The sequence below is a fragment of the Streptomyces paromomycinus genome (assembly GCF_003865155.1).
Classification (GTDB): Bacteria; Actinomycetota; Actinomycetes; order Streptomycetales; family Streptomycetaceae; genus Streptomyces; species Streptomyces chrestomyceticus.
This window is the reverse complement of sequence record NZ_BHZD01000001.1, coordinates 2,391,500-2,449,170: the sequence shown is the minus strand read 5'-3', so window position 1 is coordinate 2,449,170 and position 57,671 is coordinate 2,391,500. Positions and strand designations below refer to the sequence as shown.

The 57,671-nt window shown below is 73.3% G+C and carries 41 protein-coding genes and 4 pseudogenes (2 of these 45 running past the window's edge); 32 read left to right on the top strand and 13 right to left on the bottom strand.

Features of this window, described 5'->3' with window-relative positions; translation table 11 throughout:
- From OEIGOIKO_RS09815 to OEIGOIKO_RS09795, 4 genes and pseudogenes are all read left to right on the top strand, one after another.
- On the top strand, positions 1 to 302 hold the 3' portion of the coding sequence (locus tag OEIGOIKO_RS09815) for a cell division protein SepF (RefSeq protein WP_241268080.1). 133 nt of this gene lie to the left of the window's left edge; only the last 302 of its 435 coding nucleotides appear in the window; the start codon falls outside the window, past its left edge; its stop codon occupies positions 300 to 302.
- A gap of 54 nt (positions 303 to 356) precedes the next feature.
- Positions 357 to 980: pseudogene (locus tag OEIGOIKO_RS09810) on the top strand (AAA family ATPase); the annotation flags it as partial.
- A 1,124-nt stretch (positions 981 to 2,104) separates the two neighbouring features.
- Entirely contained in the window at positions 2,105 to 2,458 is a 354-nt protein-coding gene (locus OEIGOIKO_RS09800) for a nucleotide pyrophosphohydrolase (RefSeq protein WP_030021704.1), read from the top strand.
- Positions 2,459 to 2,592: 134 nt separating this feature from the next.
- Positions 2,593 to 3,048: a DUF6099 family protein gene (locus OEIGOIKO_RS09795; RefSeq protein WP_125053721.1), complete on the top strand. Its 456-nt coding sequence runs from the start codon at positions 2,593 to 2,595 to the stop codon at positions 3,046 to 3,048.
- 944 nt (positions 3,049 to 3,992) lie between these two features.
- Here OEIGOIKO_RS09795 and OEIGOIKO_RS43485 read toward each other — a convergent pair.
- Positions 3,993 to 4,322 (bottom strand): TetR/AcrR family transcriptional regulator C-terminal domain-containing protein, encoded by a 330-nt coding sequence (locus OEIGOIKO_RS43485; protein WP_281288346.1) that lies wholly within the window; start codon positions 4,320 to 4,322, stop codon positions 3,993 to 3,995.
- A gap of 457 nt (positions 4,323 to 4,779) precedes the next feature.
- Between OEIGOIKO_RS43485 and OEIGOIKO_RS09775 the strand changes: the two genes are divergently transcribed.
- Positions 4,780 to 5,085, top strand: a complete 306-nt coding sequence (locus OEIGOIKO_RS09775; protein WP_246177287.1) for a Rossmann-fold NAD(P)-binding domain-containing protein — start codon at positions 4,780 to 4,782, stop codon at positions 5,083 to 5,085.
- Between the two features lie 34 nt (positions 5,086 to 5,119).
- Here the strand turns inward: OEIGOIKO_RS09775 and OEIGOIKO_RS09770 are convergent, their stop codons facing one another.
- A complete protein-coding gene (locus OEIGOIKO_RS09770) occupies positions 5,120 to 5,560 on the bottom strand; it encodes an Ig-like domain-containing protein (RefSeq protein WP_125053720.1) in 441 nt (146 codons plus the stop codon).
- 391 nt (positions 5,561 to 5,951) lie between these two features.
- Complete coding sequence (locus OEIGOIKO_RS09765; protein WP_125053719.1) at positions 5,952 to 6,479, bottom strand: MarR family winged helix-turn-helix transcriptional regulator; 528 nt, start codon at positions 6,477 to 6,479, stop codon at positions 5,952 to 5,954.
- 132 nt (positions 6,480 to 6,611) lie between these two features.
- Here OEIGOIKO_RS09765 and OEIGOIKO_RS09760 point away from each other — a divergent pair, with 132 nt between their 5' ends.
- The gene (locus OEIGOIKO_RS09760) at positions 6,612 to 7,169 is read left to right on the top strand and encodes a quercetin 2,3-dioxygenase (RefSeq protein ID WP_125053718.1); all 558 of its coding nucleotides are present in this window, start codon (positions 6,612 to 6,614) and stop codon (positions 7,167 to 7,169) included.
- 226 nt (positions 7,170 to 7,395) lie between these two features.
- On the top strand, positions 7,396 to 8,637 hold the full coding sequence (locus tag OEIGOIKO_RS09755) for a PP2C family protein-serine/threonine phosphatase (RefSeq protein WP_125053717.1): 1,242 nt from the start codon (positions 7,396 to 7,398) through the stop codon (positions 8,635 to 8,637).
- Positions 8,638 to 8,841: 204 nt separating this feature from the next.
- Here OEIGOIKO_RS09755 and OEIGOIKO_RS09750 read toward each other — a convergent pair whose 3' ends face one another.
- The gene (locus tag OEIGOIKO_RS09750; protein ID WP_125058608.1) at positions 8,842 to 9,765 is read right to left on the bottom strand and encodes an LLM class F420-dependent oxidoreductase; all 924 of its coding nucleotides are present in this window, start codon (positions 9,763 to 9,765) and stop codon (positions 8,842 to 8,844) included.
- 170 nt (positions 9,766 to 9,935) lie between these two features.
- Here OEIGOIKO_RS09750 and OEIGOIKO_RS09745 point away from each other — a divergent pair, with 170 nt between their 5' ends.
- From OEIGOIKO_RS09745 to OEIGOIKO_RS09660, 18 genes are all read left to right on the top strand, one after another.
- Complete coding sequence (locus tag OEIGOIKO_RS09745) at positions 9,936 to 11,510, top strand: 3' terminal RNA ribose 2'-O-methyltransferase Hen1 (protein WP_246177286.1); 1,575 nt, start codon at positions 9,936 to 9,938, stop codon at positions 11,508 to 11,510.
- Complete coding sequence (locus OEIGOIKO_RS09740; RefSeq protein ID WP_125053716.1) at positions 11,507 to 14,110, top strand: polynucleotide kinase-phosphatase; 2,604 nt, start codon at positions 11,507 to 11,509, stop codon at positions 14,108 to 14,110. Before OEIGOIKO_RS09745 ends, OEIGOIKO_RS09740 begins: the two co-directional genes overlap by 4 nt.
- Before the next feature lie 759 nt (positions 14,111 to 14,869).
- Positions 14,870 to 15,616, top strand: coding sequence for a Crp/Fnr family transcriptional regulator (locus OEIGOIKO_RS09735; RefSeq protein ID WP_125053715.1), 747 nt, complete (start codon positions 14,870 to 14,872; stop codon positions 15,614 to 15,616).
- Positions 15,617 to 15,682: 66 nt separating this feature from the next.
- Complete coding sequence (locus OEIGOIKO_RS09730) at positions 15,683 to 16,654, top strand: nucleotidyl cyclase domain-containing protein (protein ID WP_174857143.1); 972 nt, start codon at positions 15,683 to 15,685, stop codon at positions 16,652 to 16,654.
- Positions 16,651 to 18,978: a hypothetical protein gene (locus tag OEIGOIKO_RS09725; protein ID WP_125053714.1), complete on the top strand. Its 2,328-nt coding sequence runs from the start codon at positions 16,651 to 16,653 to the stop codon at positions 18,976 to 18,978. The genes OEIGOIKO_RS09730 and OEIGOIKO_RS09725 overlap by 4 nt, the downstream gene beginning before the upstream one ends.
- The gene (locus OEIGOIKO_RS09720; protein ID WP_125053713.1) at positions 18,975 to 20,657 is read left to right on the top strand and encodes a hypothetical protein; all 1,683 of its coding nucleotides are present in this window, start codon (positions 18,975 to 18,977) and stop codon (positions 20,655 to 20,657) included. The genes OEIGOIKO_RS09725 and OEIGOIKO_RS09720 overlap by 4 nt, the downstream gene beginning before the upstream one ends.
- On the top strand, positions 20,657 to 21,286 hold the full coding sequence (locus OEIGOIKO_RS09715; RefSeq protein ID WP_125053712.1) for a Pycsar system effector family protein: 630 nt from the start codon (positions 20,657 to 20,659) through the stop codon (positions 21,284 to 21,286). The genes OEIGOIKO_RS09720 and OEIGOIKO_RS09715 overlap by 1 nt, the downstream gene beginning before the upstream one ends.
- Positions 21,283 to 23,763, top strand: a complete 2,481-nt coding sequence (locus OEIGOIKO_RS09710) for a vWA domain-containing protein (protein ID WP_246177285.1) — start codon at positions 21,283 to 21,285, stop codon at positions 23,761 to 23,763. The genes OEIGOIKO_RS09715 and OEIGOIKO_RS09710 overlap by 4 nt, the downstream gene beginning before the upstream one ends.
- A 111-nt stretch (positions 23,764 to 23,874) precedes the next feature.
- Positions 23,875 to 27,360 carry a tubulin-like doman-containing protein gene (locus OEIGOIKO_RS09705; RefSeq protein ID WP_125053711.1) on the top strand — a complete coding sequence of 1,162 codons (3,486 nt, stop codon included), beginning with the start codon at positions 23,875 to 23,877 and terminating at the stop codon, positions 27,358 to 27,360.
- The gene (locus tag OEIGOIKO_RS09700) at positions 27,357 to 30,017 is read left to right on the top strand and encodes a hypothetical protein (protein WP_125053710.1); all 2,661 of its coding nucleotides are present in this window, start codon (positions 27,357 to 27,359) and stop codon (positions 30,015 to 30,017) included. The genes OEIGOIKO_RS09705 and OEIGOIKO_RS09700 overlap by 4 nt, the downstream gene beginning before the upstream one ends.
- Positions 30,018 to 30,026: 9 nt before the next feature.
- The gene (locus OEIGOIKO_RS09695) at positions 30,027 to 31,139 is read left to right on the top strand and encodes a protein kinase family protein (protein ID WP_125053709.1); all 1,113 of its coding nucleotides are present in this window, start codon (positions 30,027 to 30,029) and stop codon (positions 31,137 to 31,139) included.
- A complete protein-coding gene (locus OEIGOIKO_RS09690; RefSeq protein WP_125053708.1) occupies positions 31,136 to 32,233 on the top strand; it encodes a TRAFAC clade GTPase domain-containing protein in 1,098 nt (365 codons plus the stop codon). The genes OEIGOIKO_RS09695 and OEIGOIKO_RS09690 overlap by 4 nt, the downstream gene beginning before the upstream one ends.
- Entirely contained in the window at positions 32,230 to 34,338 is a 2,109-nt protein-coding gene (locus OEIGOIKO_RS09685; RefSeq protein ID WP_125053707.1) for a hypothetical protein, read from the top strand. The genes OEIGOIKO_RS09690 and OEIGOIKO_RS09685 overlap by 4 nt, the downstream gene beginning before the upstream one ends.
- A gap of 119 nt (positions 34,339 to 34,457) precedes the next feature.
- Positions 34,458 to 35,681, top strand: a complete 1,224-nt coding sequence (locus tag OEIGOIKO_RS09680; RefSeq protein WP_125053706.1) for an arginine deiminase — start codon at positions 34,458 to 34,460, stop codon at positions 35,679 to 35,681.
- Between the two features lie 143 nt (positions 35,682 to 35,824).
- Positions 35,825 to 36,826, top strand: a complete 1,002-nt coding sequence (gene argF / locus OEIGOIKO_RS09675) for an ornithine carbamoyltransferase (RefSeq protein ID WP_125053705.1) — start codon at positions 35,825 to 35,827, stop codon at positions 36,824 to 36,826.
- 238 nt (positions 36,827 to 37,064) lie between these two features.
- On the top strand, positions 37,065 to 38,549 hold the full coding sequence (locus OEIGOIKO_RS09670) for an amino acid permease (RefSeq protein ID WP_125053704.1): 1,485 nt from the start codon (positions 37,065 to 37,067) through the stop codon (positions 38,547 to 38,549).
- A gap of 144 nt (positions 38,550 to 38,693) precedes the next feature.
- Positions 38,694 to 39,521, top strand: coding sequence for an enoyl-CoA hydratase family protein (locus OEIGOIKO_RS09665; RefSeq protein WP_125053703.1), 828 nt, complete (start codon positions 38,694 to 38,696; stop codon positions 39,519 to 39,521).
- Complete coding sequence (locus OEIGOIKO_RS09660; RefSeq protein WP_371858905.1) at positions 39,506 to 41,830, top strand: bifunctional salicylyl-CoA 5-hydroxylase/oxidoreductase; 2,325 nt, start codon at positions 39,506 to 39,508, stop codon at positions 41,828 to 41,830. Before OEIGOIKO_RS09665 ends, OEIGOIKO_RS09660 begins: the two co-directional genes overlap by 16 nt.
- Positions 41,831 to 41,834: 4 nt before the next feature.
- Here OEIGOIKO_RS09660 and OEIGOIKO_RS09655 read toward each other — a convergent pair whose 3' ends face one another.
- Positions 41,835 to 42,839 carry a ScbA/BarX family gamma-butyrolactone biosynthesis protein gene (locus OEIGOIKO_RS09655; protein WP_125053701.1) on the bottom strand — a complete coding sequence of 335 codons (1,005 nt, stop codon included), beginning with the start codon at positions 42,837 to 42,839 and terminating at the stop codon, positions 41,835 to 41,837.
- 212 nt (positions 42,840 to 43,051) lie between these two features.
- The gene (locus OEIGOIKO_RS09650) at positions 43,052 to 43,648 is read right to left on the bottom strand and encodes a ScbR family autoregulator-binding transcription factor (RefSeq protein ID WP_246177284.1); all 597 of its coding nucleotides are present in this window, start codon (positions 43,646 to 43,648) and stop codon (positions 43,052 to 43,054) included.
- Between the two features lie 329 nt (positions 43,649 to 43,977).
- On the opposite strand from OEIGOIKO_RS09650, the gene OEIGOIKO_RS09645 reads away from it, so the two are divergent.
- Positions 43,978 to 44,994, top strand: a complete 1,017-nt coding sequence (locus OEIGOIKO_RS09645; protein WP_125053699.1) for an MDR family NADP-dependent oxidoreductase — start codon at positions 43,978 to 43,980, stop codon at positions 44,992 to 44,994.
- Positions 44,995 to 45,018: 24 nt separating this feature from the next.
- Here OEIGOIKO_RS09645 and OEIGOIKO_RS09640 read toward each other — a convergent pair whose 3' ends face one another.
- Positions 45,019 to 45,630, bottom strand: coding sequence for a TetR/AcrR family transcriptional regulator (locus OEIGOIKO_RS09640; protein WP_125053698.1), 612 nt, complete (start codon positions 45,628 to 45,630; stop codon positions 45,019 to 45,021).
- Between the two features lie 466 nt (positions 45,631 to 46,096).
- Here OEIGOIKO_RS09640 and OEIGOIKO_RS09635 point away from each other — a divergent pair, with 466 nt between their 5' ends.
- Complete coding sequence (locus OEIGOIKO_RS09635) at positions 46,097 to 46,861, top strand: HAD family hydrolase (RefSeq protein ID WP_125053697.1); 765 nt, start codon at positions 46,097 to 46,099, stop codon at positions 46,859 to 46,861.
- A 13-nt stretch (positions 46,862 to 46,874) separates the two neighbouring features.
- On the opposite strand, the gene OEIGOIKO_RS09630 is transcribed toward OEIGOIKO_RS09635, so the two are convergent.
- Together OEIGOIKO_RS09630 and OEIGOIKO_RS09625 are read right to left on the bottom strand one after the other, a co-directional pair.
- Positions 46,875 to 47,756: a PaaX family transcriptional regulator gene (locus tag OEIGOIKO_RS09630; RefSeq protein ID WP_125053696.1), complete on the bottom strand. Its 882-nt coding sequence runs from the start codon at positions 47,754 to 47,756 to the stop codon at positions 46,875 to 46,877.
- Between the two features lie 220 nt (positions 47,757 to 47,976).
- Positions 47,977 to 49,641: an AMP-binding protein gene (locus OEIGOIKO_RS09625; RefSeq protein ID WP_125053695.1), complete on the bottom strand. Its 1,665-nt coding sequence runs from the start codon at positions 49,639 to 49,641 to the stop codon at positions 47,977 to 47,979.
- A 289-nt stretch (positions 49,642 to 49,930) separates the two neighbouring features.
- Between OEIGOIKO_RS09625 and OEIGOIKO_RS09620 the strand changes: the two genes are divergently transcribed.
- On the top strand, positions 49,931 to 51,070 hold the full coding sequence (locus OEIGOIKO_RS09620; RefSeq protein WP_125053694.1) for an acyl-CoA dehydrogenase family protein: 1,140 nt from the start codon (positions 49,931 to 49,933) through the stop codon (positions 51,068 to 51,070).
- Positions 51,071 to 51,281: 211 nt separating this feature from the next.
- On the opposite strand, the pseudogene OEIGOIKO_RS43885 reads toward OEIGOIKO_RS09620, so the two are convergent.
- Both OEIGOIKO_RS43885 and OEIGOIKO_RS42620 read right to left on the bottom strand, forming a co-directional pair.
- A pseudogene (locus tag OEIGOIKO_RS43885) lies at positions 51,282 to 51,789 on the bottom strand (citrate/2-methylcitrate synthase); the annotation flags it as partial.
- A pseudogene (locus OEIGOIKO_RS42620) lies at positions 51,783 to 52,144 on the bottom strand (short-chain fatty acyl-CoA regulator family protein); the annotation flags it as partial. The pseudogenes OEIGOIKO_RS43885 and OEIGOIKO_RS42620, both read right to left, overlap by 7 nt.
- Positions 52,145 to 52,540: 396 nt before the next feature.
- On the opposite strand from OEIGOIKO_RS42620, the pseudogene OEIGOIKO_RS42615 reads away from it, so the two are divergent.
- The 3 genes and pseudogenes from OEIGOIKO_RS42615 to OEIGOIKO_RS42100 form a co-directional block, all read left to right on the top strand.
- Positions 52,541 to 53,085: pseudogene (locus OEIGOIKO_RS42615) on the top strand (MmgE/PrpD family protein); the annotation flags it as partial.
- Positions 53,086 to 53,224: 139 nt separating this feature from the next.
- Positions 53,225 to 54,391, top strand: a complete 1,167-nt coding sequence (locus OEIGOIKO_RS09600; RefSeq protein WP_125053692.1) for a bifunctional 2-methylcitrate synthase/citrate synthase — start codon at positions 53,225 to 53,227, stop codon at positions 54,389 to 54,391.
- A gap of 249 nt (positions 54,392 to 54,640) precedes the next feature.
- Positions 54,641 to 55,099, top strand: coding sequence for a hypothetical protein (locus OEIGOIKO_RS42100; protein ID WP_174857142.1), 459 nt, complete (start codon positions 54,641 to 54,643; stop codon positions 55,097 to 55,099).
- A 68-nt stretch (positions 55,100 to 55,167) separates the two neighbouring features.
- Here the strand turns inward: OEIGOIKO_RS42100 and OEIGOIKO_RS09590 are convergent, their stop codons facing one another.
- A complete protein-coding gene (locus OEIGOIKO_RS09590; RefSeq protein ID WP_125053691.1) occupies positions 55,168 to 56,718 on the bottom strand; it encodes a GMC family oxidoreductase in 1,551 nt (516 codons plus the stop codon).
- Between the two features lie 117 nt (positions 56,719 to 56,835).
- Here OEIGOIKO_RS09590 and OEIGOIKO_RS09585 point away from each other — a divergent pair, with 117 nt between their 5' ends.
- Positions 56,836 to 57,198: an nSTAND1 domain-containing NTPase gene (locus OEIGOIKO_RS09585; protein ID WP_125053690.1), complete on the top strand. Its 363-nt coding sequence runs from the start codon at positions 56,836 to 56,838 to the stop codon at positions 57,196 to 57,198.
- 451 nt (positions 57,199 to 57,649) lie between these two features.
- Here the strand turns inward: OEIGOIKO_RS09585 and OEIGOIKO_RS09580 are convergent, their stop codons facing one another.
- Positions 57,650 to 57,671 carry the 3' portion of a metal-dependent hydrolase family protein gene (locus OEIGOIKO_RS09580; RefSeq protein WP_125053689.1) on the bottom strand. 1,214 nt of this gene lie beyond the right edge of the window, so the window shows 22 of its 1,236 coding nt (coding positions 1,215–1,236); the start codon falls outside the window, past its right edge; it ends in the stop codon at positions 57,650 to 57,652.

Genomic DNA, 57,671 nt, shown 5'->3' with positions numbered 1-57,671 from the left:
CCGATCACCGTGCCCTGCCCGACGAGGAACCGGGCGAGGAGATGCGGCGGTTCGTCGTCATCCGGGTGCAGACCTTCGCCGACGCGCGCGAGGTCGCCGAGTACCTGATGGCGCAGATCCCCGTCCTGCTCGACCTCAGCAGCGCCGACGCCGACGTGGCCAAACGCATCCTGGACTTCTCCAGCGGCGTGGTCTTCGGGCTCGCCAGCGGGATGCACCGGGTCGACACCAACGTCTTCCTGCTCGCGCCCGTCGGCACCGAGGTCGCCGAGCCGCCGGCGGGCCTCGTACCCCGATCGTAGGAAGGCGTTGCAGCCGTAACGGTTTTGCTTTCGCCGGTTGCCTAGCGTCCTCGTATGGACACAGAAAGTGTGCGCCCGGCGGTCACCGAATTACGCCTGTCCGCCTTCAAGTCGCATCGCGGCGCGACCTTCCCGTTGGGCCCGTTGACCCTCTTGACCGGCGCGAGCGGCAGCGGGAAGTCCAGCGTGCTGCAGGCGTACGAGATCCTCGCGCGGCTCGGCAGCGGCGCCCGGCTCGGGCGGGCCGTGGCGGCGGCGCCGGGAGGCGCGGCCGGATGCGTACCGGCCTGGGCACGTCCGGACGGGCAGGGCAGACGCGGGTTCCGCATCGGCTGCACGGTCGACGGACCGGTCGGCCCCGTCCGGCTCGATGTCGCCGTACAGGCCGAGCCGGAACTGCGCATCGTCGGCGAACGGCTGACGGGTGGGGGCGAGACCCTGCTGTCGACGGCCCTGACGGACCCTGCCCGGCGCGCGGTGCAGGCCGCCTGGTACACGGCCGGAGCGACACCCGTGACGCGCGCGCCGCTGCCCGACGACCGTCTGGGTACGGCGCTGCTGCCGTTACGGGTCGCGGGCAAGACGGCAGGGCAGCGGCTCGTGCTGGCGGCCGCGGAACAGGTGGTGGTGGCGCTGCGGTCGGTGTTCGCGTGCGATCCGCGGCCAGAGGTGATGCGCGGGGCGGGCATGGGGGGCGGATGCGGTGCGGGCACGGTGACGGGTGCGGAGACGGCGGGCGGCCCGGGGCCCAGGGGGGCGACGAGATGCAGTTCCGGGAGCAGTGGGTACGGGGCCGGGAGCGCGGCCGGCGCCGTACCCGGAGCCCGCGCGGCCGGTGCCCGGGGGAGCGGCCGCGCAAGCCGCGAGAACGTCGGTGGCAGCTATGGCCTCCGTGCCGCCGCCTCCGGTCCGGTTGACCCCGCCGGGTCGGGAGCGGGGGGACCGGGCGGGCCGGATGGAACGGTCGGGCCGGGTGGGCCGGGTGGGGCGAGGGGTTCCATCGACCCGAGCGGCGGCGGCGCCGAGGGCAGTGGTGCCAGCGGAAACCGTGGTGCCAGCGGAAACCGTGGCACCGCGGGGGCTCGTGGTGTCACCGGAACTCGTGGCACTGCCGGTGCGCGTGGTGCTACCGGTTCCGGTAGTGCCTCACGTGCTGCTTCCCACGCCGGTCCCTGTGCTGACGCGCATACGGAGGCCGATCCGCCGGAAGGTCCCCTGGAAGCCTTCGTGGCCGGGTCCGGCGGTGAGGGGGCGGCGGACGACGGCGGCATGTTCGGCGGAAGCTGGGGGTGGAGCGCCGGGGACGGGCGGCTGCGTACCGCCTGCGACAACCTCCCCGCCGTACTGGGACGGACCAGCCGGGAGTGCGCGCGGCGGCACGCGGTGCTGGTCGAGGCGGTGCGCGCCGGCTGCGTCGGTCCGGTCGCCGGTCTGCGGGCCGAACCGGTGGAACACGGCGGCACGGTCGGCATACGGGCTCTGGTCGAGCGCGGCGGGCTGCCGGCGACGCCGCTGGAGCAGCTCGGGGACGGCGAGCTGCGTTACGTCGCGCTCGCGCTGGTCCTTCTCACGGGCCCGGAGGTGCTGGCCATGGACCCGGCGGGCGAGGTGCTCGCCGCCCGTCAGGTGCTGGGGCTGATGGCGGACGGGCTGGACCGGAGCCTCGACGACCGGCAGGCACGGGCACTGCTGGAACTCGCCGTACGGATGGTCGGGCGCGGGCACGTCCGGCTGCTCGGGACGGTACGGGACGCGTCGGCCGCCGAAGGGCTGCCCGGGGTGCAGGTGCTACACCTAGGAGCATGAGTGAAGATCTCCATGCATTGCAGAAGCGGCTCGCCGAGTTCGCCGCGGCCCGCGACTGGAAGCAGTACCACACCCCCAAGAACCTGGCCGCGGCGCTCAGCGTCGAGGCCGCCGAACTCGTCGAGATCTTTCAGTGGTTGACACCGGAGGAGTCGGCGCGGGTCATGAGCGACGCGACGGCCGCCGGGCGGGTCGAGGACGAGGTCGCCGACGTACTGGCGTACCTCCTGCAGTTCTGCGACGCCCTGGGCATCGATGTGCTGCAGGCGCTGGCCGCAAAGATCGAACGCAATGAGACACGATTTCCCGTGAAGGGGGCCGAACGAGCCAATCGTCACTCTATGGAGTGAAGGATCTTTCCACATCGTCTTGGTTGTCCACAGATTTGCGAATTCCTCTGGCCTTTTCGGCCTTTCAAGTTCACGCTGGGTAGTGGCAGGTAGATGCGGCGAAGCTGACAGTGGTCTGAGGGAGGGGGGCGCGGATGGACGCGATGCGCATCATCGCGGCCAGTCGGCGCGGTCTGGCGCAGGCGCAGACGGTCCAGGAGATCGTCGTCGAGGCGTGGCAGGCACAGGCATTGGCCGAGGCGGTGGGCAGCCATCTCGCGATATCCGGGCCGCACGAAGTGCGGTCCCGGGCGCGGGGATTGGGTGATGCGGGAGGAAGGACGAGCGCGGTACTGCTGATCCCCGCGCCGAGGATCGGCGGGCCGCGGGCGGCCCAGCTCTCCGAAGTACGGGACACCCTGGCGGCCCTGAGAGGGCTGAACTGGCTGCTCGGCGAGGTGTGCGAAGCATTGGTGGGCGTGGTCTGCGCGGCGGACGAGGAGGGGATGTACTGGACCTGCGTGGAAGCGATGGACGTGGCCGACGAGTCCCGCGACCGGGTCACCGGCATACTGAAGCACCTCGCCGTAAGCTCCCGCGACACACCCTGAGGGCGCACGCACCGGCGCGAGCTACTGCTGGGGGCCGGTGCGAGGTACCGGGGTGTAGGGGTGAGCTGCTCGGGGCGTCGGTGGGAGCTGCTCAGGGGGCGCGGGGGTTGCTCCGGGCGTCGGGAGGGGGACTGTTCAGGGCGTTGGCGGGCGTGCTTCGAGTGTCGGTCGGGGCTGCTCTGGGGCGTGGCGGGAGTCGCGCGGGAGTTGCTCTGAGGCGCTGGCGCGAGCTGCTTCGGGGCCGGTGCGAGCTAACGGGAGTGTAGGGCGGGTCGCTCCGGGCGTCGGGCGAGTCGCTCCGGGCGTCGGGCGTCGGTGGGAGCTGCCCAGGGGTGCCAGGGGAAGTCGCTCTGGGGCGTCGGCGCGAGTTGTGTCGGGACGTTGGTGGGAGCTGGGGCGGGCGTGTGCTGGGGCGAGCGTGAGGTTGGGGGTTTCGGTTGGGTGGTGGCTTGCCGCTCGCTTGCCTATGTTGTCGCCCGTCGCCCGTCGCCCGTCGCCCGTCGCCCGTCGCCCGTCGCCCGTCGCCCGTCGCCCGTCGCCCGTCGCCCGTCGCCTGCCGGGTGCCGGGTGATCAACGGTCTGCCGTCTGGTGACTTCCGGCTGCCTGCGTGCCAGCTGGGGGTGACGGTGCGCGAGTCTGAGCGCGGCGAGTACTGGAGCCCGTTGTTTGGTTGGTGCGCGCGCGGTTCCTGCCTCAGGCTTCGGTCGGGAGCGGGAGCGGGAGCGGGAGCGGGAGCAGGGGTGGGGGTAGGGGTGGGAGCAGGGGTGGGGTGGAGCGGGGTGGGTGGGGGAGGGGGACGGGGAGGGGAAGGTGTTTGACGGGGGGCAGGGAGGGGGTGGGGAGGCGTTTGACGGGGGCAGGGAGGGGAGCGGGGAGGTGCTTGACGGGGGCAGGGAGGGGGGTGGAGAAGGGTTTGGTGGGGGGCGGGGGATTTGTGCTGCGGTTATCGGGTGTGTTGGTCGATGTGGGTGGCCAGGCCGTCCAGGATGCGGTGTAGGCCGAACTCCCATGCTTCGTCTTGCTCGCCGGGCTGCGTTGACGAGGCCAGGGCCGCCGTGAGGACGGGGAATTGTTCGCCGTGTGTCTGCATCAGGTCGGTGAGGATGGCTCCTAGCTGGGCCTCGGGGTTGTTCGCGGAGCCGGCTGCGCGGGCTTGCTGGGTGATGCTGCGTACGTGACCGACCAGCAGGACGGCCGCGTCCATCCGTTCGGCGCCGCTCAGCCCCCGTACCGTCCAGTGCGCCGACGGCGCGCTCCAGCCAGGACAGTTCACCGGGCCCCATGACCCGCGGCCCGATGGTGGCCTCAAGCGCCCACGAATGTCGGCGGAAGACGGCGGGCAACTGGCAGGCCCAGTCTTCCAATTGCGAGCGCCAGTCGGTACGCGCCCTCTTCAGCGTCGGGCAGGGGCCGATCGCGGTGTCGACCATCAGCGCGATCAGTTCGGCTTTGCCCGGCGCGTACCGGTACAGCGCCATATTGGTGACGCCGAGTTGCGCGGCGACCCGCGGCATGGAGACGTCTGACAGTCCGTCCGAGTCGGCGATCCGGATGCCGGCCCGTGCGATGCGGTCCAGGTCGAGTGTCGGCCGTGGGCCCGCCTGCTCGCCTCCCTTCACCAGGCGTCTGACCTGTACTTCGATTCGATCAGCCGGGCGGACGTGGACACCTGGTCCGCAGGGCGCGTCTGTCTCGTCGGCGATGCTGCCTGTGGGGCCACCCTCGGCGGTATGGGTACGGGAACCGCGCTGGTCGCCGCTTATGTGCTGGCCGGTGAACTCGCCCGCGCTCAAGGCGACTACCGGACGGCCTTCGCCCGGTACGAGAGCAGGCTCCGCACGTATGCCAGGGGCTGTCAGGCGGGTGGCGACCGTACCGGGAAGTTCCTCGCCCCCGGCACCGCCACCGGCATACGTCTCCGCAACGCTTTGCTGTCCCGCCCCCTGTTCCTGAACGGAATGCTCAAGCTGGGGGAGAAAGTCAGCAGCACCGTGGCTCTGCCCGACTACGCCGCCGACTCCCGCACCAGCGGGTGACGGGTGTCATGGCGGTGGATTTCGGCCGGGGTGTTCAGCGCATGTCCACGGCGACGGAATTGTGGGTGGAGACGGGGGCGTAGCGGGTGTTGCCGTCGAAAGTGGAGTCGTATCCGCCGGTCAGCAGTTTGACGGCGGACGCGAGCAAGGAGGGGAGGCGGGATTTCTTGCACTCGGCGTAACCGTCGGTGTCCGTGACGGCCTCGCAGAGGAGGGCTTTCTCGCCGGCCACGGTGAACTTGACCGGCAGGCCCGCCACCGGTGTGCCGTCGGCTTCGCTGATCCTCGCCTTCAGGCCGCTGGTCTGGCGGGACAGTACGTCGAACCACGCGTCGTAGGCCTGTGCGTTGAGGCGCTTGGGAGGCGCGGGCTGGTCGTTGTGGTCGAGTGCGGACGCCGCGGTGACGGTGAGGGCGCTGGCCAGGGTCAGCGCCGTGGTGGAGATCGCGGCTGCACGGGAGGTGGGACAGGGCACGTCATACCTCTTTCAGTAAGTCCTATCTCCGACTTACTGATCAACGTTCCGCACCGCGGGAGGGGTGCGGGGGTGCGCGTTGTTGAGCCGAAAGGGTGAGGTGGGGGAATGCGGGCGGTGGAGTGGGAAACCCGGGGTGCGTCGACTTCGGCTTCGGTGCTGGTCGCGCCGGGGAATAAGGGCGTGTTATCGCACGATCGGATTTTCGTTTGGTGTGGGCCGTGGAATCGGGGGAGAGGGAGGGGGGAGGGGGGGAGGAAGTTTTCCGGCGCGGGCGGGGGCGCGGGTGCGGGTGCGGGCGCAGAATGGTTGACGGGCAGCGGAAAATGCGGGTGTGACGGGGGGATGGATGTGACGGGGTGATGGTGGCCCCGGTCTGTCCGGCTGTCTGTCAGGTGGTCGGAGTTGGGGCTGAGGTCGGGGGTGGGGCTGGCGTCGGGGCCGGGCCCCAAGGGGCTTCCAAGGTTGCGCGGAGGGCGTTGACCGCGTCGTGGCCGATGCGTGCGGCGAGTTGGCCTTCCAAGTCCTGCAGGAGCCGTTCGGCCTGGTGGTGTGCGCGCTCGCCCGCCGGGGTGCGGCGGATCAGCCGTTGCCGGGCGGAGGCGGGGTCCGGTATCTGCTCCAGCAGTCCGGCCGACACCAGACCGTGTACGGCTTGGTGCGCGGTCTGCCGGGTCACGCCCATGTGCCGGGCGAGTGCGGCGACCGTGGTGCCCTCCGGGTCCAGTACGGCGAAGAGCTGGACCTGGGTCGAGGTCACCGGAGGGCCGCCGGCCGCGTTCATGGCGGTCAGGAGGGCTTCCTCGAACCAGCGCCGGGCGTCGCCGAGCAGTTGGGGGAGGTTGCGGCGGGGCGAGGGCGAAGGAGAGGGCGAGGGCGGCGGCGATGGGGGTGGGGAAGCGGGCCGGGAAGTGGGCATGGCTGGGCCTTGGGTGAGGGGGAGAGGGCGGCGGGGCGGGCGGGGTTGCCTCCTGGGCGACTGGAGTGTCAGGGTACCTGACACGTTGAACGTCAGGTTGCCTGACGTCGGGTGTCCGTCCCAGGAGGGTCCATGACCATCGAGTTCGCCACGCGCCACCGCCGGTCCTCGCGCATCCCGCCGGAACCGGGCCGGCCGTACTTCGTCGAGAAGGGCGAAGGGGACCGTGCCCACCTGTTCGGCGATCTGATCACCGTCTACGCCGGCGGCGAGCAGACCGGGAACGCCTTCAACTTCTTCACCGTCGAGGGCCCCAAGGGCGACCTCGTCCCGGCTCATCTGCACACCGACACGTACGAGGTCTTCTACGTCACCCAGGGCGCCGTCCGGCTGTTCGTCGAGGACAGTGAGGGTGACCAGCAGGAGAAGCTGCTGACCCCCGGCGACTTCGGCTTCGTCCCCGCGAACTGCCCGCACGCCTACCGCATGGAACGTCACCACAGCCAGGTCGTGGGCGTCGCCGCAGGCCCCGGCGGTACGTTCGAGCGGTTCTTCGAGAATCTGGGCGTCCCCACCGAACAGCTCGGCCTGCCGCGGGAGCCGGTCGTCCCGGAGGGCGGCAAGTTCGAGACGGTTCCCGGGCAGTACGACGTGCGTTTCCTGCCGGGGCACGAGTGGCGTACGAGCTGAAGCGTATGCACTGAGGCGCATGTACTGAGGCACATGTACTGAGGCGCATGCACTGAGGCGTACGCACCGAGGCGCATGCACCGAGATGTGCGCACCGAGGCGTGCGGGGCGGCCGCAGGAGTCTGCAGGCGCCCGCGACCCGAGTGGGGGAACGTCGGGCGCCGCCGGGTCGCCCGGACGGCAGGGGCACGGGCGCGGTGCGAGACTGCGGTAGGAGGTGATCACGATGGCCGGCGAAGCCTTTGCGGATGCCTACCCGGGCGCCGAGGGCTACGGGATGCTCGAAGCGTTGCTGGAGCAGGCCCAGCGCGCGGCCCCCACGGACATGCCCGACCTGGTGAACCGGCACGCCACGGCCCTGGGCCTGCGGCACGTCGGCCTCTACCTGGTCGACATTCAGCAGCGGCAGCTGTGCCCGCTGGGCGTGGGACAGCGGGCGCTCTCCGTCGACTCCTCCCTCGCCGGCTGGACGTACCGCACGCTGGCCATGCGGGTGGAGGACGCCGACGATCCGGAGGGCGGCATCCGGATCTGGCTGCCGCTGGTCGACGGGGTGGAGCGGCTGGGCGTACTGGAGGTACGCACCGACCTGCTGGACGGCGAGCGGATGCGCCGCTGCCGTGCGCTGGCGGCCCTGCTGGCCCCCATCATCACCTCGAAACGGGCCTACAGCGACACGTTCGTACGCCAGGCGCGTACGCAGCCGATGCAGCTGCCCGCGGAAATGGTCCGCGCCTTCCTGCCGCCGCGCACGATCGGCAACGAGCAGGCGGTGTCCACGGCCGTGCTGGAACCCGCCTACGAGCTGGGCGGCGACGCGTTCGACCACTCCATGACGCAGGACACGCTGCACGCCGCCATCATCGACTCGATGGGCCACGACCTGGCCGCCGGTCTGGCCACCTCCGTCGCCCTGGCCGGTTGCCGCAGCGGCCGCCGGGCCGGTGCCGACCTGCGCGAGACGGTGGACACCGTCGACCAGGCGCTGTCCCAGTGGCTGCCGGACCGTTTCGCCACCGGCGTCTTCCTCCAGCTCGACCTCGCCGACGGCCGGCTGCGCTGGATCAACTGCGGCCATCCGCCGCCGCTCCTCATCCGGCGGCACGCGGTCCTCGACCGTGCGCTGGAGCAGGCCGGCCAGCTGCCGCTGGGCCTGCCCGCGGCGCTGAGCCCGGAACCGCGTACCGTCCACGTCGCGGAGCTGGAGCCGGGCGACCGGGTGCTGCTCTACACGGACGGGGTGACCGAGGCGCGTGACGCCAACGGCGCGCTGTTCGGGCTGGAACGGTTCACGGACACGATCATCCGGGCCACGGCGGGCGGCGAGCTGGCCTTCGAGACGCTGCGCCGCCTGATCCACTTCATCGTCGACGACCAGGGCAACGAGCTGCGGGACGACGCCACGCTGCTGCTCGTGGAGTGGTGCCCGGGGCCGTGGGGGCCGGGTGGGGTGGTGCCGGCGGTGTGAAGCCGGGCGGGGCGGTGCAGGCGGTGTGAGGCCGGGCGGGGCGGTGCAGGCGGTGCAGGCGGTGTGAGGCCGGGCGGGCGAGGCCGCTGGCCCCGACCGTGCGGGCCCCGTACGCCTGTCCCGACCCCGCACCCCGCACCCCCACACCCCACACCCCGCACCCCGACCCCGCACCCCGCCCGCCACCGGCTTCGACGCCCTTGCTCAGGCCACCTGCGGCATGACCTCGGACGCGATCAATTCCATCTGGTCGAGGTCGGTCAGGTCGAGCATCTGCAGATAGACGCGCTGGGAGCCGACGCCCGCGAAGCGGCCGAGCCGCTCGACGACCTCGGCGGGGGAGCCCGCCAGACCGTTGGCCTTCAGCTCGTCGACCTCGCGGCCGATGGCGTCGGCGCGGCGCTTGACCTCCGCGTCCTTGCGGCCGACACAGGCGACCAGGGCATTGGAGTACACGAGTTCGTCGGCGTCCCGGCCGCGCTGCTCGGCTGCCGCCCGTACCCGCTTGAACTGCTGCTCGGTGTCGTCCACCGAGGCGAAGGGGATGTTGAACTCGTCGGCGTACTCGGCGGCGAGCGCGGGGGTGCGCTTGGCGCCGTGCCCGCCGATGAGGACCGGCACCTTCGGCTGGGCGGGCTTGGGCAGCGCGGGCGAGTCCGTCAGCTGGTAGAACTTCCCGTCGAAGGCGAAGCGTTCGCCGGTGGGGGTCTTCCACAGTCCGGTGATGATCGCCAGCTGCTCCTCCAGCCGGCCGAACTTCTCCTTCGGGAAGGGGATGCCGTACGCCTTGTGCTCGTCCTCGTACCAGCCGGAGCCCAGGCCGAAGTCGATCCGGCCGCCCGACATCTGGTCGACCTGCGCGACCTGGATGGCCAGTACGCCGGGGAGGCGGAAGGTGCCTGCGGTCATCAGGGTGCCGAGGCGGATGCTGGTGGTCTCCCGGGCCAGGCCGGCCAGGGTGATCCAGGCGTCCGTCGGACCGGGCAGCCCGTCGGTGCTGCCCATGTGGAGGTAGTGGTCGGAACGGAAGAACGCGCCGTAGTTCAGGTCCTCGGCGGCTCGGGCGACGCGGAGAAGGGTGTCGTAGGTGGCCCCCTGCTGGGGCTCGGTGAAGATCCGGAGTTCCATGCCGCCCATCTTGCCCTGCGGGTGCCGGGAGCCGGGAACAGGCACGGCAGCATACGGGAGGGGCCGGTGTGACGAGGGAGCGGGGCGGCGGCCGCCCCTTGCCGCACTTCCGTTCCCACCTGCGAAAACCGGTTCGTCAAACGGGTCGGTACCGGGCGATACTCGTACGCGTGTTCCTGACGATGACCACCACCGGAAGCGCCGGGCGCCCCGCGACCGATCTCGGATTCCTGCTGCACAAGCACCCCGGGAAGGCGCAGGCGTTCTCGACGGCGCACGGCACGGCCCATGTGTTCTACCCCGAGGCGGACGACAGCCGGTGCACGGCCGCGCTGCTGCTGGAGGTGGACCCGGTCGCGCTGGTGCGGCGTGCCCGGGGCAAGGGCCGCGGCGGTGCGCCCGACTCGGCGCTCGCGCAGTACGTCAACGACCGCCCGTACGCGGCGTCCTCGCTGCTGGCCGTGGCCCTGAGCACGGTCTTCGCGAGTGCGATGAAGGGGCAGTGCAAGGCGCGCCCCGAGCTGCCCGCGCAGCCGCTGCCGTTGCAGGTGGCGCTGCCCGCCGTGCCCGCGCGCGGCGGAGCCGACCTGGTGCGGCGGCTGTTCGAGCCGCTGGGCTGGACGGTACGGGCCGAGCCGGTGCCGCTGGACGAGACGTTCCCGGAGTGGGGCGACTCGCGCTACGTACGCCTCGGCCTGGAGGGCGAGCGTACGGTCGCCGACGCGCTGCGGCACCTGTACGTGCTGCTGCCGGTGCTGGACGACGCCAAGCACTACTGGGTCTCGCCCGACGAGGTCGACAAGCTGCTGCGGGCCGGTGAGGGCTGGCTGGAGGGCCACCCCGAGCAGCAGCTGATCGTCGGCCGCTACCTCGCCCGCCGCCGGTCGCTGACCCGCGACGCGCTGGAGCGGCTGGAGCTGGCCCGGCTCGCCGAGGCGGACGACGCCGCCGCCGAGGAGATCGACAACGCGGTGGAGGAGTCGGCCGACACCGAGGAGCGGCCGGTGCCGCTCGCCGTGCAGCGGCGGGCGGCGATCCTCGGCGTACTGCGGGAGGCGAAGGCGGCGCGGGTGCTGGACCTCGGGTGCGGGCCGGGGCAGTTGCTGGGCGAGCTGCTCAAGGACGGGCAGTTCACCGACATCGTCGGCATGGACGTGTCGATGCGCGCGCTCCAGGAGGCGCGGCGCCGGCTGCGGCTGGACCGGATGCCCGAGCGGCAGTCCGAGCGGCTGCGGCTGGTGCAGGGGTCGCTGGCGTACACCGATGTCCGCCTCAAGGGGTACGACGCCGCCGTGCTGAGCGAGGTCGTCGAGCACGTGGACCCGCCGCGGCTGTCCGCGCTGGAGTACGCGGTGTTCGGCGCGGCCCGGCCGCGTACGGTCGTGGTGACCACGCCGAACGTCGAGTACAACGTGCGCTGGGAGACGTTGCCCGCGGGGCATGTGCGGCACGGCGACCACCGCTTCGAGTGGACGCGTGCGGAGTTCCGGGCATGGGCCGGGGAGGTCGCCGGGCGGCACGGGTACGAGGTGGAGTTCCGGCCGGTGGGCCCGGACGACCCCGAGGTCGGCCCGCCGACGCAGCTCGCGTACTTCCGCCAGGAGGAGCCGGCCCCGCCCCGCACATCAGCCACGTCCCTCACGACAACCCCTCCTTCCACAACAACCCTGCCCCTCACGGAAACCCCGTCCCTCACGACAGCCCCGCCCCTCACCGATCCCCCCGCGAAGGAGGCCCAGGCATGACCGGTGCCACCCCCACCCCCGCCCGCCGCCCCCTGGGCGTCCCCGACCTCTGCCTGGTGGTGCTCGTCGGCGCCACCGGCTCCGGCAAGTCCACCTTCGCCGCGCGCCACTTCAAGCCCACCGAGGTGCTCTCCTCGGACTTCTGCCGCGGGCTGGTCAGCGACGACGAGAACGACCAGAGCGCGAGCGGCGACGCCTTCGAGGTCCTGCACTACATCGCGGCCAAGCGCCTGGCGGCCGGCCGGCGGACCGTCGTCGACGCCACTAACGTGCAGCCGGAGGCGCGCGCCCAGCTGGTGAAGCTGGCCCGCGAGCACGACGTGCTGCCGGTGGCCGTCGTCCTGGACCTGCCCGAGGAGGTGTGCGCCGAGCGCAACGCGGCGCGCGCCGACCGGGCCGGGATGCCGCGCCGCGTCATCCAGCGCCACCAGCGTGAACTCCGGCGTTCACTGCGCCACTTGGAGCGCGAGGGCTTCCGCAAGGTGCACGTGCTCAAGGGGGTGGAGCAGGTCGAGGCGGCGGAGATCGTCACCGAGCGGCGCTTCAACGACCTGCGGCACCTGACCGGTCCGTTCGACATCGTCGGGGACATCCACGGCTGCCGCTCCGAGCTGGAGACGCTGCTCGCACGGCTGGGGTACGAGGTCGAGCGCGACGCGCTCGGCCGTGCCGTGGACGCCCGGCACCCGCAGGGCCGTACCGCGGTCTTCGTCGGCGACCTGGTGGACCGCGGCCCGGACAGCCCCGGCGTGCTGCGCCTGGTGATGGGCATGGTCGCGGCCGGGCACGCCCTGTGCGTACCGGGCAACCACGAGAACAAGCTCGGCCGCTACCTCAAGGGCCGCAAGGTGCGGCACAGCCACGGGCTCGCCGAGACCGTCGCGCAGTTGGAGGGGGAGGACGAGGCGTTCCGCGGCGAGGTCGCCGCGTTCATCGAGGGCCTGGTCAGTCACTACGTGCTCGACGGCGGGGCGCTGGTGGTCTGCCACGCCGGACTGCCGGAGAAGTACCACGGCCGGACGTCCGGCCGGGTGCGGTCCTTCGCGCTGTACGGCGACACGACCGGCGAGACGGACGAGTTCGGGCTGCCGGTGCGCTACCCGTGGGCCGAGGAGTACCGGGGCCGCGCCGCCGTGGTCTACGGGCACACCCCGGCGCCGCGCGCGAGCTGGCTGAACAACACCATCTGCCTGGACACGGGCTGTGTCTTCGGCGGCCGGATGACGGCGCTGCGCTGGCCGGAGCGGGAACTGGTCGACGTACCGGCCGAGCAGGTCTGGTACGAGTCGGTCAAGCCGCTGGCCAGTGAGGCGCCGGGCGGCGCGGACGGGCGTCCGCTGGATCTGGGGGACGTCGCCGGGCGGCGGGTCGTGGAGACGCGCCACATGGGCCGGGTCGCGGTGAAGGAGGAGAACGCGGCGGCGGCGCTGGAAGTGATGAGCCGCTTCGCGGTCGACCCGCGCCTGCTGCCGTACCTGCCGCCGACGATGGCGCCCTGCGCGACGTCCAAGGAGGACGGCTACCTGGAGCACCCGGCCGAGGCGTTCGCGTCGTACCGGGCGGACGGCGTACGGGAGGTCGTGTGCGAGGAGAAGCACATGGGCTCGCGGGCCGTGGTCCTGGTGTGCCGGGACGAGGCGGCGGCGCGGGAACGGTTCGGCGCGGCGGCGGGCGTGAGCGGCGCGGTCTGCACGCGGACCGGACGGCCGTTCTTCGACGATCCGGCCGTCACCGAGCAGGTGCTGAAGTCCGTACGCGAAGCCGTGGAGAGCGCGGGCCTGTGGGAGGAACTGGCGGACCCCGCCGCGGCCGGCTCCGGGCACTGGCTGCTGCTGGACGCCGAGTTGCTGCCATGGTCGCTGAAGGCGGCCGGGCTGCTGCGCGGTCAGTACGCGGCGGTCGGCGCGGCGTCCGGCGCCGTGTTCCCCGGGGCGCTGGACGCGCTGGAGGCGGCCGCCGCGCGGGGCGTGGACGTGCCGGACCTGCTGGCGCGACAGCGTGCACGGGCCGTCGACGCGGCCGCGTTCACCGAGGCGTACCGGCGTTACTGCTGGCCGGTCGACGGCCTGGACGGCGTACGGCTGGCGCCGTTCCAGATCCTGGCGGCGCCCGGCCGCAGCCTGGCCGCCGTACCGCACGACGAGCAGCTGGCGTGGCTGGACCGGCTCGTCGAACACGACGGCACCGGCCTGCTGCGGCGCACCGGCCGGCTGGTCGTCGACACCGAGGACGAGGCGTCGGTCGCGGCGGGCGTGCGGTGGTGGCTCGACCTGACCGCCGCGGGCGGCGAGGGCATGGTGGTCAAGCCGCTGGGCGCGCTGGTGCGCAAGGGCGACGGGCGGCTGGTGCAGCCGGGCGTCAAGTGCCGTGGCCGGGAGTACCTGCGGATCATCTACGGTCCGGAGTACACCCGCCCGGAGAACCTGGAACGGCTGCGCGTACGCCACCTGGGCCACAAGCGCTCCCTCGCGCTGCGCGAGTACGCCCTCGGCCTGGAGGCACTGGACCGCCTGGCCGACGGCGAGCCGCTGTGGCGGGTGCACGAGGCGGTCTTCGCGGTGCTGGCGCTGGAGTCGGAGCCGGTGGATCCGCGGTTGTAGGCGGTGCCGGCCCCGGGGCCGGCACCGTGGCGGAACGGGGCCGTGTGACGGGCCGTATGGCCGGTCACACGGCTGCCACCTGGCCGAGCCGATCGAGGAACCGGCCGGTCAGTCGCAGCCCGGTGCACCGCGCCTGGGTGTCGTCGGCGAAACCGATGCGCACGGTGTGGTTGACACCGAAGGCGGCGCCGGGGGTGAGCAGGGCGCCGGTCTCTTCGAGTCTCTTCGAGCAGCTGGTTGCAGAACCCTGCGCGGTGAGGCATCGGCCGCTCGGGCCTGATCGCGGACCGAAGCGGGCACCGCCTCGTCGAGTCGGTCGTACATCGGGTGACTGCCCTCCGTGGCGTGCCCTCTCGGAGCTCTGCGCGCAGTCGGAGAGTGACGGCCGGAGGTACGGCGCGTCGATCAACTGCCCCTGTTTCGAGGGGAGTGCCGCATCGTCGTCCGCTCCGGACCGAGTGAGGCACACGTGTTCGGGGAGGTCAAAACCCTTGAGTGGGGCGGTAGTTGAGGTCTGTGAAAGCGTTGACGGGGCCCGATCGCGACCCTAACCTTCTGTAACTCAACCGAGCGCAGCTCGATCAATTTGCGCAAGAACCCCGCCTGTAACGAAAGAAATCAGAGACAAGCCCATTTCTCCGCCAGGCTGAGGAACCGGGCCGGGGCCCTGGGGCGACCAGATGCACAAGAGGCGGAACGTCCGCCGTGCCGACGGGTGCCGGGGCCGGGGTGAGCGAGACCAGCGGGGGGAGGAGGCGGATGAGTCTCTTCGAGGACGGCAGGCCCTTCTTGACGGCGCTGCCGGCGCAGGACCGGCGGGCGCTGCTCGCGCTCGGCCGGGGCCGGAGCTATGCCCCGGGCGAGGTCGTCCTCAGGGAGCACGACACCACCACCTTCGTGGTGGCGATCGTCAACGGCTGGGCCAGCGTCTCCCTGGAGACGGAGCGCGGCGTACGGCTCATCCTCGCGCTGCGCGGCAGCGGCGAGGTCGTCGGTGATCAGGCCGCCGTCGACCACCGGCCGCGCAGCGCCACCGTCACCGCGCTCGGCCCGGTGGACGGGGTGGTCGTCCCCGGCGACCGGTTCCGCGGCTATCTGGCGGCGCGGCCCGTGGCGACCGTACTGATCATGCGGCAGTTCAGTTCCCGGCTGCGCAGCTCGGACGGCGAACGGCGTTCCCTGGCCTCGGAAAAGGTGCTGCAGCGGCTCGCCGCGCGGCTGACCGAACTGGCCGAGCGCACCGGGACCCCCGGGTCGGGCGGTGTGGACGTCGACCTGCCGCTGCCGCAGCACGACCTGGCCGCGGCCGTCGGCTCCACCCGCGAAGCGGTGGCCAAGGCGCTGCGCCTGCTGCGCGAGCAGGGCGTCGTGCAGACCGGTCCCCGGCGGCTGGCCGTGCTCGACCTCGCGCTGCTGCGGCTGCTCGCCGAAGGGCGCGCGGTCGGCGGCCGTACACCGGCCGGCCCCGTCCCCATACGTCCCGAGCAATCCCCGCCGGCTGTGTAAACGGCTACAGCCCCGTCTTCCCGCCCCGGCCATGCTGCTTCATGTCGGCACGAACCAGGAGGTCCAGTGAGCACGGAAGCCTTGCACCGACTCGTCGTCAACGGAGACGTCTGCGGATCCGGACTGCTCGGCTGGCGGGCGAAGCTGCGGATGCGCGAGGCGATGTACGAGGTCTTCGAGGCCGGGTTCACCGCCGCCGGGATCGCCGAAGGGGCTTACCACATGGAGGACCGCGGCGACGGCGTGCTGGTCGCGCTCGCCCCCGACGTCCCGTCCGCGCAACTGGTGGGGCCCTGGCTCGAAGGCGTCTACCAGAAGCTGCGCCAGGTCAACGAGGGGCGTCTGGAGCCGCTGCGGATGCGTGTGGCCATGCATGCGGGCTCGGTCGCCCAGGACGCCAAGGGACTGGCCGGGCGCGCCGTGGACCTCACGTGCCGGCTGTGCGACAGCGGGACCGCCCGCAGCGTCATGCAACTGGCGGACCGGGCACCGCTGTTGTTCGTCGTGTCCGACGCGCTGTACCACGACGTCGTGGCGGAAGGCGGCGCCTGTATCGAGCCCGAGCACTACCGCCGGGCGCGGGTGTCGGAGAAGGAGACGGACGTCGAGGCGTGGTTCCACGTCCCCCGGCTGCCGATCCCGCCCCTTCCGGCGCAGACGTCGCACGAGGCACCGCCGTCACCGGCGGTGCCGGCGCGGGACCGGCCGTGCGCGACGGGGGTGCGCGCGGTCCCGGACCCGCCGCCGGAGCAGGGCGGCGGGGCGGGGCATGGGGGAACGGTCCCGCCGCCCGCTTCCGGCCCGGTGGAGGAGGGAGCGGCGGCCGGTGCGGGTCCGGCGCCCGCCCCGTACGTGCACAAGTACAAGATCGAGCACGTCGGCGGCGATCAGCAGAATTTCCGGGACAACACCATCAACACCAACGGGGGCTTCGTCGGCATCAACAAGGCCGCCGCCCCGGCCCGTACGCCCGCCCCCGGACCGCCCGCCGACGACGCCCCGCACACCGGGCCCGCACCGGAAGGCGGCGACAGGTGACCGATGGGGACGAGGGGGCGCCGCCGGCCGGCGAGCAGCCCCCGCCGCAGCCCGACGGCAGGCCGGGCGGCCGGGACGACGACGCGCGGGCGGCCAGGGACGGCCGGACGGCCGACGGCGACGGGACGCCCGAGGAGAAGCCGCGCCTGGACGCCCCCAAGGGCAGCCCGCTGGGCGGCGCGGGCGAGGCGGGCGGTGCCCGTACCGCCCGCGAGGCCCGCACCAGCCTGCACATCGAGGGCGACAGCCAGATCTTCGACGGCAACACCTTCTACCAGACGCAGGTCCGGATCGGCACCGACGACGTGTTCGTCGACGGGCCGGTGCCGGACGAGGAGATGGAGCGCCTGGAGCGGGTCTACTGCCCGCCTCCCGGGTACGACGCGATGGAGGTCCGGCTGCGGCGCACGCACCTGCTGGCGCTCTGCGGCGAGCACGGCACCGGCCGTACGTCCACGGGGCTCGCCCTCCTCCGGGACATCGCCACCGGGGTGTCCCGCCTGGACCCCGCCACCGCGCTCGACAGCGTCGGCCAGGAGAAGTTCGAGACCGGCCGCGGGTACCTGCTCGAACTGCCCGCCGAGGACGCCGGCGTGGTCCCGGCCGCTTCCGGGGGCAGCGGCCGGGACGGCGGCGACGGGGCGGGGAACGGCGCCGGGCCGCACCCTTCCGACCTGCACCTGGACCGGCTCAGTGCGCTGCTCGCCCAGCGCGGCGCGTACGGCGTCCTGGTCGTGGGCGCCGGTGACTTCGCCGACCGCCTGGTGCGCGGCCGCTACGGCGCGCAGTGCACGCCACCGCCCGCCGGCGAGGTACTGAAGCAGCACGTGGAGGACAGTCTCTCCGACGTCGGTCCGGAGCTGTGCCGGCTGGCCCTGCGCAACGCCGAGCGCCCCGACGTGAAACAGGCGCTGGGCCTGGACGCCCTGCGGCCGGGCGAGGCGGCGCGGTTCGCCGGCCACCTCGCTGCGCACGCCAGGGGCGACGCCGACGACGCACAACTCCTCGCCCAGTGCGCCACGTTCGCCCCGCGCCAGGCGCGGGAGTGGCTCGCCGGGGCCGACCGCCCCGGCACGCTGCCCGAGGCGCTGCCCGCCCTGCGCGCCGCGGCCCTGCGCCTGTCGCTCGCGGCCTTCAACGGCTCCGCCGAGAGCCTGGTGACCGAGGCGGCCGAACTCCTCGCCTGGGAGCTGGCCGTCACCCTCGACCCCCAGTACGCGCCGGGCCGCCCGCTGTTCACCGCGAAGACCGAGGCCCGGCTGGCCGCCGCGCGCGCCGTACCGGAGCAGGTCGTCGAGGATCTGGGCGACGCCGCCATTCCCGTACGGGCGATGCGCTTCCAGGGGCGAAGGCTGGCCACCGCCGTCCTGTACGAGGCCTGGGACGGCTACCACAACGTACGCGGCCCGCTGACCCGCTGGCTGCGGTCCCTGTGCGACGACCAGCGCCCCCAGGTGTGGGTACGCGCGGCCGTCGCCGCGGGCATCCTCTGCGCCCGGGACTACCTGTACGGCTTCTCCGAAGTCCTGCTGCCGCTCGCCCGCGCCGACAGTCCGGTGCAGCAGATGGCCGCGGCCACCGCGCTGGCCGAGACGTCCCGCGACCCGCAGGTGCGGCCCGCCGTACGCGGCCTGCTGCGCGAATGGGCGCGCGGCGACGACCGGTCCGCCTGCGAGACAGCGGCGTTCACCCACGGCTACGGCATGGCGGCGGGCTCGGTCGCCGAATCCCTGGACGAACTGGCCCGCATCGGCTGCCGGGAGGACGGCGGCAAGCCGGCCGACGCCGCCTCGTACAGCGTGGTGCGGCTGCTGGCGGGGCCCGAGCCGGAGGTGGTGCTCAGGCGGCTGGCCCGGTGGCTCGGCGACCCGCGGCAGGTCCGGCAGAACCTCGCGCTGATGGTGGTGCTGCGCGCGCTGTCCACCCGGACCTCTCACCTGTGGGGACTCCAGGGCGACAGCCGCGTCCAGGAGTCGTACGGCTCCTGGCCGCTGGCGGCGGCCCTGGTCGCGGCCCACCCCGACCGGGCGCCCTGGCTGGCCGACCTGGTCCACAGCACGTTGAACACGGCGCGGGCGGGCGTCGCCGCACAGGAGGAGATGGGCGGCTGGATGCGGCGGGCGGCCAAGGACCCGCGGCAGCTCGACGTGCTGTGCGGGTTCCTGCCGCGGCTGGTGGAGGGGCGGCGCGACCGGGACCGGTTGCTGCAACTGATCGCCCGGCTGGAGCGGGACGGTGACGAACCGCTCGCCCCCCGGGCGGCCGCGCGGATGCGGGCGGCGGTGCGGACGCAGGCGGAGCTGGAAGGAGAGGGGCGACGATGACGCAAGACGGCCGGAACGGCGCGCAGCACGGCCACGGGCAGGGTCCGGGGTCCGGCGCGCCCGGGGGACACGGCCAGGGGCCCGGAGGGGCGGTGCCGGGGCCGCTGGTGCAGGAGTACGAGTCGTCCGGCCGGTTCCGGCGGCCCAGTGTGCAGGTGGCCGCGGTGCTCATGTACGAGAACGGCGGCCACAGCGTGGTGTGGCCGGACCGCCGCGAGGACTACAACAAGCCGCTCTTCAGGGGCTCGTTCAAGGTGATGGAGGTGCGGATGGGCCGGCACCTGACCGAATTCCGCACCGAACTGCCCGCGGCCGGCGACGCGGAGTCCTTCCGCGCGGAGGTGCAGGTGCGCTGGCACGTCGTGGACGCGTACGCGGCGGTCCGTGCCAACGTCTGGGACCTCGCCCAGTACTTCTCGCCGGTGCTGCTCCGGGGGCTGCGCGGAGTGACCAGGCGCTACCGCATCAGCGAGGCGGAACGGGCCGACCGGGCGGTGGAGAACGAACTGGCGGACCTGCGCCTCGGCCACGAACTCGGCCTGGAGACCGAGGTGTTCGTACGGATCGACCTGAGCGAACGCGGGATCAGCGCGGAGCGCCAGCGCACCGAGATCGACCACGAGGGCGACCTCGCGCGCCGGCAGCACGTGGAAGCACTGAGGAAGGAACGGCAGGAACAGGAATTGATCCGGATGAGGGCCGCCGAGCTGCAGGAGATGCTCAGTGGCGGCGACGACCGGCAGCTCGCGTACTTCATGGCGCGCGACTCCGCCCACGAATGGGACATCCAGCAGGCGTTCCGCCGCGAGCGCCGGGAGGAACGGGTGCTGTCGATCGACACGGTGTTCCGCCTCGTCGACGGCGGCCTGATCGAGCGCCACGACCTCAACGACCAGACCCTGGCCGCCATCGACCTCATGCGGTCGAGCACGCGCGGCCTGGTGGGGCGCGCGGCCGACACCTTCCTGGAGCAGCCGCGGCGGCGCGCGCTGGAGAGCGGCGGGCCCCGCGACGAACAGGAACGGGTCCGCGGACGGCAGCGGATGGACTGGGCGCACGAGCCCGATCCGGAGGACGATCCGGCCGCCGGGCCGGGCCCCGGGCCGAGCTCCGAAGAAGACTTCGAGCGGAGCTCCGAGCGGGACTTCGAGCGGGACTTCGAGCGGGAACGGGACCGTGGTTCCGGCCGTGGCAGGGAAGCGGCGTACGACGCGCACGAGCCGAGGCGGCGCGGCCGTCCGGGCGGTGACGGGTACGCCGACGGTGGGCGCCGCGACGACGGGTACGGCGGTGCCGGGCAGGGCGACGCTACGGCCGACGACCGGTACGCCGACCGCCACGACGGGCCGTACGCGGACGAGCCGTACGAGCAGGACGAGCCGTACGAGCAGGACGACCGCGGCCGCGTCTACGAGCCCGACCGCGTCCAGTCGGCCGCCGAGCGCGACGACTACCGCACCGGCCGGCGCGGGGACTTCCCCGACGACCGGTACGGGGAACGGTTCGACGACCGGTACGGAGAGCGGTTCGAGGACCGGTACGACGGCGGCCGGGACGACCGGCGCGACGAGCGACGGGACGACCGGTACGACGACCACCGCGACGACGACCGCCGCGACGACCGGGATCGCCCCGCGCCGCGTCGCGGCCGCGGCGAAGGTCTGGATTGGGGAAAGTGATGACCACCAGCGCTCCGCCCGCACCCGCGCCCACCCGGGGCACCGGCCCCGATCCCGGCCCTGATCCCGGTCCCGGCCCCTGCCGCTGTGCCAGGGCCTGCCCCTGCACCCGCACCGCCCCGGCCCCCGCCCCGGCCCCGGCCTCTGCCCCGGCCCCCGGCACCGGCAGCGACTTCGTCGCCGAACGCCTGCTGAAGGTCGTACGGGAAGAGATCAACCGGGCCGACACCAAAGCGTCCGTCATGATGACCGGCGCCACCGCGGCGCTGGTCCTGCTCTTCGGCCGCGACGGACAGCTCCCGGCGATGTCCGCCGCCCGCGCCGCCCTGCTGATAGCGGGGACCGCGCTGTGGACGCTGGGCATAGCCATGTTCGTGGTGGCGGTGCTGCCCCGCACCCGTACCGCGGCGGACGGTCAGCTGACCTTCTTCCCGCAGCTGACCGGCGGGGCGACCGCCGAAGTCCTGTTGCCCCGGGTGGCCCTCGCGGGCCGGGACACCGGGCAGTGGGCCGTCGAGCAGGCGTGCGCGCTCGGCCGCATCCTCGGCGCCAAGTACCGCTGGCTGCGCTGGGGAGTCGGCTGCCTGGCGGCCGGCGGCTGCTGCGCCCTGACCGGAGGGCTGTGGTGAACGTGCCGCACCGGACCGTGACGGCGGCCGCGCGGACGCGTCGCAGGGCGCGCCGCGCCACCGTCGCCGCCCTCACCGCGCTCTGCGCGACCGTGCCGCTCGGGCCGCCGCCCGCATGGGCCGCGCCCGCCCCCGCCGCACCGTCCGTCGGCCCCATGCCCGTCGACTTCTCCGTCGTCGTGGACGCTTCGGCCAGCATCGGCAAGGAGGCGCTGGCCCGTGAGGCAGAGGCCGCAGCGCTGATCGGCCAGGGCGAGATCTCCGACCGGTCCCGGGCGAGCGTCATCGGGTTCGGCAGCGCGGAGAAGGAGGGCCAGCAGCCCGTACGGGAAGTGTGCCCGCCCACCGTCGTGGACGCCGCCGGACGGCAGCGCATCAGCGACTGCGCCCGGCGGCTCACCGACCGGGAAGGCGCCGGCCTCGGCCCCGGAACGGACTTCCCGGCCGCTCTCACCCAGGCCCTGACCCGGCTGAAGGAGACCGGCGAGGAGGGCACGCCCAAGGTCGTCTTCCTGCTCACCGACGGCAAGCTCAACGTCGAGGACAGTCCCGCCTACGGAGCCGACCCCGCCGCCCGGAAGCAGGAGGGCGAGAAGCGGCTGCGCGAGGTCCTCGACCGGGCCCGCCGTGAACAGGTGCAGATCTGGCCGCTGGGCTTCGGCAAGGGCATCGACAAGGAGGCCCTCCAGCAGATGGCCGACGGCGGTTACCGCAACGGCTGCGCCGACGTGCCCGGCTCCCGCCCGCGGCCGGAGATCGTCGACGGCGCCGCCGACGTGGACAAGGCGCTCCAGGGCGCGTTCGCCGCCGCCCGCTGCGCCCGCGTCGAGGAAGGCACCAGCAGCAAGCCGCCGGGCGAGCTGACCGTGGACATCCCGCCCATCGCGACCGACGGCTCGATCACCGTCACCAAGCGCGACCCGAGGGTGACGGCCACCTACTACGACCCCAAGGGCCGCAAGGTGCCCCTGCAGGGGGAGGCCGACGGTTCCCGTTTCGAAGTCAGCGGCCAGGACGGGCCGGTCGAGGCGCTGCGGGTCAAGGACCCGCTGCCGGGCACCTGGCGCGTACAGCTGTCGGCGCCGCCGGGGCACCGGGACCAGCCCGCCACCGTACGGGCCATCTGGCAGGGCGTGCTGCGTTCGTCGGTCACCCTGGAGCCGTCCGCGCCCAGGCCCGGCGAGGACGTCGTCGTACGGATGCGCCTGCAGACCCGGCGCGGCGTGGTGATCACCGACCCCGGGCAGCTGGCCGGGGTGCGGGCCGCCGCCCAGCTGTCCGGTGACGGCTTCGAGCCGGTGGACGTCCCGCTGCGCGACGACGGCGAGGGCCCCGACGACCGGCCGGGCGACGTGCTGTACGGGGCGTCGGTGACGGTGCCGAAAACAGCCACCGGCGCGCTGCGGCTGACCGGCGCGATCGCGGCGCCCGGCGTCGTCGGAGACCGGCGGCCCTACGACACCCGGGTGTCCTCGGGTGCCGCGCCCGTGGCGGCCGGCGTGACGCTGGAGGGCCACGGCGTGCACCCGGGCGGCTCGGTCACCGGCAAGCTGGTGGCGCGGAACAACGACAGCCGTCCGCACACCCTGCGCCTCGGCCTGGCCGACCAGTCCACGGCGGCGGCACTGCGGATCAGCCCGGCCACCGTCACCGTCGCGCCCGGCGCGCAGGAGCCGGTGCCGTTCACCGTGTCCTTCGGCGCGGGCGCGCCTCCGGGGGACGCCGGCGGCCGGATCACCGTCACCGACCGGACCGACGGCGGACGTGAGGTCGGCTCCGCCTTCCTGACCGTCACCGTCACCCCTGCGCCCACCTGGTGGGACCGGTGGTGGTGGGCGGTCATCGGGGGCGCCGGGCTGCTGCTGGCCCTCGCCGCCGTCGTCACGATCCGCATCTGGTACGGCGGTGTCCGCAGCTCGTTGCAGGGCTTGGTCCTCGAACTGCGCCGCGGCGGGCGTTCGCTGGACGAACTGCCGGTGCCCGGACAGCGCCCGAAGAAGTTCTGGTTCGCGGTGGAGGAGCCTGCCTCGGACCGGCCCGGACTACAGCTCCGCAACAAGCGCGCGGCGCAGGTGTACCGGCTCCGGCGCAAGGGCGACGGGCTGCGGCTGCGCGGCCCCGACGGCAAGGAGCAGACCGTGTCGCGGGGCGCGCCCGCCCGGCTCGCGCACGACCTGGAACTGGCCGTACGCGGCGGAAGCCGGGCGGACCGGGAGCCCACGGGCCGGGGACGCGCCGGTCAGGGGCACCGGCCCGGCACGGCGGCCGGCTCCCGTGGCACGGCCGGTCTGTTCGGCGGACGCATCGGCCGGGGCGGCAGCGCGGCGCCCGGCGGAGTGAACGGCCGGGGACGGCGCGGCACCCCGGCCAACGGCACCGGCAGACCGGCCGGGACGAGCGGCTCGGGCGGTCCGGGCGGCTCGGGCGGCGGTTCGGGCGGGGCGGGCGGATCGTCCGGCTATGACTCCGCGTTCTGAGGCGCCCGCGCCACGGCGCCGAGGTCCGGGCGGCCGCCCGCCCGGGCCACCGGCGGCACCACATCTCGCAGCACAGGCCGCCCGCGACGGGCGGACGAGGGGAGCGACGACATGAAGATCTACCAGCCCATGCTGTTCGTGGGGCTGGGCGGCACCGGCGCCCGCATCGGCGCCGAACTGGAGCGGAACCTGCGCCGCGAACTGTGCGGCCCGGACGGTACCGACCTGGTCGGCCGCGGCAAGCAACGGGTCCCCTTCCAGCTGCCGGACTGCCTGCAGTTCGTGTACGCCGACTTCAGCGAGGCCGAACTGGACCGGCTGCCGCACCTGAGCGCCCGCGGCCCGGAGGCGGCGGCGTTCGCCCGTACCTCCCGGGCCGTGCACAACCTGCTGCCCACCTACGACAACTCACCCGAGATGACCCGGATGCTGCGCATCGCGCAGCACGAAGAGACCGTGGGGTGGCTGCCGCCCAGGGTCGACGAACCCCGGGTCTCCCCGCTGCACACCGGCGCCGGACAACTGCCCACCGTCGGCCGGGCCGCGCTGTTCGCCACTCTGCGCAACGGACCCGACCAGGTGCTCGGCCCGCTGCGGGCGGCGATCGACGCGCTCAGCAAGTCGGCGGGCGACCTCCAGGAGCTGGGCGGCGGCCAGATCCGCGGCTACGACGTGTTCGTGGCGTTCTCCGTCGCGGGCGGCACCGGCGCCGGCATCTTCTACGACTTCCTGCACCTGCTCGGGCACGCCTTCCACTCGGTGAACCTGCCCGGCGCGAAGATCTACCCGCTGGTCGTGATGCCGTCGGCGTTCCCGCCGGAGGCCGGCGGCGGCCGGGAGGCCGAACTGAACGCCGCGCGTGCCCTGGTGGACCTCTCGCACCTGGTCGACGACCAGAACGCGGCGGACGCCACCGCCGACCTCGGCGACGTGGAACAGCGCGGCTCGCTGAGCGTGAAATACCCCGACATGGTGCCGGTCAGCCTGCGCACCTCCACCGTCCAGACGGCGTTCCTCTTCAGCCGTACCGCCGGGATGCGCTCCGACGACCTGCGCCGCTCCATCACCGCCATGGTGACCTCGCTGATCGGTACCGACCTCGGCGAGGAGAACGGCCGCGGGCGCGCCGACGACGCCTACCAGTCCTTCGCCGCCAGCTTCGTCAACCGCGGGGCCAGCCGGTCGGCGGCCGCCGCCACCGGCATCGGCCTGCAGGGCATGTCCACCAGCCTCGCGGCCTCCATGACCGTCCCCGTCGACGAACTCGCCGAGATCGTCGCCGCCCGGATGCTGGCCTGTGCCGTCCGCGGCCTGCTGGACCGCGCCCGCCAGGGCGGCGAGGACCACCGCGCCCTCGTGACCGAGGCGTTCAAGGAGTCCGGCATCGAGGACGTGTGGGTCCGGGAGCCACGGCCGGTGCAGGAGCCCGAACAGGTGCCCAGAGGCGCACGGGCGATCACCCAGGAGCTGAGCGACCGGCGCGTCAACATGAAGCACCAGTTGCGCGCGCTCGACAAGGACCTCGCCCGCCGCACGGTGGAGAGCGCGGAGCGCTTCAACCCGCGCCGCGGTCTGCTCCATCTGCTCAAGGAACACGACCCGTTCCGGCTGGAGCGGGTCTTCCTCGGCAACCCGGGCGACCGCGACCGGGTGGCCCGGGAGGGCTTCTCGGGGATGCTCGACAACCGGCGCAACCGCCCCGATCGCCCCGAAGGGGTGGGGGCCGACGCGCCCCAGGTGCCGCGGATCGGCCGCCGGATGGCCGGCGTGGTGCCCGCGCGCTGGGGCGACCCCGAGGTGGAGAACGCCGTCCACGAGCAGGACGCCTGGTACCGCTGGGCGACCAACCGGACATGGCACGAGCGGTGGAAGGCGCAGGAGCCCCGCTGGCGGCCGGTCGCCGACCGGACCCTGAAGGAACTCTCCGCGCTGGTACGGGCCTTCCGTGACCACGAGGAGGGGGAGAACGGCCTGTTCCGCGAGCGGCGCCGGGAGCTGTACCGCGAGGACCGTACGGGCGTGTCGTACCTCCTCCCGCCGCAGAACTCCCTCGACGCGTTCTACGACGACGTCCTGACCCGCCTCCTCCAGCGCGAGGGCATCCCGGACAGCCAGGACGAGGCCGCGCTGCTCGTCCGCATCGTCGAACCGCGGCACTGGGAACGCGCCCTGGAAGCCGTCCAGCGCTCGCCGCGCGCCGTCGTCAAGGAGGTCAAGCAGGTCCTGGAGGGCCGGATCAAGAAGCTGTTCGGCGAGGCCGGCGTCCACCACGAGCGGCCGTTGCTGCCCTCCCTCGGCGACCTCCTCGCGGCGGCCTCCGGGGACGAGGAGGCCACCGACGCGGTCGACGAGAAGTGGCTGGAGCAGTTCCGCTCCCAGCTCGCCGGGCTGCTGCCGGCCGGCTTCACCCCGGACGGCACCGGCAAGCTCAAGACGCTCATCGTCCGCCCGCAGACCAAGGCCAAGGGCAGCGTGGACCGCTTCCTGGAGCAGTCGCTGCTGCTGCCGCGCGACGAGAACCGGCTGCCGCCCGAATTCCGCGCGGTGGTCACCGAGTCGATCACCGTGGTGCTGTTCCGCAGCGAGATGAGCCTGACCGACATCTCCGAGGTACGGCAGGTGCTGCGCCTGTGGGGCCGGGCCAGGGACCGGGAGGGCCGCGAGGACCACCTCCAGTGGCGCCAGCGCACCGGCTACCGCGACTCCTGGCTCGCCAGCACGGAGAGCGACCGGCAACGGGTGCTCCAGCGCATGCTGAGCGCCATGTGGAACGGGCGCGTCGAGGTCAACGGCGACCCGCTCTCCCCGGAGAGCGTCTGCTTCCGGCTGCGCGGCGGCGACTCGGCCACCATGACCCTCGCCCTCCAGCCGTACGACCGGGACGTCTCCAGCTGGTCCGACCTGCTGCGGGCGTACGAGCGCTGGGCGCTGCTGGACGCCGGGTCGGCGGTCAAGGACTTCTGCTCGGTGCTGATGGAGGCCCTGCCGGAAGGGCTGAGCACCACACCCAGGGAGCCGGACCGGCTGTTCTGGACCTTCCTGCGCCGGGTGGCTCCGGCGGAGGCGGCCCGGCTGCGGCAGCGTGCCCAGGACCTGAACGAGGACGAGCAGGACTGGATCGAGCCGCTGCTCCACTTCTGGACCACGACCCTGGACGGCGCCCTGGACCTGCGCTTCCCCAGGAGCCTGCGGGCCAACCGGCCCTCGCTGCGCGCCCTGGCCCAGGCACAGGCCCAGCTCCGGGAGACCGGCACCGCGGCGTCGCGCCTGCGCCAGGCCAACGGCCACGACCCGGCCGGTGACACGCGTGCCCGGCACACCCAGCCGTACGAACCGGACCCGCACGAGCCGTCGCCGCACCGGACGCAGGACCCGCACCAGCCACCGCCCCGCCGGACGCAGGACCCGCACGACCCACCGCCCCGCCGGACGCAGGACCCGCACGAGCCGCACACGAAGGATCTGTACGGGGCACGGCCGGGGGACCGGCACGGGGCGCAGGCGAAGCCCGCCGACGCGGCCCGCCCGGAGGAGGCCGAGGACGACCTGTGGGCCGACCCGTGGGACGAGGAGCCGAGGGAGGAGGACCTGCTGTGAGCGCCCGCACCGCCGCACCGGTCGTCACCCTCGACCTGCGGGCCGGCCACGCCGGCCTGGACGGTGCGGACGGCCTGCACCGGGCCGTCCGCACCGCGCTGGGCGGCGGCGCCCCCGCCCAGGAGGCCGAACGCTTCCTGCTCGTGGACACCGCCCCCGGACTCGCCCGCCACCAGCGCGTCTACGAACAGGTCCTGGCCTACGGCACCGGCCGCGCACTGTGCGTCGCGGTCGGTGCCCCGCCCGCGGAACCGGGCGACGGCATCGCGGTGCCGCCCGCGCCGACGCCCTGGGCCCTGGACCGCCCCTCACCACTGCGCCCGCCCGCCGTCGGCGTGCTGTGGGTCCTCGACCCGCACTGCGGCACGGCGGCCGCCCCCACCCCGGACGAGGACGACGGCGCGCTGCGTCCGCTCCTCGAACTCCTCGCCGCCCCCGCGGTGTTCGACGCCGTGCTGAACGCGGTGTCGGGACTGCCCGACGGCGTGGCCGTACCCGCCCTGCGCGTCCTTGAACACGACCTCTCGTACACGGCCCGCGACCGGGTCTGGCGGCAGGCGCTGGCCGGCCTGGTCGGCCAGGACGACCCCGGCGGCCGGATCGCGGTCACCGACCCGGAGGCGGGCGGGGTGCCCGCCGTCCTGGCGCCGCTGGTCGGCGCGGGGACGCCCAAGCCCGTGCACAGCAAGGAGTGGCGGCGGCCGGGCGGCGAGGCCGACGAGCGTCACGTGGCCTGCGAGTCGGCGCTGCTGGAGGCCGAGGACGCGTACGGGCGGCAGCGCGGCGCGGGCGGTCTGCTGCGTGGCGCGGCCGGGGACGTGGACCTCGCCGAGAGTCTCGGCGCGGCCGCGGCGGAACTGACCGCGTACCGCGAGACCGTCGCCGAGACCCTGCGCGACGGGGACGGCGTCGGCCTCCCCCCGGAACAGCGCCGGCGGCTGTACGAGCGCGGCGTCCACCTGCCCCGTGTGCCGGAGGCCGACCGCGAACGCATCGGCCCCGGCCTGCGCGACTACACCCAGGGCCTGCTGGCGCAGCGGCTGCCGCTGCGCTCGACGGCGGCCCGGCTCGGCGCGGTGGCCGACCTGGCCACGCCCACCGGCAGCGCGGCCCGCCTCGGACGGCTCGACGAGCTGTGCCCGGCCGGCCTGCCACGGCGGATGGCCGGGCCCCGGCCGTTCGAGGTGCGCGGCGCGGCCGTCGCGGAACTGGCGGGCGGCTGCGCCGTCGCCGCCGCGGCCGGTCTGTGGCCGGGCCCCGGCTGGGTGCTGGGACCGCTGGCGGCACTGGCTGCCGCCGGGCTGACCACGCTCGCCCTGGCCCGCCGCCCCGGGCGCACCGGGGACGGGCACCTCGACGGCGGCGGACAGTCGGGCGCTCTGGCGCAGGCGGGTGCCGGAATGCTCGGCGCAGCAGCCGGCATCACCCTGGGCCAGGTGCTCGCGGTGCCCGCGTGGCTCGGGCTGAGCACCCTGCTGGTGGCGCTGATCGTGCTGCCGCTGCTGGCGGTGCGCCGCTGGACCGAGGCCCTGGACGCGTGGTGGGCGGCGGGCGGCGGCTCCGAGGGGCGGGACGTCCTGGACTCCCTCGACGGGCTGCTGGCCGATGCCGTCACCCACGACTGGCTGCTCGCGGACGCCCGGCTGTACTGCGCCGACGGCGCGCGGGCGGTGGCCGGGATGATCCGCCGGGCGGCGGCCGCCGCGGAGGGCCGCGATCCGGTACCCGGCACGGCGGAGCGCGCCGGCGGCCCGGCGCGGAGCGCGGGCCCGCCGGCCGACGACCTGCTGGACGACGACTGGTTCGGCCCGTCGTACGACCGGAGCACCGGGGCGTCGGGCTCGTACGACTCCTTCGAGAGCGCCGGCCCCGGGTACGACGACACCACGGCCCAGGGGTGGGACGACTGGGACGACTGGGACGGGGATCCGGAGCCCGGCGGCGGACCGGCCGCAGGCCGCGACACACCCTGGCGCGACCCGCTCGCCGACACGGTGCCGCCGCCCCGGGAACCGGACAGCGCCCCCGCGGCCCGTCCCGTCTCCCCGGCCGTACCGCAGCCCGACGACGTCCCCGTGCCCTGGCTGGAGCGCGAAGCGGGCGACGGCGGGCCCGAACTGGTCGCCACCCTCGTCGGCGACCTCGCCGACGGCATCGCCGGCCTCCTGGACCCGTACTGGGGCGCCATCGAACGGGACCCCGGCGCGGCCACCGCCCTGCCCCTCGACCGCGAGGTACGGGCGCTGATCGACGACGAGACCGCGCGGCTGGCACGGGACGGCGTCGCCGCCGCCCCGGCGTACGCCCGTGACCCCGCGTCCCGGCCGGACCCGGCCGTGCTGCTCGGCCTGGCACCCGACCGGGTCGCCCGGATCCTCCGGGAACACGGCGACGGCACCGGCACGGTGCCGCTCTGCGCGGCCGAACACCGCCGGCTGCTCTCCCGCGACCGGTACGCGGGACGCGGGGTGTGCTTCGCCCCGGACGTGACCCGGCACGCCGAGGACCCGCTGGGCGCCGACGACATGGTGTGGACCCCGGCCGGCCGGTACGCGGGCGTCTTCCGGCTGCTGCCGCTGCGTACCGGCTCGGTGCGCACGGTCCGGCTGCGCGGCGGCACCACCGGGCCGGAACTGCCCGCGAACGCGAACGAATGAGGGGACGTCATGGACGAGTGGGCGGACCGGCGGAACGCGGTACGGGCGCCTGACCGCGCGCCGGACGACGGCACCGTGCCCGAGGACGGGGTGCCCGGGGCGACCGCCGCGCGGGACGGCGGCCGCCCGGCCCGCGACCGCGTGGAACTGGCCTTCTTCACCGACGAGGGCGCGCCCGCCCGACTGTCGGCGGCCTACTGGGGCGACCTGCCGCCCGGACAGCAGCGGCACGGGCTGCGCGCCAGGCCGATGACGCTGGGCGAGGACTGGCGGGTGATGCAGTACCGCCTCGCGCACACCGTGCGCGGCGACCACCGGGCCCGCGACCGGCTGGAGGCGGAGGTGGGCGTCGGCCTCGCCGTGCGCCGGGCGTTCGGCGACGCCCCGTACCACCAGTTGTTCGCCCGGCTCGGCGGTTACCACCTGGACGTACGCGAGCCGTTCGTCTTCTACGAACCAGCGCGCGGCCGCCCGCTGGCGGCGCTCGCGGGCCGGGCCACGGTCAAGGAGCAGGAGCGCATCCGCAGCGAACTGGTGCTGGCCGTCCGGCTGCTGGAGGCCGTGGGCGTCGTGCACCGCGGGCTGACCCCGCACTCCGTACGGTGGGACGGCCGCCATGTCCGGCTGCCCGAGCCCTGTCTGGCCACCCGCGCCGGACATCCCCGCGAGGCGCTGGGCGAGGCGCCCTGGGCCCCTCCGGAGCAGCGCGCCGGGCACGGCACCGCGGACCCGCGCGACGACCTGTGGAGCGTGGCCCAGCTGATGTACCACCTGGTCACCGGCCGCGAAGGGGAGCCGGACGGGCCGCCGCGCGACCTGGCGCGGCTGCCCGCGCTCGGCATGCTGTCCACCGCCTTCGCGCCCAGGGCGGCGGAGCGCGGCCACCCCGTCGAGGTGCTGCGGATGCTCAACCGGCAGGACCCGCTGCAGAGCCGCCCCCTGCCGGCCGACTCCCTGGAGCCGGGGCGCCGGGCCTTCGACGAGGAACTCGCGCGCAAGAGAGCGGAGTTGGGGTTGAACGGCGACCAGGAGGCGGCGGCCGGTCCCGGCGGCCGGGCGCCGGGCCGCGGGCTGCGCGCCCTGTTCGGCACCGGCCGTACGGGCACGGGAGGGCGCCGGTGAGCACGCCAGAGGAGGAGCCCGGCGCCCGGCGCGTGCTGTGCCCGTACTGCCTCGACAAGATCCGCTACGACGAGAAGCAACTGTTCGTGCGGAACGACGAGTACAAGTTCGTCCCCCTCGGCCTGGAGAAGGAGGGCGCCAACAAGCTGCGCCGCGACGACGCCGTGCGCGAGGCGTTCCACAAGTGCGGGAACTCGGCGAACATGCACGACCACTACCTGCCCGCCCCGTACTTCACCAACGGCGAACCCCTGACCGTGGCCCTGGTCGGCAGCTCCCGCGCCGGCAAGACCCATCTGCTCGCCTCGATGATCGGCGAGGTGGAGCGCGGCGCGCTGGACGCACACGGCCTCAAGGCCACTCCGCTGCACACCGAGTCGCACCGCTCCTACCTCGACCAGCGGGTGCTCAAGCTGCGGGCCGGCGAGATGCTGGCGCACACCGAGCAGACGGACTTCGCGGAGTTCGCCGACGGGCTGCTGGTCGGCGGGGGCGGCACGGCACGTCCCCGGCCCGTGGTCTTCTTCGACCTGTCGGGCGAGGACCTGGAACGCACCGGCCGGGTGACCCGGTTCCTCGCCGCCGTCGACGCGTTCCTCTTCGTGGTCGACCCGCTGCGCGCGCTGCCGCTGCCGTACCTGGACGCGGTACGCGAACGCACCAAGCAGCGCACCGACGACCTCGGCGACCGCTCGTTCGGCACCGTGCTGGACCGGGTGCCGCGCGACGGGCGGCCGTACGTGGACAAGGCGGCCGCGGTCGTCGTCGGCAAGAGCGACCTGATCCGCTTCGAGCCGGCCGTGGCGCGCTGGCTGACCGCGCCGGAGAGCGCCCGGCCGACGGCCCGGGCCCTGCGCGAGGAGAGCCGCGACGTGTACGCCTTCCTGCGCCACCACGGCGGGCCCGCCTGGCTCAAGCCGTTCAGCGACTGCGCGCGGTGCACCCTGCACTTCGCGTCGGCCACCGGCGGCCAGGAGGACGCGGGCGGCTTCCCCCAGGGCGTACGGCCGAGGCGGGTGCTCTCCCCGCTGCTGTCGATCTTCGCGATGTGCGGGCTCCTGCCGGGAGCCGATTCCCAGGAGGTGGGACTGTGAGCGGGACCGACGCGCCGGTGCACCAGATCGTCTTCCGCTGGGACGCGGACCTCGTCGTCGGCGGCGCGGGCGTCGGCCCGGTCGCCTGGTCGGGCAACCGGGACGGGCTGGGGCCCATCTACCGCAAGGTCGCCACGCTGCTCAGCGTGCCCGGCGACGGGGCCCGCGAAAGCCTGGCCCGGGTGGAGCTGCGGGGCGAGCGCGGGGCCGAGAGTTCGGTCCTGCTGATCCGCCGCATCCCCGGCCAGGACCACGGCGGGCGCCCCAGCACCTGTTCCCACGCGCTGCTGGGCAGCCCGTCCGTGCTGACGCCCGGCCGCTGCCTGGGCCTGCACTCCTGGCGCTGGGAGGGCAGCGGCATCGACCTGCTGGAGGCCGAAGGGCGGTCCCTGGAGTGCGTACCCGCCCAGGCGCTGCGGGCGGCCACCGAGCGGGCGGCGCCGGAACTCACCGAGCGGGCGGAGCTGTTCGAGGCCGAACTGGCGGCGGTGCTCACCGGGCGCCTGCGCGAGCCGCGGCAGCGGCTGTCCGTGCTGGACCACACCGGCGGCGACGGGCCGGTCCATGTCCTGTGGGCGCTGTGGGGCCTGGCCGGCCGGGCGCTGCCCGGCTGGTCGTTCGCCACCCACGACACCCGGGACAGCGGACCGTTCCGCTACGTCTTCGTCCCGAGCTGGCCCGTGTCGGCCACGCAGGACCAGCAGGTGACCCGCCTGGATCCCGCCCGGCCGAGCCGCGGGGACGGCCGGGACAGCCGGGACAGCCGGGACGGCCGGGACGGCCGTTCGTCGGACCACGGCGACCCGGCGGGGGAGGCCGCCGCCCGGCTGGCCGAGCACTACATGGAGATCCGCCACGATCCCGGCGCGCTGCGGGAGACCCGCCGCGCACTGGCCGAGCGGCACGTCTTCGAGGAGGAACGCCTCGACGAACGGGTACGCCTGGTGCACCAGGCGCTGAAGTGGCTCGGCCACGCCGGTGACCACCGCCGCACCCGCACGGGCCGGACGGCCGAGTCCCGTGAGCCGCTGTACGACCGGGCCCGGGAGGAGCAGCGGTACGACAGCACGGGGTACGGCGGGCAGCCGTACGACGCCGCGGTGTTCGACAACCTGCGGCAGGATCAGGACCAGGGGGGCGGCCGGTCCTACGACCCGTCCTACGGGCCGTCCGCCTCGCCTGCCTCATCCGCCTCGTCCATCTCATCTCCCGCCTCCGCCTCATCCCCTGCCTCCGCCTCATCCGCCTCACAGGTCGTCCGCGCCGACACGGGGTTCGCCCGCGGCGTGAGCGCCCAGGTGCTCGACGGCGTCCTGCGCCGCGACGGCACGGAGGCCGGGGAGTACCTGGCCGACAGCTCGGACCGGGTGCTCCTGGAGGTGCTCGGCGGCGGCCTCCCCGCCCAGCAGGCCGACCGCGTGGCCCGGGTGCTGATCCTCCGGGCTCCGCACCGCTCCGACGCCGACGCCCAGGAGGTCGGCGAACGGCTGCTCCAGGCCCGGCTGTTCCTCGGCCCGTACGGTGATCGCCGTGCCGAGTACCCGGTCACCGGTCCGGACGGCCAGGGGCGGGTGCACACCGCCGTGCGCCTGTACGACGGGCTGGTGCGTCCGTACGGCGACCAGGGCGAGCTCCCGGGCCTGCTGCGGCAGGTCCTGCCGGACCTGTGGCACGGCGACCACGGGCTGGGCCGCGAAGTGCTGCGGCTCCTTCTCGACGACGGCCGACCCACCGGTTTCGGCGAGCAGGGCTGGCGGGCGCTGTTCGGGGCCGCGACACACACCGGCACGACACAGACCGGCGCGACCCCCGGCGCCTCGACGACGATGGCGGCCGCGCCGGTGCGGAAAGGGGCGCGGCGAGGCGTCCGCGGGCTCGCCGGCCGGAGCGCCGGGCGCGGCCTCCGGTCCTACGTACCGGGCTTCCGCGGCGGCCGCGCGCCGGACGGCATACGGGACCCGGACCCGCCGGACCGGAACCGGGACCGGAACCGGGATCGGGATCGGGACGCGGCTCCGGCCGGCCAGATATGGGTCGGCGCGCTCCTCATGGTGGTGGCCGTCGCCGTGATCATGATCGCCGTCATCGCCGTGACGAGTTCCTAGGCGGCGTGCCCGCCCGGCGCCCGCCTGGGCCCCGGCCGTAAGTACGGCGGCAGCGGAAACCCGTGTCGCGGCCGTTCCGTGACCCTCCGCCGAGGGCCTTCAGCGGCGAAGATGGGGGCATGGGATTCCATGTCGACTCCGAGGCCGGGCGGCTGCGCCGCGTCATCCTGCACCGCCCCGATCTGGAGCTGAAGCGACTCACCCCGACCAACAAGGACGCGCTGCTCTTCGACGACGTGCTGTGGGTGCGCCGGGCGCGCGCCGAGCACGACGCCTTCGCGGACATCCTCCGGGACCGGGGCGTCGAGGTGCACCTGTTCGCGGACCTGCTGGCCGAGACCCTTCAGGTTCCCGAGGCCCGGACGCTCGTCCTGGACCGGGTCTTCCACGAGAAGGAGTACGGGCCGCTGGCCACCGACCACCTGCGGGCCGTCTTCGACGCGATGGCCGTACCCGAGCTGGTGGAGGCGCTGGTCGGCGGGATGACCAAGCGGGAGTACCTGGCGGCGCACCCGGAGCCCACCTCGGTCCGCTTCCACGTGATGGACCTCGACGACTTCGTGCTGCGCCCGCTGCCCAACCACCTGTTCACCCGCGACACCTCGGCGTGGGTCTACGACGGGGTGTCCGTCAACGCCATGCGCTGGCCGGCCCGGCAGCGCGAGACCGTGCACTACGAGGCGATCTACCGGCACCACAAGCTGTTCCGGGGCGGCGGCTTCAACGTCTGGTCGGAGGGGCAGGCGGCCTATCCGTCGACCATCGAGGGCGGCGACGTGCTGGTGCTCGGCAACGGGGCCGTGCTGATCGGGATGAGCGAGCGGACCACCCCGCAGGCGGTCGAGATGCTGGCGCGCGGCCTGTTCGCGGCGGGGTCGGCCCGGACGATCGTGGCGCTGGACATGCCCAAGCGGCGGGCCTTCATGCACCTGGACACGGTGATGACGATGGTGGACGGCGGAACGTTCACGCAGTACGCGGGGCTGGGCATGCTGCGCTCGTACACGATCGAGCCGGGCGCCGGCGACCAGGAGCTGAAGGTCACCGACCACCCGCCGGAGCACATGCACCGGGCCATGGCGGCGGCGCTGGGCCTGGACGACATCCGGGTGCTGACCGCGACGCAGGACGTGCACGCGGCCGAGCGTGAGCAGTGGGACGACGGGTGCAACGTGCTGGCCGTCGAGCCGGGCGTGGTGGTGGCGTACGAGCGCAATGTCACCACCAACACCTTCCTGCGCAAGCGCGGCATCGAGGTCATTACCATTCCGGGCAGTGAGCTGGGGCGCGGCCGAGGAGGCCCGCGCTGCATGAGCTGCCCGGTGGAACGCGACCCTGTATAGGGGAGGAGCCGTCCTGGGCGGGGAAGAGCAGGGGAGGGGCGCGGCGTCGTACGGGGCCGGGACCGTCGACCGCCCTGAATAGGGATGCGGGCTGTCGTATACACTTCCAGTGTCCCGATCGCCGCGACCTAGGAGCCCACCCCATGGCGACAGACCTCAAGGGCCGCCACTTCCTCAAGGAGCTGGACTTCGGCGCCGAGGAGTTCCACGGCCTCGTCGATCTGGCGGCCGAGCTGAAGGCCGCCAAACGCGCGGGCGAGGAGGTCGCGCGCCTGCGGGGCCGCAACATCGCCCTGATCTTCGAGAAGACCTCCACCCGCACCCGCTGTGCCTTCGAGGTCGCCGCCGCGGACCAGGGTGCCTCGACCACCTACCTGGATCCCGCCGGTTCGCAGATCGGGCACAAGGAGTCGGTGAAGGACACCGCCCGGGTCCTCGGCCGGATGTACGACGCCATCGAGTACCGGGGCAGCTCGCAGTCGGTCGTCGAGGAGCTGGCCGCGTACGCCGGCGTCCCGGTCTTCAACGGCCTGACCGACGCGTGGCACCCCACCCAGATGCTCGCCGACGTGCTGACGATGAAGGAGCACGCGCCCGGCCGTCCGCTGTCGGAGATCGCCCTCGCCTACCTCGGTGACGCCCGCTACAACATGGGCAACTCCTACCTGATCACGGGCGCGCTGCTCGGCATGGACGTACGGATCGTCGCGCCCCAGGGCCTGTGGCCGGACGAGGAGGTCGTCACCCGGGCCAAGGAGCTGGCCGCGCACAGCGGCGCCCGCGTCACCGTCACCGCGGACGTGGCCGAGGGCGTGCGCGGCGCGGACTTCGTCGCGACCGACGTCTGGGTCTCGATGGGCGAGCCCAAGGAGGTGTGGGACGAGCGGATCGCGCTGCTCGGCGGCTACGCCGTCACGATGGACGTGCTGCGCGCCACCGGCAACCCGGACGTGAAGTTCCTGCACTGCCTGCCCGCCTTCCACGACCTGGGCACCGCCGTGGGCCAGGAGATCTTCGAGCGGCACGGGCTGACCTCCCTGGAGGTCACCGACGAGGTCTTCGAGTCGGCGCACTCGGTCGTCTTCGACGAGGCGGAGAACCGGCTGCACACGATCAAGGCGGTCCTGGTCGCCACCCTGGCCTGAGAGCCGCCGTCCGGGCCGCGCGGCCCTGCGCCGCGCGGCCCTGCGCCGCGCGGCGCCGTACGCCCGTATTGCATGGCTATACGACCCCATGGGCGATCATGCAGGCATACGGGCTACCATCGAACGGAATCACGGGTACGGGCCCACCGGCCCCGGTCCCGCCCGGTACGCGGCCCACCCCGCCGCGCGCCGCACCCGGCACCACGCACCACGCTCCACCAGAGATGAGAACCACCCCATGCCTCCGTCAGGTCCGTCCGGACTGCGGATCAAGTCCCCCGACGTCCTCGTCGCCGAATCCGGCGCGGATCTCGAAGGCCACGGCCTCAAGCGCACCATGGGCCTCTTCCAGCTCGTGTGCTTCGGCATCGGCGCCATCGTCGGCACCGGCATCTTCGTCGGCCTGTCCGACACCGTCGCCCGGTCCGGTCCCGCCGTCCTCGTCTCCTTCGTGCTCGCCGCCGTCACCTGTGTCTTCACCGCCTTCTCCTTCGCGGAGCTGGGCGGCGCGATCCCGGTGTCCGGCAGCTCCTACTCCTACGCGTACGCCACGCTCGGCGAGCGCACCGCGTTCCTCGTCGGCTGGTGCCTGCTGCTGGAGTACGGCGTCTCCGTCTCGGCCGTCGCCGTCGGCTGGGGGCAGTACCTGAACGAGCTGCTGAACAGCCTCGTCGGCTGGCAGCTGCCCGCCGCCCTGTCCAGCCCGCCCGGCGACGGCGGCATCGTCAACGTCCCGGCCGTCGTGGTGATGCTGCTGGCCGCGGTGCTGCTGGTGCGCGGCATCCGGGAGAGCGCCCGCGCGACCGCCGCGATGGCCGTGCTGAAGCTCGGCATCCTCGTCCTGTTCTGCGCCATCGCCTTCACCGCCTTCCAGGACGGCAACCTCACGCCGTTCGCCCCGGAGGGCATCGCCGGCATCACCTCCGGCGCCTCGGTCGCCTTCTTCTCGTACATCGGCTTCGACGCGATCACCACGGCGGGCGAAGAGGTGAAGAACCCGCGCCGGAACATCCCCACCGCGATCATGATCTGCATCGGTCTGGTCACCGTCCTGTACTGCGTGGTCGCGCTCTCCGCCATCGGCGCGCTCTCCGCCGACGAGGTCGGCGACAAGCCCGCGGCCCTGTCGCTCGTCGTCAACCAGGTCACCGGCTCCGCCGTCGGCGGCGGCGTCATCGCCTTCGGCGCGGTCGTCGCCATCGCCTCCGTCGTCCTGGCCGTCATGTACGGACAGACCCGCATCCTGATGTCGATGTCCCGCGACGGCCTCGTCCCGCGGGTCTTCGAGCGGATCTCGCCGAAGACCTCCACCCCGGTGGCGGGCACCTGGATCGTCGCCGTGCTCTTCGCGGTCCCGGCCGCGGTGGTCCCGCTGGACGTCGTGATGAATCTGACGACCATCGGCACGCTCGCCGTGATGGCCGTCGTCAACGTCAGCGTCATGGTGCTCCGCCGCACCCGCCCCGACCTGCCGCGCCGCTTCCGGGTGCCGCTCTTCCCGCTCAGCCCGGTGCTCGGCATCGCCTTCTGCGCCTACCTGATCTACGGGACGGGACCGGCGACCTGGCTCCAGTTCGCCGGGTTCCTGGTGGTCGGCGCGCTCGTCTACGCGCTGTACGGGCGGCGGAACTCCCGGCTGGGCCGGGGTGCTGCCGGGCCCCCGGCCGCCGGGTCCGGCGACACCCGCCCGACCTCGGTGACCGGCCACGACACGCTCGGCTGACACCCCGCGCCCACCCTCGGCGCCCGCCTCCGACGCCACCGGCCGGATATCGCGCACTCATGACGACGGTCACACAACGGTGATAACTTCGAAGCGCGATTGCGTGTCTGCACCAGCCGTCCGGCTGAAGGGGGCAGTTGCCCGATGAGCCCGTTCACAGGTTCCGCCCGTACCACCGACGCATGGCAGCACATCCGCGTGACCAGGGAAGACGGCATCGTCACCGTCACCCTCGCGCGCCCGGACAAGCTCAACGCGCTGACCTTTGAAGCGTATGCCGATCTGCGGGACCTGCTCGCCGAGCTGTCCAGGGAACGGTCGGCGCGTGCCCTCGTCCTCGGCGGCGAAGGCCGTGGCTTCTGCTCCGGCGGGGACGTCGAGGAGATCATCGGCGCCACGCTCGCCATGGACACCGCGCAGCTCCTCGACTTCAACCGGATGACCGGTCAGGTCGTCCGGGCCGTACGGGACTGCCCGTTCCCCGTGATCGCCGCGGTGCACGGCGTCGCGGCGGGCGCCGGTGCCGTGCTCGCCCTGGCCGCCGACTTCCGCGTCGCCGATCCCTCGGCCCGCTTCGCCTTCCTCTTCACCAAGGTCGGCCTCTCCGGCGGCGACATGGGCGCCGCCTACCTGCTGCCGCGCGTGGTGGGCCTCGGCCACGCGACCCGGCTGCTGATGCTCGGCGAACCGGTCCGCGCCCCCGAGGCCGAACGCATCGGCCTGCTCAGCGAACTGGCCGAGGAGGGCCGCGCGGACGCCGCGGCGCACATCCTCGCCCAGCGGCTCGCCGAAGGGCCCGCGCTCGCCCACGCCCAGACCAAGGCGCTGCTCACCGCCGAACTGGACATGCCGCTGGGCGCCGCCGTCGAGATGGACGCCGCCACCCAGGCGCTGCTGATGAACAGCGCCGACTACGCCGAGTTCCACGCCGCCTTCACCGAGAAGCGGCCCCCGAAGTGGCAGGGGAAATAGGGGTGGCCGCCCGGAAGGTGGCCGTCGTCGGGGGCGGCCCGGGCGGCCTGTACGCCGCCGCCCTCCTCAAGCGCCTGGACCCGGACCGCGACGTCACCGTCTGGGAGCGCAACGCCCCCGACGACACCTTCGGCTTCGGCGTCGTGCTGTCCGACGAGACCCTCGGCGGCATCGAACACGCCGACCCGCAGGTCTACCGTGCGCTCCAGCGCGAGTTCGTCCGCTGGGACGACATCGACATCGTGCACCGCGGGCGTACCCTGACCTCCGGCGGGCACGGCTTCGCCGCCCTCGGCCGCCGTACACTGCTGCGCATCCTCCACGAACGCTGCCGCGCCCTCGGCGTACGGCTGAACTTCCGTACCCAGGCCCCGCCCGCCGCCGAGCTGGCCGCCGGACACGACCTGGTGATCGCGGCGGACGGCGTGCACAGCCTCACCCGCGCCGCACACGCCGACGTCTTCGGCCCGCGCGTCACCCCCCACCGCTGCCGCTACATCTGGCTCGCCGCCGACTTCGCCCTCGACGCGTTCCGCTTCGAGATCGCGGAGACCGAGCACGGCGTCGTCCAGCTGCACGGCTACCCGTACGCCCGGGCGGGTTCCGGGCCGGAGCACCCGGACGGCGCCAGTACCGTCATCGTCGAGATGCGCGAGGAGGTCTGGCGCCGGGCCGGCCTGGACCGCTGCGACGAGCGGGAGTCCGCCGAGTGGTGCGCCAAGGTCTTCGCCGACGCGCTGAGCGGCCGCCCGCTGCGTTCCAACAAATCCGCCTGGACCGCGTTCCGTACCGTCGTCAACGCGCGCTGGTCGCACGGCCGTACGGTGCTGCTCGGCGACGCCGCGCACACCGCCCACTTCTCCATCGGCTCCGGCACCAAACTGGCCGTCGAGGACGCCCTCGCGCTGGCCGCCTGCCTGGCGGAGCAGCCCGATCTCCCCGCCGCGCTGGCCGCGTACGAGGCCGAGCGGCAGCCGGTCGTCGCCTCCACCCAGCGGGCCGCCCGCGCCAGCCTCGCCTGGTTCGAGGAACTGGCGGAGTACGTGGACCAGCCGCCCCGCCGGTTCGCCTTCAACCTGCTCACCCGCAGCCGCCGCGTCACCCACGCCAACCTGCGGCTGCGCGACCCGGACTTCGTCGCGGCGGTCGAGGAGGAGGCCGGGGTCCCGGACGGCACCCCGCCCATGTTCACGCCGTTCCGGCTCGGCGGCCTGACCCTGCGCAACCGGGTGGTCGTCTCCCCGATGGACATGTACTCCGCCGACGGCGACGGCACGCCCGGCGACTTCCACCTCGTCCACCTCGGCGCCCGCGCGCTCGGCGGTGCCGGGCTGGTGATGACCGAGATGGTCTGTGTCAGCCCCGAGGGCCGTATCACCCCCGGCTGTACGGGCCTGTACACGCCGGAACACGAGACGGCCTGGCGCCGGGTCACCGACTTCGTGCACGGCCGGTCACCCGGCACCGCCATCGGCGTCCAGCTCGGCCACTCCGGCCGCAAGGGCTCCACCCGCCTCATGTGGGACGGCATCGACCAGCCGCTGCCCGACGGCAACTGGCCGCTCGTGGCGCCTTCCGCGCTGCCGTACCGCCCCGGCGTCAACCAGATACCGCACGCCTTGACCGAGCCCGAGCTGGGGGGCATCCGCGAGCAGTTCGTACGGTCCGCGCGGTCGGCCGCCCGCGCCGGGTTCGACCTCCTCGAACTGCACTGCGCCCACGGCTACCTGCTCTCCGGCTTCCTCTCCCCGCTCACCAACCGGCGCACCGACGCGTACGGCGGCGACCTCGCCGCCCGGCTGCGCTTCCCGCTGGAGGTCTTCGACGCGGTACGCGCCGTCTGGCCCGCCGAGCGGCCCATGACCGTACGGATCTCCGCCACCGACTGGGCCGAGGGCGGCACCACCGCCGAGGACTCGGTGGAGATCGCCCGCGCCTTCGCCGCGCACGGGGCCGCCGCCATCGACGTATCGACCGGCCAGGTCGTCCCCGACGAGCAGCCCGAGTACGGCCGCTCGTACCAGACGCCCTTCGCCGACCGCATCCGCAACCGCCTGGGCGTCCCGGTGATCGCGGTGGGCGCCGTCTCCTCCTGGGACGACGTCAACTCCCTGGTCCTGGCCGGTCGCGCCGACCTGTGCGCCCTGGCCCGCCCCCATCTGTACGACCCGCACTGGACCCTGCACGCGGCCGCCGAACAGGGCTACACCGGACCGGGAGCGACGTGGCCCCTGCCGTACCGCGCCGGCAGCCGCACCCCGCCCACCGGCCGTACGGACGCGCCGAAGCCGCGGCTGACGCTGGGCTGAGCGTTCAGCCGGTAGGGGTGGACCGGCCGGCGGTGGACCGGCTCGCGGTGCGGGCCGTGAAGACGGACCGGCCGTTCTGCTGGATGTCGATGTCGAGGAGGCGGCGGCCCCGCCCGTCGTGGCCGGGGGTCACCTCGACCCAGCACGGGGCGTCCAGTTCGCCGTAGCGGTGGAAGGAGCACTCCATGTCGGCGGGCAGCGAGAAGCCGGGCCCGGCGGCGGCGTGCGCGGCCTGCCGGGCGGCCTCCACCATCAGCATGCCCGGGGCGTGGTCCACGGGGTGGTCGAAGAGCACCGGGTGCGCGGTGTTCACCCGCAGCTGCCAGCGGTTGGCACGGCCGGTGGGGGAGAGGACCACGTCGTTGGTGCGGTCGCGTGCCACGAGGCGGGGCGCGACCGGCTCGGCCAGGTCCAGGGTGCGGGCGTTGGCCCGCTGGAGGTCGCTGTACTCGCCGCGCAGGCGGCGGTAGACGGCGGGGGTCTGACAGGCGAAGTGCAGCTCGGCGGTGGCCAGCTCGGCGCCGTCGCGCAGGACGTGGAACCGCAGTCGCGCGCCCGCCAGCCGCCTGCCGCGGTACAGCAGCGCGTGGTCGGTGATGTGCAGTTCCGTCTCGGCGGGTGCGCCGGTGACGCGCAGCGCCTCGGGGTTGACGGAATACCGCAGGTCCTGCCAGATGATCGGGTGGTCGAGCGGTACCCCGTGCGCCACGTGGGCCAGCAGGATGCTCGCCTGCCGCATCGTCTCCACGAGCAGCATCGGGTCGTGCAGACCGTCGACGGGGCCGTAGAAACTGTGCGCCCGCGGCCACTGGGCACTCACCACCCAGGCGCCGGACCCCGCCCGGCGCCAGCCGGTCAGGAACACCTCGGACACGGCGGTCCGGTGCACGTACTGCCGGGGCACGGTCGTCGTCAGCGGCGGCAGGTCCGAGAGGCTGCGGTGCTCCCGTCCGGCGGACGGACGGTGGTCTGCTGCGGTGGACGGCGCGGTGAGCGTGGCGCTGGCCATGCGGGTTCCCTCCCTGGTAGCGGCGCACTCCGCTCGGACGGGGTGCGCCTCGGTGGCGGACCGACGCGGCCTAAGATACAAACCGGATGGTTTGTTTTCTAGTGCTTGCACCGGCTTTCTTACCAAGAGTGGCGGCCGGTACGGGAGGGGGTGACGGCGGTCGGAGCGGAGCTGGGGCGGCGGCGGGTGCGGGGGTGCGGCCCGAGGAGGCGTCAGGCGGCGGTCCGTACCGAGCGGCCGTGCGGGTCGAGATGGCTCAGCGCGCCCGGCGAGGCCAGCCCGGGGAGGATGTGTTTCCACAGTGCCGTGACGCGTTCGGGCAGGTCGAGGCGGTTGGAGGCGGCGTGCGAGAAGAGCTGCACCCCCATGTAGGCGGAGACGAAGAACTCCGCCGCCCGGTCCGGCGCGATCGCCGGGAGCAGTTCGCCCTTCTCCTTGGCGTCGGCGAACATCGTCGTGACGATGTCGATCCACGCCTGGTAGGGGACCAGCGGCTCGTCGGTGAACGTGGTCTCGACGGCGATCCGGGTGCCGGCCTGGAGCAGCGGATCGTCCCGCAGGCCGATCGCCACCTGGTGGGTGAAGTCGATGGCGTCCTGCAGCCGGGAGTCGGTGACCTGCGGAATGAAGGGGTCGGTCTGTTCCGCGATGACGGCGCGGGCGAGCGCGTCCTTGGAGGCGAAGTGGAAGTACAGGGCGCCCTTCGTCACGCCGGCCCGCTGGATGATCTCCGCCATCGTGGCCGCCTCGTACCCGCGCGTGCCGATGACCTGGGCCGCCGCTTCGAGGACGGCACGTCGTGTGCGCACTGCGCGTTCCTGCTTGACCACCGATCGTCCTCCGTATGCTCTTCGAGTGCTCTTCGAGGGGGGTCGTGCTTGGGGGCAACCTTACGAGTCCGGTCCGTCAGTCTATTTTCGGCACGTTAAAAAAGCCAACCATGCGGTATTGAAACCGGCTGGCCGGCGGCCCTCCGCCGGAGCCCGCCGGAAGCCGCCGATCCCACAGGAGTTCCGTCGTGCCCGCACCGAACGCCGCACCCGAACCGCCCGCCCCCCAGGGCCCGTCGGACCCGTCCGCCCCCGAGGTCCCGTCGGGCTCCTGCACCCGGTTAGCCCCGTCCGCCTCCTCGGCCCCGGTGGGACCGTCCGTTCCCGCCACCCACCGGGAGGTAAGGCTCGCCGCCCGCCTCCGGGGAGCCCTCGGGCCGGAGCACTTCACGCTCGCCGAGGCGCCGGTACCCGCCGCGGGGCCGGGACGGCTGCTGGTGCGCAACCGGGTCATGACGGTGACGGCGGCCATGTGCTCGAAAATGACCGACGCCGAGCTGCCGATGCCGTCCTTCGTTCCGGGGCAGGCACTGTGGGGGCCGGCCCTGGGCGAGGTCGTACAGACGTCCGGCGGCGGGTTCGTGCCCGGCGACCTGGTGGTGCACCCGTACGGATGGCGGGAGTTCGCGGTGGTGGAGGAGGGCCGGGCCCGGCGCGTCGAGCCGGGGGAGCTGCCCGATTCCGCCGCGTATCTGTCCCAAGGCGCGACCGCCTGGGGCGCGTTGACCCGTGCCGCGCGAGTCCGGCCGGACGACACCGTGTTCGTGACCGGAGCGGCGGGCGGTGTCGGGAGCACGGCGGGGCTGATCGCCAAGCGGCTGGGCGCGGCCCGCGTCATCGGGAGCACGGGGTCCGCGCACAAGGCCCCGTATCTCCGGGAGGCGCTCGGCTACGACGACGTGGTGCTCCGCGGCGCGGGGCCGGTCGAGGAGCAACTGCGCCGGGCGGCGCCGGACGGCATCGACGTCCTGCTCGACCTGGTCGGCGGCGAACAGCTGCGCGCGGCGCTCGCGGTGGCCCGTACCGGCGCGCGGTTCGCCTTGGTGGGCGCGCTCTCCGAGCAGTTGGGCGGCGGCGCGGGCAGGTCGGCGCCTGCCGAGGTGGATTCGCTGCTGATGGTGACGCGCAGGGTCACGCTGCGCGGCTTCTCGATGGTCGACCATCCCGACCTGCCCCAGGAGTGGACGGCGGAGTTCGGGCGGGGGCTGCGGGACGGTTCCCTGGTCTTCGCCCGCACTCTGGTGCGGGGTCTCGACCAGGCACCGCGGGCCCTGTGCGAACTGACGCGGGGCTGCCATACGGGCGCGGTGCTGGTCGAGTTGTGACGGAGCCGGATGCGTACGGGCCGGTCAGTGGGCCGGTTCCGGGACGGGCCCGGGGACCGTGTCCGCCCCGCTGGGCAGTAACTGTGCCCACAGGTCCGTGACGACGTCCTTCTCCCACCAGGTACGGTCTTCCTGGCCCAGGTGCAGCAGGCCGACCACGAGCGCGGTGAGCAGCCGCGCGGAGCGCCGCGGGTCGTCGCCGGGCGGCAGTTTCCCGGCTGCCCGGTCGGCCGTGATCTTCTCCAGAAAGAGGGCGAACCATCGTTGTTGGAGTTCCGGTTCGGCGATGCCCGGCGCGGTTTCCGGGCGCAGCTGGAGTCCGGCCCGTACGACGACGTCGGTGTCCACCCGGCCCAGCAGTCCGACGGCGAAGTCCCGTACGGCGGTGGGCGCCGGGTGCGGGGCACGGGCCAGTTCGTCCTCCAGGATCCGCAGGGCGCCGAGGGCCTCCTCCCGTACCGCGAAGGTGAGGTCTTCCTTGGACGCGAAGTGGAAGTAGAGGGCTCCTTTGCTCAGCCGGGCGCGTCGGCTGATGTCGACCATGCCCGAGGCGGGCACGCCCTTCTCGGTGAAGGCCTCGGCGGCCGATCGGAGGAGAGCCTGGCGGCTTTGTATCGCTCGATGCTGCGTCGGCACAGTGTCCGTCCTGTCTCTAGTCCGGCTGTGAGCGCACCGCATTCTACATACTAAACCAACCATGCGGTTCGAAAAATGGACCAGGGAGTGGCTGTTGTGATTCCAGTGGTCTTCTGATGCTGGTGGTGTGAACGTGTTTGCTGTTTGTGTCACTTCCCCTCAGTTCCAGCGTCACCGCAGGGACATGGGCTGTTGTCCCAGGGTGTGGGCGGCGTAGCAGGGTGCATTGACAAACAGCGCAGACGGTTTTTAAATCTGGCGGAGGCGAGGCAGGGGAGGGGGCTCTGCCGGAGCGGACCGCTCCGGCGCGGGCACGCCGCTCCTGGACACCGGTGTGCACCGGCGCGTCCGCCGCTTGCCGGGTGGGCGCCGTCGGCACGTCTTCCCGCGTCCGGCGCCGTCGTCACGGACGGCGACCGGACCCACAGATGCACAAGGCTCACAGGAAATCGGAAGGTGTCGAGCAATGCGTGATTCAGCGGGAGCCGTGCCACGTCCCGGAGGCGCCGCGCGGGCCGCGGTAGGAGAAACCATCAGGGCCGCCGTATTCGACCTCGACGGAACCCTCGCCAACACTCTGCCGGCGATCAGCAGGCTGCTGGTCAAGGTCGCCGCCGAACAGGGCCGTTCGGTCACCCCCCGGCAGGCCGCCGCCGCGATCGGCAAGCCGCCGGGACCGGCCTTCGGCAAACTGCTCGGCATGCCGGAGGACCACGACGCGGTGGCGGCCGCCATCGGCCGCTACCGCGAACTGTTCGCGTGCGAAGTGCTGCGCGAAGGGCCGCGGCTGCTCTTCCCCGGCGTGGCCGCCGGACTGTCCGCGCTGCGTGCGCACGGCATCGAACTGGCCGTGGCGACCTCGAAGGGGACCCGGGGCGCCGAGGCCCTGCTGGACGTGCTGGGCATCCGGGACCTGCTGGGCCCCGTCATCAGCCAGGAGATGGTCCGGCGCGGCAAGCCGCACCCCGAGATGGTGCTGCGGGCCGCCGCCGACCTGGGGGTGGCACCTTGGGAGAGCGCGTACGTCGGTGACACGGTCAGCGACATGCGGATGGCGGTGACGGCCCGCATGGAACCGGTCGCGGTCACCTACGGGGTGGGCAGCTTCGGCGAGCTGGCCGCGGTGGCCGGTACCCGTATGTGCGGTTCGTTCAAGGAAGTCGTCTCCACCATCGCCGCCGCCCGGCCGCGGCCGATGGCCGGCACCGCCTCCCAGCAGCGGAGGCGCTGACCGTGCAGGGGCGTCAGGCGGTGGCCGCCGCCCGGCCCGTCCCGTCGAGCGCCGTCCGTACGAACCGCGCGCCCGCCGCCCGCAGCCGGGTGTGCAGTCGGCCGAAGACGTCCGCCGCGTGGCCACCCGGCCAGTCCTCGGGCAGGAGCGGAGCAGGCAGGCCGGGGTCCGCATAGGGGAGCCGGCGCCAGGCGTCGAGCGCCGGCAGGTAGTCGCGGTACGCCGCCTCGGGGGGGACGGGGCGGCGGCTCGACCAGCGGCGCAGCACCGGCTCGTGGGCCGCCAGGAAGGCCCGGTGCCGGCCGGCCAGCGACTCCAGGTCCCACCAGCGTGCCACCGCGTCGGCGGTCGGCTCGAAGCCCGCGTGCGCGCCCGTGAACAGGTCGACGTACGGGGACAGGTGCAGCCGGTCCAGGGTGTGCCGGGTCTCGTCGTACAGGTGGGACGGCGCGATCCACACCCCGGGCGCTGCCGTGCCGAACCCGAGCCGGGCCAGCCGCGAGCGCAGCAAGTGCCGTTTGTGCCGCTCCTGTTCGGGCACCGAGAAGACGGCCAGGACCCAGCCGCCCGACGGCCCGGGGGAGGGCCGGCCGTAGATCCGCCGGTCCCCGTCGTCCAGGAGTTGGTGCGCCGCGTCCGAGAGCCCGTACGCGGCGGCTCCCGAATCCGTACGGGCGGCGACCAGCAGCCCGCGGCGTTTGAGACGGGAGACCGCCGAGCGCACCGACGGCGGGTCGACGCCGAGCACCCCGAGCAGCCTGATCAGCGCGGCGACCGGCACCGGGCCCGGGGGGCCGTCCGGGCCGCCGGGGTCGTCCGGCCGGCCGCGCCCGTACGCACCGTAGAAGGTGACGATCAGGGACCCCGGCGTGCCATGCGCGTACAGGTCGCTCACGTGGTCGTTTCCCGCCTTGTCGTGCTCCGGTCCGCGGCCCCGGGACGCACGGGCGCGCGCGAACGGCTGCCGGACCGTGGCCGCTCAGGGCGCGATCGTAGCCGCAGCCGCCGGGACGCGGTACGGCAGGTGCGGGAGGCGCGGCACGTACGGCTACGGAAGGCGCGGCAAGTACGGCAGGTCCGACGGCATCGCGTGCCGGCGCCCCGCACGCCACCGGTCATACGGCGGCACCGCCCGTACCCTTGCCCTCCGCAGCGCCACCCGCCGAACCCCCGCCCGCGACCTCGCCCTCGCGCAACCGGAAACGCTGGAGCTTGCCCGTCGGCGTCCGGGGCAGCGCGTCGTGGAAGACGATCTCGCGCGGGCACTTGTACGGCGCTATGGCCGCCTTGGTGAACGCGCGCAGCCCGGCCACGGTCTCCGCGCCGCGCGGCACCCCCGTACGCAGCACCAGATGGGCCACCACGATCTGGCCGCGCTCCGCGTCGGCCTGCCCGACGACCGCCGCCTCGGCGACGTCGGGGTGGCGCAGCAGGGCGTCCTCGACCTCGGGTCCGGCGATGTTGTACCCGGCTGAGATGATCATGTCGTCCGCCCGTGCCACATAGCTGAAGTAGCCGTCCGCGTCCCGGACATAGGTGTCGCCGGTCAGGTTCCACCCGCCGCGTACGTACTCCCGCTGCCGCTCGTCCGCCAGATAGCGGCAGCCCGTCGGGCCGCGCACCGCGAGCAGCCCCGGCGTGCCGTCCGGCACCGGCCGGCCGTCCGTGTCGACCACCCGCGCCTCGAATCCGGGCACCGGCAGGCCCGTCGTCCCCGGCCGGGCCCGTTCGTCGGCGGCCGAGACGAAGATGTGCAGCAGTTCCGTCGCGCCGATGCCGTTGATGATGCGCAGCCCGGTCGCCCGCTCCCACTCCCGCCAGGTCGCGGCGGGCAGGTTCTCGCCCGCCGACACACAGCGGCGCAGCGAGGAGACGTCGTGGCCGGGCAGCTTCGGCAGCATGATCCGGTAGGCGGTCGGCGCGGTGAAGAGGACGGACACGCGGTGCCGCGCGATGTCGCGCAGCAGTTGCTCCGGGCCGCCCCAGTCGGCCAGGTACGACGACGCGCCGGCCCGTAGCGGGAAGATCACCAGCCCGCCGAGCCCGAAGGTGAAGCCGAGCGGCGGACTGCCCGCGAACACGTCGTCCGGCGTGGGCCGCAGCACCTGCGCGGAGAAGGTGTCGGCGATGGCCAGCACGTCGCGGTGGAAGTGCATACAGCCCTTGGGGCGCCCGGTGGTGCCCGAGGTGAAGGCGATCAGCGCGACGTCGTCGGCCGCGGTCGGCACCGCCGCGTACGGTTCCGGGTGCCGCCCGGCGAGCCGCAGCAGGTCGTCGGGGCCGTCCCCGCCGTACGGGCAGATCCGCAGCTTCGGCACACCGGCCGCCGCCAGGTCCCCGACCACCCGCACGTCGCACAGCGCGTGTTCCACCCGGGCCAGGCCGCAGAGGGTCGCCAGCTCGTGCGGGCGCTGCGCGGCCAGCACGGTCACGGCCACCGCGCCCGCCTTCATCACCGCCAGCCAGCAGGCCGCCAGCAGGGGAGTGGTGGGGCCGCGCAGCAGGACCCGCTGGCCGGGCAGCACACCGAGGTCGTCGGTGAGGGCGTGCGCGATGCGGTCCACCCGGTCGCGCAGTTCCCCGTACGTCCAGACCGTGCCGGACGCGTCCCGGAAGGCCGGACGGCCGGTGCCCAGCCGTTCGATCGTGGCGTCGAGCAGTTCGGCGCCGCAGTTGAGCCGGCCGGGATACCCGAGGTCCGTGAGGCGCGGCCACTGTCCGGCCGGCGGCAGGTGGTCGCGGGTGAAGGTGTCGATGTGCGCCGAAGGCGTCAGGTCCATGCCGGTGTGCCCCCTTGCGGACGACGGCGGGGACGCTCGGAACCTTGCTCGGGCCTGCCCGGCGCCCCGGCGGTGACGTGCTCGGGAAGCCGTCCGGGTACTGCTGTGCACTGCCGCGCCGGCCCGCCGTCAGCGTAACGTGTCGGTGACGACAGTCAACAGAGCGCGATACGGTCCGACGGCGCGGGCCGCATCGCGCAGGCCACCGGCGCCGCCGCACTCACAGCACTCCGCACCGCCCCGAGCGACCCGCCCGGCCACCCCGGGCCCCGAGACGAGGGAGCCGCCCGTGACCGCATTCGCGCTGGAACCGCAGGACCGCAAGTGGTGCGCCGAGCTGCGCGCCCTCGCCGCCGAGCGGCTGCGTCCGCTGGCGGAACGCGGCGAACCCGGCCGTGTCAACCGCCCTTTGGTGGCCGCACTCGGCGAACTCGGCCTGCTGCGCCGGATGTTCCCCGCCGAAGGCCCGGTACGCGCCCTCGACCTGTGCCTGCTGCGCGAGTCACTGGCCCAGGAGTCGACCGAGGCCGAGACCGCGCTGGCACTCCAGGGCCTGGGCACGTACCCGGTCGTCCAGTCCGGTACGGCCGCCCAGCGGGACCGCTGGCTGCCCGAGGTGGTCGCGGGCCGCGCGGTGGCCGCCTTCGCGCTGAGCGAGCCGGCCGCGGGCTCCGACGCCGCCGCACTCACCCTGGCCGCCGAGCCGGACGGCCCGCCGAGCGCCGGCCGCTGGCGGCTCACCGGCGAGAAGTGCTGGATCTCCAACGCGCCCGAGGCCGACTTCGCCACCGTCTTCGCCCGTACCGGCGGCGGCGCGGGCTCCCGAGGCATCACTGCCTTCCTCGTCCCCGCCGACCGCCCCGGAGTGTCCGGCACCCCGCTGGACATGCTCAGCCCGCACCCGATCGGCACCCTGACCTTCGACGGCGTCCCGGTCACCCGCGACGACGTGGTGGGCGAGGTGGACCGCGGCTTCGGCGTCGCGATGCGCACCCTGAATCTCTTCCGCCCGAGCGTCGGCGCCTTCGCGGTGGGCATGGCCCAGGCCGCCCTGGACGCCGCCCTCGCGCACGCCGCGGACCGCACCGCGTTCGGCGGCCCGCTCAAGGACCTCCAGGCCGTCTCCCACCAGCTCGCCGAGACGGCCACCCGTGTCGAGGCCGCCCGCCTCCTGGTCTACGCGGCCGCCACCGCGTACGACAGCGGCGCCCCCGACATCGCCAAGCGCTCCGCGATGGCCAAACTCCTGGCCACCGAGACCGCCCAGCACGCCGTGGACACCGCCGTCCAGCTCCACGGCGCCCGCGCGCTGCGCCGCGGCCACCTCCTGGAACACCTCTACCGTGAGGTCCGGGCGCCCCGCATCTACGAGGGGGCCACCGAGGTCCAGCGGTCGATCATCGCGCGGGAGCTGTACCGGGAGGGGTGAGCGACAGCCTGACCGTTCTCCCGCAGCCCGTCTCTCAGCAGCGCCCGGGTACGGGAATCCAGGACGTCTTCGGGGCCGAGACGGGAAAGCTCCGTACCCCGGCGCCCGAGAGCCACGAGGTGGGGCCGGAGCCCGGCGCGGGCGGCCGGCCAGACGATGACGGTCCTGCGCCGGCTGGTGTCGACATCGGCCGACACCACCGTCACCGACCGCCCGCCACCCGGCTCTTCACGAAGATCGGCGTGAAGGCGGGGATGTCGAAGCCCATCAGGTGGTAGGCCAGTCCCGCCGGGTAGTCCAGGTTCGTTCGCGTGGATGCCCTTGCGCCGCAGCGCTGCCTCGTTGGCGCCGCCGTGCAGCGGCCCCTTGAGGGCGCCGATGGCGGCGGTCACCGCGCTGTAGAGGTCGGAGAGGGTGGAGGTGACGACGCGCGCGGTGAACGTCGACGCGTTGAAGCTGTCTTCCGCGTACAGGATGAGGGAGCTCTCGAAGCAGCGGACAACTTCGGGTTCCGGGACCCGGCCGAAGCACATGTGTCGACGAGCAGTCGTCGGAAGAAGCGGCGCATTGGTCCGGGCTTCCGACGGCACGCGAACCGAGTGCTGTGGCAGTTTCCCCAGCCGGAGGGAACAAGGCAGCTTGCCTGCGGTGTGCCCTCTCCTCCCTGCCGAGCCGTCATCGCGAGGGGCCTCCTGAGGAAACAGCCCAAGCAACCGTCGCTCTCGACCGGATAAGGCACATAGGTCCGCGGGCCCGGGGCGACGGCCGGCCGGTCGCCGGGCGGGGACCGTGCCCGGTGGGCGCAGTCGCGGCGTTCGCAAGCCCGGCAGCAGCCGAGGGCGATCGGGGGCGCGGCCAGGGTGCGTCCAGGACGGTGCCCTCAACGAGTCGGTGGGCGCGGTGCAGTTCGCGTCCGAGCGCGACCGCACACTCGGCGCGTGGGTCCTGGAGCCCGGTGCCGCCGCGGGTGATGGTGCAAGTCACTTGGAAGCACCGCTTTCGGCAAGGCATTTCGGCCACCTGGGTCAGGAACCGTACGGAGGGGGCGGAGTACGCCTCGTACACGGTCCACAGTGAGCTCGGCCTCGGAGAAGAACCCTTCCCGCCCACGCCGCAGACTTCCGCGCCGTCTCGCGGTCGACCCGCCTTCTGACCATGGCGCACCTCCTTACCGCAAGCGGACGTAAGGTGACAACCGTGAGGCCTGCTAGCGGACTTGGCGTTCGCAGTATTCGCAGGCCCGCAGCTCTGCGCCGTACGGATTCCACACATTGGCGCGCTGGCCCAGCGGACGGCGGACGGGCAACCTCGAAGACATCAGACCCGCCGGACACCGCATGAGGAGCCCCGTGATCGAGCACCGTGTCCGAGTTCACCTCAGCGCCGGGCGGCTGCCGCGCGAGGGCCAGCTCGCGGCCGTGGACACCGCCGTTGAGGAAGTGGACACCGGCAGCGTCACCACGACCTTCAATCTCAGCCGCCGCAGTCGGCGGACGGGGTGCCCTGCTGCAGCTGCTGACGGAGACCGGGTACCAGGCGGTCCAGCAGGCGGCGCGAACGACCGCGACCCGCCAGTCAAGGGCTCGAAGGCGTACTCACCGGCATTCGCGGGCAGGACGGCAATTGGCCTTGGCCCGGGCGATGCGCGGCGAGACCGTCCCCTCGCCCGTCTACGAAGGCGAGGACGGCTCTCGTCTGGGAGCTCGATGGCCCGCAGTCCGACTATTCCGTCCTGCTCCCGGAGCCGGACGAGCCCCCGGCACGCAACCCTCGACACATATATCGAGGAGCATTCCGCCGAGTAACGAGGCCAGGCGATCAGCGACCTGGCTCGACGGATCCGCGAGAAGGCCGGTCCGCTGGAGAACGTGCGCTCGGTGGCCCTGCACCCAAGCCACCACACCCACCACGGCATCGGGCCCGGAGCCGACGCGCAGCGGACTCGCCGCTACTACGGTCCCGACCCGCAGCGCCGCGCCTTCGGAGGCGGAACGATGATCACTCTGGTGAACGGTCCGCAGAAGTCCCTGCTTCCGCGCACACAGGCCCGCCCGCGCCTCTACGAACTCCTCGGTCAAGGACGGCGCCGCCTTCGACTCGGCGTCTTTGACTTCACTTTCCCGCCCGGCACCTGACCAGCGAAAGCAGTCACCCATGCCCACCACCACGCCCGCGATCCACCGCGGCCTCGCCGGTGTCGTCGTCGACACCACCGAGATCTCCACCGTCATCCAGGAGACCAACTCCCTGACCTACCGCGGCTACCCGGTCCAGGACCTGGCCACCCACCACACCTTCGAGGAGATCGCCTACCTGCTGTGGCACGGCGAACTCCCCGACGACGCCCAGCTGCGTGACTTCCAGGCCCGCGAACGCTCCCTGCGGCCCACGAACCGCACCACCTCCGCATTGCTGGCCCGGCTGCCCGAGACCTGCCACCCGATGGACGTGCTGCGCACCGCGGTCAGCTTCCTCGGCGCCGAGGACCCCACCGAGGACGACGGCAGTCTTACCGCCAACCGGGCCAAGTCCCTGACTCTGCTGGCGAAGCTGCCCACCGTGGTCGCCGCCGACCAGCGCCGCCGCCGGGGACTCGACCCCATCCCTCCGAGCCCCGAACTCGGCTACGCCGAGAATTTCCTCCACATGTGCTTCGGTACCGTGCCCGACCCCGAGACCGTCCGTTGCTTCGAGACCTCCCTCATCCTGTATGCCGAACACAGCTTCAACGCCTCGACGTTCACCGCCCGCGTCGTCACCTCCACCCTCTCCGACCTCTACAGCGCGGTGACCGCCGCCATCGGCGCCCTCAAGGGGCCGCTGCACGGTGGCGCCAACGAGGCCGTCATGCACATGCTGCTGGAGATCGGCGACCCGCAGCGCGCCGAGGAATGGCTGGAAGAGGCCCTGGCCGCCAAGCGCAAGATCATGGGCTTCGGCCACCGCGTCTACAAGCACGGCGACTCCCGGGTCCCCATCATGCAGGACGCCCTGGACCGCCTGGTCGCGCGGGCAGCCGGCCCGGAGACCACCCGCCTGGCCACCTTGCACGCCGCCCTCCAGCACACCGTGATCAAGCGCAAAGGGGTCCACCCCAACCTGGACTACCCAGCCGGCCTGGCCTACCACCTGATGGGCTTCGACACTCCCACCTTCACCCCGATCTTCGTGATGAGCCGCATCGCCGGCTGGACCGCCCACATCAGCGAACAGCTCGCCCACAACGCGCTGATCCGGCCCCTCGCCTCCTACGACGGACCCGGCCAGCGGCCAGTGCCCGCGAGCATCTGGTGTCCTGCGTCAGTAGTCGATCGTCAGTAGTTGCGTGACTTCCTCCGCTGCCGGCGCGTCAGCTCCTCGTCGGGGTCCGGAGCTGGAACCGTTGCTGTCGTCCGAGGACGAGCGGGCGGTGCCGGAGCGGCGGCCGCGGCGCGCGTCGTCCGCCCAGGCGTTGGCCTGCGGGCGCGGATCGTGCCGGCGTGCGCGGGGCCGGAGGTACCGCGGATCGTCACGGTCGCCCGCGAGCTGCGGGTGGCCGCCGACACTAGCGTTGACCGGGTAGGAGCGGTCGTGGTCATGACGCTGGAGGAGATCCCGAAGAACGCTGCCCACTGGTCGCGGAAGTCGATGGCGGAGCACAGTGGTCTGTCGAAGTCCACCGTCGGCCGGATCTGGCGGAAGTTCCAGCTCAAGCCGTATCTGACCGACGCCTTCAAGCCGTTGACGGACTCGCTGTTCGTGGAGAAGGTCTACGACGTCGTCGGGCTGTACTTCATCCCTTCCGAGGGCACGGTGGTGCTGTCGGTGGACGAGAAAGCGCAGATCCAGGCACTGGACCGGTCCCAGCCGGTGCTGCCGATGATGCCGGGCATGCCTGAACGGCGCACCCACGACTACGCCCCCAACGGGCTGACGACGTTGTTCGCCGCATTCGGCGTCGCCACCGGCGAGGTCATCAGCGCCCTGCACCGCCGGCACCGGGCAGCGGATTTCAAGTTCTGCCGACAAATCTCTGGCGCAGGACACTAGAAAGGTATCCGGGGCGGGCCGGCGGTGCGGCGACAGCTCGTGCGGGTGGGGTTCAGCGGACCGCTCCGTCAGCCGGGTGGGCAGCACGCTGATGACGATGCCCTTCCGGAGTCGGTGCCGCGCAGCAGGTCCGCGGCGCGTTCGGCCACGGCGTACACCGTGGCGACCGTGTTCGCCGACGGAATGGACGGGAACACCGAGGCGTCGGCGACCCGGAGCCCGTCGATGCCGTGGACCCGCAGGTCGGGCCCGGTGACAGAGAGGGGATCGGCCCCCATCCGGCAGGTGCCCACCGGATGGCAGTACGAGGTGAGGGTCCGGCGCACGAATGCGCGCAACGCCTCGTCGTCGTGTGCGTCTGGCCCGGGGAGCACCTCCCGGCCACGCCACGGCGCGAGCGCCGGGGCGTGGCCGATCTCGCGGACGAGCCGCACACCGGCGACGACCGCCGCCAGGTCACGCTCGTCGGTGTAGAAACCCGGATCGAGCACGGGCGCCGCACCGGGATCGTCGCTTGCCAGGCGCAGCGTGCCGCGGCTGCACGGGCGGATCGCGGAGACCGCGATGGTGTAACCGTCCTCGGGATCCGTGGCCGAGGTCGGGTGGGAGGGGAGGTCGACGAAGACGACCTGGAGGTCCGGCTCTTCGACAGCGGGATCGCTGCGTAGGAGACCGATGGCTTCGCCGTGGTTGTTGCGCCGTGGCGGCAGCGGGCGGGCCGCGCTCGACGTGACGCTGACGATCGGATGGTCGTGGAGATCGGCGCCGACGCCCGGCAGGTCCAGGACGGTCGTGACACCCACGTCGGCCAGATGGGCCTGCGGGCCGATCCCCGACAGGAGCAGCAGCTGGGCGGAGCCGATGACACCGGCAGTCAGGACGACTTCACCCGCGCAGTCGACGGTCACCTCGTCGGTGCCGGTGCGGTACTCCACGCCGACGCAGCTCCCGCCGCTGATGCGCAGCCGTCGCACCAGGGCGTTGGTCACGACGCTCAGGTTGGGCCGCTCCAGGGCCGGCGCGAGATAGGCGTCGGCGGCGCTCTGCCGCCTGCCGTCGACGATGTTGAGGTCCGTCAGCCCGAAGCCCTCCTCCAGGCCGCCGCTGATGTCGGCGGCCCTGGCGTACCCCGTCTCCGCGGCCGCTTCCAGGCACGCTTCGATGACCGGATGCGGCGGGTCGGCGGGCCCCACGCTCAGGGGCCCGTCGCTCCCGCGCAGTGCCGGATCGCGGCCCACCGCGGTCTCACTGCGCCGGAAGTACGGCAGCAGATCGTCGAAGCCCCAGCCCTTGGCGCCCTGGCCGGGCCACCGGTCGTAGCCCAAGCGGTGGCCGCGGGCGAAGACCATGCCGTTGATCGCCGAGGATCCGCCGAGCCCGCGCCCTCGCGGCAGTCGTACGGAGGTGCCGGTGGCCGCCTGCTCGACGGTGACGTCTCCCCAGTTCGCGGGGGTCTGGAGCAGGGTCGGCCATGCGGGAGGCGAAATCTGCGCGGGCAGCACCTCCGAGCCACCTGCCTCGATCAGCAGGACATGCGTGTTCACGTCCTGCGACAGCCTCGCCGCCAGCACACAGCCGGCCGTCCCCGCGCCCACGATGACGAAGTCGAATCCCGGCACGCGGTCCTCCTTCGGAGCGTCGTCACTCCTGCACGGCCTCGCCCAGCCGCTGTCAGGTATCGAAGCAGCACGGTCGCACGGCGGGAAGATGACGCGTCCTTTGATTCCGTCACCGTGATGGTCCGGAACACCGCCGACCAGGCGCCGTATCCGGGGCCGACGCGCTACGAAACAGGTGACCAGGACCGCTTCTTCGGCCGAGACGTCCTCATCCAGCAGCTGATGGTCATGGTCCGCGAGAGGCCCTTGCCGGCGCTGGCCGGTCCGTCCGGCAGCGGTGAGTCCCCGCTCCGCAGCGCCGGGCCGGTGGCCGTCGCGGTGCCCGGAGACCGGCAGCCGCTGCTGAAACAACACCTGGGCCCGTCCGCGGACGCGGTGTGCTTTATCAACATGACTGTGGTCGGCCGCAATCCGGGCCCGGTGTGCGTGCAGCATTGGGTGCAGGCTGCCGGATCGAGCAGGGCGTCCGTGGTGACGTAGGGACCGCCGGCCAGCAGCGCCCCTCCGTCAGCCCCGCACTGCGGGTTGTGTGGGTGAGTTCCGCCAGGCCGTAGGCCGCCTTGAACCACACCCGGTGCGCGTCGACCATGGACACGGTGGCGATGGGTGTATCGAACCAGCGGGCCGCCAGCGCCGCGATGCGGTCGAAGGACGGCTCGGCGGGGTGTCGACGATCCCATAGCGGGCCAGGGCGGCCGGTCGCCTTCCGCGACAGCAGTGGTCATCTCGCCCTCCCTCCGGCCCGGCTCCCGCACGTCGTCTTCCCCTCCGTTCGTATGAACGGGGTGCGCCCGTGACCGGTCCGGCAACACCTGCTGAAGGGTCTCCCGTGCCACATGAAGATCATTCCGCAAGGACTCGTCGGAGCCATCGGAAACGCCCCAGCCCCGGTGCTCTGCGCACCACTGCCCCGGCTTCACCAGTCGGGTGTTCAGCGGGTGGTTTCGGGGTGC

Excerpts from the sequence above, each read along its gene's own strand:
- OEIGOIKO_RS09800 (WP_030021704.1), top strand. The coding sequence starts at position 2,105 with ATGAGTGAAGATCTCCATGCATTGCAGAAGCGGCTCGCCGAGTTCGCC.
- argF (WP_125053705.1), top strand. The coding sequence starts at position 35,825 with ATGGCGACAGACCTCAAGGGCCGCCACTTCCTCAAGGAGCTGGACTTC.
- OEIGOIKO_RS09600 (WP_125053692.1), top strand. The coding sequence starts at position 53,225 with ATGCCCACCACCACGCCCGCGATCCACCGCGGCCTCGCCGGTGTCGTC.
- OEIGOIKO_RS09720 (WP_125053713.1), top strand. The coding sequence starts at position 18,975 with ATGACGCAAGACGGCCGGAACGGCGCGCAGCACGGCCACGGGCAGGGT.
- OEIGOIKO_RS09715 (WP_125053712.1), top strand. The coding sequence starts at position 20,657 with ATGACCACCAGCGCTCCGCCCGCACCCGCGCCCACCCGGGGCACCGGC.
- OEIGOIKO_RS09625 (WP_125053695.1), bottom strand. The coding sequence starts at position 49,641 with ATGGACCTGACGCCTTCGGCGCACATCGACACCTTCACCCGCGACCAC.
- OEIGOIKO_RS09635 (WP_125053697.1), top strand. The coding sequence starts at position 46,097 with ATGCGTGATTCAGCGGGAGCCGTGCCACGTCCCGGAGGCGCCGCGCGG.
- OEIGOIKO_RS09750 (WP_125058608.1), bottom strand. The coding sequence starts at position 9,765 with ATGGAACTCCGGATCTTCACCGAGCCCCAGCAGGGGGCCACCTACGAC.
- OEIGOIKO_RS09695 (WP_125053709.1), top strand. The coding sequence starts at position 30,027 with ATGGACGAGTGGGCGGACCGGCGGAACGCGGTACGGGCGCCTGACCGC.
- OEIGOIKO_RS09665 (WP_125053703.1), top strand. The coding sequence starts at position 38,694 with ATGAGCCCGTTCACAGGTTCCGCCCGTACCACCGACGCATGGCAGCAC.
- OEIGOIKO_RS09760 (WP_125053718.1), top strand. The coding sequence starts at position 6,612 with ATGACCATCGAGTTCGCCACGCGCCACCGCCGGTCCTCGCGCATCCCG.
- OEIGOIKO_RS09585 (WP_125053690.1), top strand. The coding sequence starts at position 56,836 with ATGGTCCGGAACACCGCCGACCAGGCGCCGTATCCGGGGCCGACGCGC.
- OEIGOIKO_RS09705 (WP_125053711.1), top strand. The coding sequence starts at position 23,875 with ATGAAGATCTACCAGCCCATGCTGTTCGTGGGGCTGGGCGGCACCGGC.
- OEIGOIKO_RS09670 (WP_125053704.1), top strand. The coding sequence starts at position 37,065 with ATGCCTCCGTCAGGTCCGTCCGGACTGCGGATCAAGTCCCCCGACGTC.
- OEIGOIKO_RS09795 (WP_125053721.1), top strand. The coding sequence starts at position 2,593 with ATGGACGCGATGCGCATCATCGCGGCCAGTCGGCGCGGTCTGGCGCAG.
- OEIGOIKO_RS09735 (WP_125053715.1), top strand. The coding sequence starts at position 14,870 with ATGAGTCTCTTCGAGGACGGCAGGCCCTTCTTGACGGCGCTGCCGGCG.
- OEIGOIKO_RS09765 (WP_125053719.1), bottom strand. The coding sequence starts at position 6,479 with ATGCCCACTTCCCGGCCCGCTTCCCCACCCCCATCGCCGCCGCCCTCG.
- OEIGOIKO_RS09740 (WP_125053716.1), top strand. The coding sequence starts at position 11,507 with ATGACCGGTGCCACCCCCACCCCCGCCCGCCGCCCCCTGGGCGTCCCC.
- OEIGOIKO_RS09755 (WP_125053717.1), top strand. The coding sequence starts at position 7,396 with ATGGCCGGCGAAGCCTTTGCGGATGCCTACCCGGGCGCCGAGGGCTAC.
- OEIGOIKO_RS09775 (WP_246177287.1), top strand. The coding sequence starts at position 4,780 with ATGGGTACGGGAACCGCGCTGGTCGCCGCTTATGTGCTGGCCGGTGAA.
- OEIGOIKO_RS09655 (WP_125053701.1), bottom strand. The coding sequence starts at position 42,839 with ATGGCCAGCGCCACGCTCACCGCGCCGTCCACCGCAGCAGACCACCGT.
- OEIGOIKO_RS09680 (WP_125053706.1), top strand. The coding sequence starts at position 34,458 with ATGGGATTCCATGTCGACTCCGAGGCCGGGCGGCTGCGCCGCGTCATC.